The following is a 50,415-nucleotide window of genomic DNA, read 5'->3' as shown; positions in this document are numbered from 1 at the left end:
GGGACATCCTTTCTCCTGGACTCAAGATCCAAGTGTCTCGGGTGTCCAAGATCCGGGGTCAAGGCCCGTTCTCGCCCACGTGGCCTCCCTTCTTGGGATCGGGATGCGGGTCGGCTATGCGGTGGGCCGCAGGAAGCCGACGACGGCCTTCTTCTCCATGTCGATACCCTGCTCGATCTGAGGCGGGACAGGTTCGAACGCATTCACTCGGATGGAGTGCGAGCCGGAGCCACGGTTCCAGGTGGCGATGGCCAGGCCGTCGGCGATGACGGTGGGCTGGATGAGGCCGCCTCCCGGCCAGACGCGGGCCTGGTGGAGAGCCGGGACGGACAGCTCGCGGGTGCGGTAGCCGATCAGGTAGTTGTCGTACGCGGGCAGCATGCGAACGTCTGGAGTTTCAGACGGTCCTGGGAGTTCCTCCACCCGCCCGGCGAGCATGCTCAACACGCCGTACTCGGTGATTACGCCGGATTCCGCCAGCAGCTTCCAGGCCCTGCGGGCCCAGGTAACCGGCAACCCGGACCAGGCGGCGAAGTCCTCCAAGGCGGCGGGGGCATATGCGGCAAGGTAGCGACGAGCCAGCTCGGCGAGAGCAGCGTCTCCCTCCCACCGGAAGCGCCCGGTGGGAGGCAGCCAGTCGTCGAGCAGCACATACGTGGCCTCACTGGCGCGCTGTGGGCCGTGGCAGAGGATGCCGGTGAGTGCTGCGTGGCGGACCAGGTGAAAAGGCGCCTGTCCGTCCGGCGGGATACCGAGAGTGGTGAGGTGCTCGGTCAGCTCGGCCCGGGTGAGTGGGCCGTGCGCGGCAAGAACGCGCCGGATGAGATGGTCGGCGCGCTGGCGCACATCGTCATCCAGGCCCAGCTGCCGGTAGCGGCGGCCGGTTGCGGCTAGGATCCGCGGGGACAGCAACTGCAACACCCAGCGGGCGTCGTCGCTGGGGATGGTGTGCAGGGTGCCGCGCATGTACCAGTTGCGGACGATGCTCCGTTCTTTCTCGTATGCCGTGCGGATGGCCTGGGCGGTGATGTCCCGGCCGCGTACCCGGATGCCCAGGTCGGCGGCGGTGGCGTCTTGGGCCTGGACGGCGAAGACCCGTCGGACGACCGCCTCGGCGGAGGCCTCGCGTGCTTCGCCGGCCAGGGCCTGGGCACAGGCCCGCAGCCTGTGGATGCTCTCGTGGTCAGGCATCGGGGTGTGCCTCTCGGCCAGCGCCGTCAGGAGACGGCCTTGTCGAGGATGCCGGCGAGTTCGGCGGGTGCCGACAGCATCGGCCAGTGCCCGGTGGGCAGGTCGAAGCGCCGCCATGGCGGCTGGTTCAGGTGGGCCAGCATCGGCACCCCGGCATCCAGCAGTCCCGTGAAGTCATGGCAGGCGATCAGGACACGGTCCACACCGGGACCGGGCTCGGCCGGGCCGGCGAGGCGTTGGGTGTAGGTGCCGAACGGTTGAGGGGTGGCACGCGCGCGCAGAGCGTCCCGCTGGCCCTCATCGAGCCCGTCGAGGCTGCTGGACAAGCCCAGGACCTCAAAGGACGGCATCGGCAGCCGCCGCCCGCCGCCGGAAGCGTCGACCTGCTGGCGCAGCTGGTCTGCTGCCTGCGGCGGCATGAGGTCGAGCATGCACATGCCTGCGGCGAACGGGGCGCTGTCCACGTACACCACGCGCTCCAGCCGGTCGCCGAGACGACCGGCTGCCCCGGTCACCGGGGCAGCCGCGTAGCTGTGGGCGACCAGCGTGACCTCGCGCAGATCGTTCCGCTCAGCGAATCCGGTGATGTCCGCGATGTGCGTGTCCAGGCCCGTCTCGGGTCCGCCCCGGTCGGCGTGCTCGGCCAGGCCCGTCAGTGTCAGCGGCAGCGCCGTGTGGCCGCGCTCCCGCAGAGCGCGGACGGTGTCTTCCCAGGCCCACGCCCCGAGCCAGGCGCCGGGAACAAGTACGAAGTTGGCCACGTGATCTCCCAGAAGTGAGGTGCTGCGGGGAGCGTAAAGTCAATACAGGACAGAATCCGCCCTGAAATGCCGAGTGATCCATGTCGCATCCCCTCATCCGTGTGCTGACCCTGCTGGAACTCCTCCAGTCCAACGCCCGGCTCACCGGGGCGGAGCTGGCCGACCGCCTGGATACCGACGTCCGCACAGTGCGTCGGTACACCGCCCATCTGCGGGAACTGGGCATCCCCGTGGAGGCCGAACGCGGCCGCTACGGCGGCTACCGGCTGGCCCGCGGATACCGGATGCCTCCTCTGGTCCTCACCAACGACGAGGCTCTCGCCGTCGTCCTTGGCCTGCTCGCCGCAGACCGTCTGGGCATGGGCGCCGCCGCACCGGCCACTGCCGGTGCCCTGGCCAAGATCGAGCGGGTGCTCCCGCACGCCCTGCGCGAATCGCTCGCTGCCATGCGGGGCACCCTGTCCTTCACCGCCAACGCCGTAATCGGGCAGGCACCCGGAACCGGCGTCCTGCTGGCACTGGCTCAGGCCTCCCGCATCCGCACGACTGTCGGTATCAGCCACCAGTCCTGGCGCCAGGAGCACACCGAACGCGACATCGACCCCTACGGCGTGGTCTTTCACACCGGCCGCTGGTACGTCGTCGGCCACGACCACCTCCGTGCCAGCCTGCGGACCTTCCGCATCGACCGCATCACCTCCGTCACCCCCCGCGCCGACCGCTTCACCACCCCCGACGGCTTCGACCCCGTCGCCCACCTGACCTCGACTCTGGCCCAGGGGCCCTATCGCTGGCGGGTCGAGGTGACGATCCATGGCCCCCTCGATGAGATCGCGCGCCGACTGCCTCGCTCAGCAGTGACCCTCACCGCCCAGCCCACCGGCGTTCTCATGCACGCACGGGCAGAACGGCTGGACGGCATGGCCCACATGCTCGCCTCCCTGGAATGGCCCTTCACCATCCATCACCCCGACGAACTGCGGCAGGCGCTCAAGAACCTCGCCGACCGACTCACCGCAGCCGCCCAACGAAGACCGGAAGAACTACCGCAGTGAACAACGGATTCACTACGACAGCACGGGAAGGGCGGGACGACGTGACGACCGAACCGGTGACCGAACCCGGGAGCGGGCACGCCCTCCGGCTGCCGTGCACCAGGGTGGTGCACCTGTCCGCTCCTCCGGCCACGTACACCCGCGAAGATCGGGGCGTTGTCTCACCGATGAGGGCATCAGAGCCGGGGCAGGGAGGCAACGCCATGGGCGCCATCCCCCTGCACTTCATCAGGGTCCGGAGCGGGGAACGTACTCAGCTCGCGCCGGAGGCGCTGAAGCTCGTCGTCTTTGGCTGTCAGTACGGACAGCAGCAGATGATGATGCTCCTTGAGCTGATTGAACTCGATGTGCGGTCGGGCGAGTCTGCCGGTGGACCGCTGGTCGAGGTCCCGCAGCCGGGAGATGCGGGCCTCGCGCGGATCGGGCTGCTGACCGTCCGCCCAGGCGGCTGCCCGCCGCTTCTCGAACTCGTCCTTCAGGTGGCCCCAGGTCCGAAAGCGAGACGCGCGGGAGATGCCCGCCTCACTGGCGAGCGTCTTGACGTCGCAGGCGCCGCCGGGCGGGAGCTGCCCGGCCGGCAGCCTGTCGATGGCCGCGCGGACGCGCCTCTCGGTCTGGTCTCGTTGCTGGTGGCTCAGTGCCATGTGATCGGGCCCTTCCGGCTGCCAGACGGAACGGTGACTGATGTGGTGGGTGGCCTGCGTGGTGCTGGCGAGCTTGAGACACAGCGCCTTCGCCGGATCCTCGAACCACCAGTAGTTCGCCGCGGACAAGTGCAGGACCGACGCCTTCTTCTTCAGCAGCAGCTCGATCTGCCGGTCGGTGACCACCCGTCCGCCACGAATTCGGTGACGGCGCCACGCTCGACGGCGGCGTACGAAGCCAGGCGTTCACCGCCCGCGTCGCCCTGGGGCCGTCCTCGTCCTCGAACAGGAAGTCGTCGTCGAACAGCACCGGCATCCGCTCAGGGATCAACGGCTCGCCATCGAGCCCCCAGGACTGCCAGCCCTCGGCAGAGAAGTCGTGCACCAACACGCCGCGGGACGCTACGTCCGCGACGTGACCCTCATCAACTGCTGACCCCACGTCCGATCAACGGAAGTTGAGGAATGTGAGATATGCCGAGAAAGCAGCGACAGACTTCAGGCAAGACTTCCGGGTCGCCGGTAGCGGAACCGTCAGCCCCGCTACCTCCGCTGGACAGCCGAAGCCGTGGGGACCGAACGGATGCTGTACTCCGCCGACTACCCCTTCACCTACGGGTTCCGCCCCGGCGGCTTTCCCCTCGTGGACACCAGCGCCGGCGTCGCCCGGTCCTTCCTGGAGGACGCCCCCTTCAGCGACGCACAGAAGGCCGACATCGCGCACCGCAATTGGGAACACCTCACGTCCCACGCCACAAACCACACCCGGCGACCCGGGCAAGGCCTGTCGCACGCCTGACCATGTCCTGCCGTGCGAGGATCGTCGCACCCGACGACCAGTTCCCCAAGCTGCTGGTGAGCAGCGGCGTCCTCCCCGAAGCAGCGGATCAGCCGTTGGGCATCCTCGCCGCCCGCCGCGCCGGCGAAATCGCCGCCTTCGACTCGACAGCTGACCAGCCCTGCCCGGCCGTGAGTCCATCGCCCTGGGCTGCACCGGCCGGGTCGCTCCTCAACGGCGGAAATGACGTTCCGCTGGGCCCGGACCAGGTCGTGGCGAGCGGGCATCCGCCGACGCCGCGCGGGTCCGCAGGGGAGACCGCCGTCGCGCCTGCCGACCGGGAGAGGGTGACGTTCGCCGTCGGCGTGGAGGCGCTGCGGGCAATCGCTCAGGGTTGGCGAGCATATATCGCAGCTCGATATATGCTCGGCTCATGACAAGGCAGAACCCGTCCCTGACGGAACAGCAGTACTTCGTCCTTGCCGCGCTCATGGACGGACCGTTGCACGGCTACGGGATCATCAAGGCTGCCGAGCAGGCCACCGGCGGGCGGCTCCGGATCGCTGTCGGCACTCTCTATGGCGCGCTGGAGCGGTTGGAGCGGGCGGGGCTGGTGGCCGCCGACCATGAGGAGATCGTGGACGGGCGGGCGCGGCGCTACTACCGGCTCACGGAGGACGGCACCGTGACGCTCAACCGCGAGGCGCTGCGGATGCAGCAGGCGGCGGCCGTCGTCATCGGACGCCCGGGGGATGTCGGAGTGGCCCCGGCATGAACCGTCTGCTGCTTGCGGCCTACCCCAAGTCCTACCGGTCCCGGCAGGGGGAGGAGTTGCTGGCCTGCCTGGCCGAGGCGTATCCCGGCCGCTCCTGGCCCCCGCCACGGGAAGTTCTCGCCTTGGCGAGTGCCGGGGTCCAGGCCCGAGCCCGTGCTGTCGTCGACGACACGACCCGTCCGTGGTGGCTGGACGGCATCCATCTGGCCGCTCTGATCCTCGCCGCGCTGGCGTTGGTGCCGTACCTGCAGGATGTGTGGCACTGGGCACTGCACATCGATCCCGGCCGGCATGCCATCGCCTTCCACTTCTCGGGCTGGTTTCCGTGGGCAGGAGGGCCCACGCGGACGCGGCTCCTGCCCTACGGGCTGCTTCCGCTGGTCTGCCTGATCGCCCTGCTGCGCGGTAGGCCGTGGATCGCGCTGCCGGCCGCGGCAGCGATGATCTACGTCGGTGCCACGTTCAACAGCAATACGCTCTTCGGTGACGAGGGCAAGGCGGGTCTGGGCTACTACGGGCTGGGCGCCCCGATAACAGCCCGTGACCTGATGCTGTCGGGGACCCTGTGCACCGCCTGCGCCGTGCTGGCGCTCTGCCGTCCTGACCGGCTGCGGCGCCACTCGTACCGCTGGCTGGTCCCCGTCGTGCTCGCCATGTTCCTGGCCGGGAGCCTGCACATCATCTCCGTCAGCCCGGCCTTCCAGCGCGGCCTGTTCGCCCTCGAAGTCACCGCGCTGATCGCCGCATGGGTGGCGACGGCCGCCACCGGGGACTACCGGTGGCTGATCCCCGTCGCAGCGGTCGCGTTCATCCGCACACAGGCGATCGTCACCCAGCCGAACGCGTTCATGCAGTCCCTGCCGGACCTGGTCGTCCTTCTCCTCCTGATCGCGCCCCTCCCGGTCCTGGCGATCGCCGCCCAGCGCCGACAGAGCCGGGAGCTCCTCGATCAGAAGTAGATCCCCGGTGCGCAAGCCGAGCCTGTCGGCCCACCGCGTGCCAGAAGAGGCGCGCGACCTTACTGCCCCCACGAGGAACAGCGAGAAGGAACAGCGAGAGCGATGACTGAGCAAGATTCCTCGACCCTGTCCAAACTGCCGGTCACCCCCGGTCAGGTGCCGGGAACCACGGCCGAGCCCAGCCTCTGGCGGACGAAACGACCTCGGGTCTCCGCTCTGCTGTGTCTCACGGGGTTCCTGTCGGTCTACCTGATCGCGGTCTGCACCCCGTTCGGGCAACGGGCGGAAAACGCCCTGTTCAACAGTCACGGCGCCAAACCGGCATGGATCTACGACTGGTCAGGGACGGCTTACAATTCGCCTGCCCTGCCGCCGCTGGACGACACTGCCATGCCTACCCTGGTCGTGGGGGTGATGGTCATCGTGGCCGTCACTCTGGTGCGGAGGTGCTGGTTGCACGGCTGCGCGGCAGCCGGAGTCGTCATAGTCACGCTCGGGGGCACGGAGGCACTCAGTAAGGTGATCCTGCCCCGCCCCGACCTGGTTGGCGCGCACGTAAGCCTCATCGAGGCGAGCTTCCCCAGTGGGCACGTAGCCATCCCCGCCGGGCTGGCCCTCGGCGCCGCCCTCGTCACTTCCCCTCGTATCCGCCCCTACATCACCGCGACCGGCATGCTGTGGCTCGCCGTCACCGCAGCCGCCGTCCAGGCCACTTACCACCACCGGCCCAGCGACGTACTGGGCGCCACGCTGCTGGCCTGCGCCTGCTACAGCTTCGCGGCCCGGTTGCTGCCGTCGGCCGGGGCGCCAGGCGCCACGCGGCGCCCTCACGCGCTGCCGGCGGTCGCCCTGACGCTGTCAGCGGCCGGCGCGCTCGTCGCCGGCGCGCGGGACGACTCCGTCACACAATCGCTGGTCTTCGCGGCAGCGGCCTTCCTGTGCGCCTCACTGCTCTGGTACACCGCAGCGGAGGCGCCCGCACACACCACACGCCGCACACGTCCCACACCGGGCTGACCACCCAGCCGGCTGCGGGCAGGAACCGGCAGGGTCCTACGTCAGCCATCGATCCCGCGCGGGACTGGACACCGCGACCTCGTCCAAGACCAGGTCGCGGCTGGACGGCGAACCCACCGATCGAGTTGACCTGGGCCAGGACGATGTCCTCCAGTTCCCCGGAACCGATTGCCGCTTCGGCAACCTCCAGGAGCTGGCGGGCGTGGCGACACCCTCCTGGTACCCGCCCTCGACCGCTGCGGCCGCTCCCTGCAAGACCTGATTGCCCTGCACGAACGGCTCATGAGATGGCGTGCCTGTGAGCAGTCTAATTAGGAGCCTGTCGTCAGACCTTGACCAAGCGACCACTCGGGATCAGGGCTTGCCTGGCCGTCGTAGCAGCGGTCTTCCCGCGGATTCCGGGATGTCTGCAGCCAGAGGGGTGTGTCAGAGTCTGCGCATGCTCGAGATCGCGGTGAAGACGGAGAACTGGGAGCGGCACGTCCGCGTGTCCGGCGAGGAGCTGGCTGGATTGGTCCGGCGGATCGGTGGTGACGGTGACCGGTTCCTGGTGTTCCAGCGGATACCCGACCTGCCTGATGTCTTCGCCCAGGTCTGGCACAAGGCCGGTGGTGACTACACGTTGGAGTACCGCGAGGGTGCCGCTGACCGGCACTTCCAGGCGATGGCAGACGGTCCCGAGGTCGTGATTGCCGCGATGACCGGCTGGGCTCGCCAGGAGGCCGGATGGCACAGTGGTTTGGCTTGGTCGCTGCTGGACACGGGCCCCGCCCGCGAGGTGCCGCCGCTTGACCTAGACGAAGACGAGCGCGCGGAGTTGGAGAAGCGCATCCGTGAGGTGCTGGTCGGCGGCTATGCCTCTCGCGCCGAACTGGCCGAGCTTGCCGAGGAGTACCTCGTCACCAAGGACCGCCGACCCGTGTCGCGCGAGCAGGCGGAGGCGCTGGCAGACCGGTTGTGGCTGGAGCGGGTCGGGGAGCAGACCGAGTGGCAGGGCGAGACCGACCCTGAGCGGCTCACCCGCGCCTTCACCGCCCTGCAGGAGACCGGTATCACCGCCCGCGAGAACTTCACCTGTTGCCGTAGCTGCGGCCAGTCCGAGATCGGCGGGGAAGGCGGGCCCAACGCTCGCGGCTTCGTCTACTTCCACAGCCAGTGCACGGACTCCGCCGCAGCCGGCCACGGACTGATGCTCCTCTACGGCAGCTTCGACGGCTCGTCCGGGACCACTGCAGCCATCGGCCACGAGGTCGTGGCTGCCCTGGAAGCAGTCGGCCTCCGCGCCGAGTGGGACCATGACCCCGGCCGGGCCATCACCGTCACCCCCCTGGACTGGCGCCGCCGCCTGGTCGGTTAGGTACCGGCGTCAAAGATCACACCCACATGAGGAGTGAGGCGAGGGTGACGGCTGCCTGGTAGCACGCGGCCGTTTTCTCGTATCGCGTTGCGATGCCGCGCCATTGCTTCAGCCTGTTGAAGCATCGTTCGACGACGTTGCGGCGCTTGTAGAGCTGATTGTCGAACGACGGCGGCCGGCCGCCGGAACGGCCACGCCGAAGTCGGTTGGCGATCTGGTCCGCGCGTTCGGGAATGGTGTGGGCGATGTTGCGCTGCCGCAGCCAGGTGCGGATCGCCTTCGGGCTGTAGCCCTTGTCGCCGATGACGTGCGACAGCCGGGTCCGGGGACGACCGGCGCCCAGCCGCGGCACCCCGATCGCACCGAGCAGGTCGTGAACCGGGTGCAGTCGTTGGTGTTCCCGCCGGTGAGGACCAGGGCGAGCGGGCGGCCGAGTCCGTCGACCGCCAAGTGGAGCTCATTGGTCAGCCCGCCACGCGAGCGGCCGAGCGCCCGGTTGCGGATCCCTCTTTTCGGGCCCCGGCGGCGTGCCGGTGCGCGCGGACGGTGGTGGAGTCGACCGACGTGAGCCAGTCGATGTCGCCGGTCGCGTCCGCCCTGGCCTGGGCGGCCTGCAGCATCTGCTCGAAGGGGCCGTCCTTGGCCCAGCGGCGGAAGCGAGTGAGCAGAGTGGCCCACGACCCGTACCGCTCGGGCACGTCCCGCCAGGCCACCCCGGTACGGAACTTCCACGCGATGCCGTTCAGGACCGTGTGGTCGTCCAACCGGGGGCGCCCCGTCGGTGCGGTGTGAAGCCGGTGACATCCGCCAGCCCCCGGGTCGTCCTCGTCGTGCCACCGCAGCTCGCCCAGCAACATGATCTTGCTGTGGAGGATCGGGACGAGACGGTCAGCTGCTGCATCGCATCTCCCTCTCAAGGAGGGCCCGGAAGGTGCACGGGGGCCGATCGGTGAGGCGCTGGACTGTGTCGGTGATGCGGTCCTCTGCTCCGTCGGCGATGGCACGGTCCATGTCGGCCAGCATTGCGGCGAACTCCACCGGCACATACGCCGTGAGGCGATCGCGCATCTGCTCGTACGACAGACGGCGGTGGACGACGGGTCGACCGGTGACCTCGGTGATGATCGCGGCGATGTCGTCGTGGCTGAGTGCCTCGGGTCCGGTGAGGACGAGATCGGCGTTGGGGGCTTGCTCGTCGGTCAGAGCGCGTACGGCGACGGCCGCGATGTCATCGGCGTCGACGAAGCCGACCCGGCCCATGCCGGTGGCGGTCCAGATGACGCGCTCGTCGCGGATAGTGCGAGCGTGTGCGTGCGTGCCGGTGAAGTTCTGCATGAACCACGAGGGCCGCAGCACCGCCCACTGTTCGAAGAGACCGGGCAGGGCCTGGTGCACCCTTCCCACCGCCGGGCCGCCCTCGGGGATGGCCGAGGAGCTCAGCAGCACCGCGCGGTGCACGCCGGCAGCGCGGGCCTGAAGGAGGAACGGCAGCATGATCGCCGCGGGCTCGGAGTCACCCACGGGCGGTATGAGGTAGACGTGGTGGACGCCGTCGAGGGCGGCTGCGTGGGTGGAGGGGTCGTACCAGTCGAAGGGGACCGGCTCGGCGCCGACGACCGGGGTGGCCTGACGGCTGGCGGCCTTGACGCGGTGGCCCGCGGCCGTCAGCTGTGCTGCGGTGCGGCTGCCGGTGGTACCGGTGGCGCCGATGACCAAGGTGGTGCCGGTGGTGGTCATCGGCTGCTCCGTGCGAAGTCGGTGCCGGGCTCAAGGACGGCGAGGGGGTTCCAGTAGTCGCGGTAGGAGGTGATCTGCCCCTCTTGCACGGTCACGACGGCGATGTAGGTCATGTCGAAGGGAGCGTCGGTCTCCACCAGACGGCCGACGCCGCGCATCTCGACCACGATGGTCTCCGGATCGGCGGTCTGGTGGATGCGCAGGTAGGGGAAGTCGTGCAGATCGATGCGGTCGGGGTAGTGGCGCATATAGGCGGAGACGGCCTCCTTGCCCTGCAGACGCTGGGGCCAGCCCTTGGGTGCGAAGGGGAATTCCATGAGGCCGTCCTCGGCCCACAGGGCGACCCATGCGGGAATGTTCTTGTCGAGCAGCAGTCGCAGGCTGTGGCGGTACAGATCCGCCGGAGAAGTCGGTGCGGGCATGGGTATCCTCCAGATCTAGAATCCGGACCCTGGGTCCGCTTTGACGATACGGACCACGGGTCCGGTTTGCAAACGAAGGAGCAGCATGCCCGAGCGCAAGTCCCGCAAAGACGCCGCCCGCAACCGGGAGGCGGTGCTCGCAGCCGCCGACGCCCTTTTTGTCCGCCGCGAAAGTCCCACTGACATCACCATGGCCGACGTCGCTTCAGCGGCCGGCGTTGGCAAGGGCACGCTCTTCCGGGCCTTCGGCGATCGCGCCGGGCTGCTCCGTGCGCTGTACGAGGCACGGCTCGAACCGCTCAGGGGAGCCGTCGAGGCCGGCCCACCGCCCCTGGGACCTACGGCCTCACCGCAGGATCGCGTACCCGCGCTGCTCGACGCCGTCCTCTGTTTCAAACTGGACAACCGGCGCCTGGCGCTGGCCCTGGAGGAAAGCGGGAGCAGCAGCCCCTACCGGGGGGAGCATTACCAGTGGTGGCACGGTGTCCTCCGAGCCGTACTGGAACAGATCCCCGGCCTGACCGACAGCGACTTCACCGCCCACGTCCTGCTCGCCGCCACACGAGCGGACCTCGTCGAGCACCTGGCCGGAGCAGAGCGCGTTCCGCGGGAAAGGATGCGGGCACAGTTGGCCACCTTCGTCACCAGAGTCCTGGCCTCCGGCCCACTGCAAGGGGTGACCGCCGAGGAGTGACCGAGGATCGGGCGAGACCTTGATCAGCGGGGGAGCGTATCGCTCCGTTGCTGCCTCAAGTCGGTGGGCCGAAACCGCACGGTGTCCAATGGCGTCCCTGTCCTGCCTGACGGCGGGCAGACGTCCTCTTCGCGATGCTCCGCGACGGAACCTTCTGCGAGCCCCGACGACCTACCGCAGTGGCTTGAGATCGCTCACGAGTCGCGGTGCATGGTCATCGATAGGGGCGCCTCGAAGTCGAAATCGAAGGTCTCCACGGCTGCGTCTGCGGGGAACCTCAGTCTCCCCTGCGTGCTCCGGCAGAGAGTTCCGGTGGAAGATCACCGCCGCGATCTGTCTGTTTGCGGCCAGGCGAAGGGCTGCGGCCGTCCCGGCGGGCTTCAGCGTGCGGATTGGGAAAGCGCGGAGGCGGCGGTCGGGACGCGCCTCCCGGCCGACTACAAGGAGTACGTGTACTTGTTCGGTCCCGGCGACTTCGAGTGCTACCGCTTCATCTGTGTGCCCGGGGCCGAGAACGGTGTCACGGAGCTGGCCGCGCGCCTCGCCCAAGAGCACGCGGCTGCGCACCGGGCATCTGCGGCTGCCACCTCGGGTTCCCCCTCTTCCCGGAGCCAGGCGGGTGGTTGCCGTGGGCTCCACCGTCGGCGGCGACGCTCTGTACTGGGTCACGTCGTCGGACGACCCCGACGGCTGGGCCATCGCGGGGCTGCTTGGGCGGGGCGAGGACCGCGCGTGTTTCGAGGAGGCTTCACGGCTCAAGCTCCAGTTCGTTTGTGCGGACTGGACAGGCCGACGGACATGAAGCGATGGCTGAAGGCGAAGGAGGCGCAGTACTCGGAGAGCCGCTTGTAGTCGGTGGGGAAAGTGGTGCCCGGCCCGCCCTCGCTCCAGAAGTCGCCGTGTCTCTTCGGCGTCGGCGTCGGCGATGCGGCGCTGGGGCGTCTGGGTACCGATGAGGCGGTCGTGCACGGCGCTCAGCCTGGCAGAGCCGGCAGGCGGGGCAGGAGGGCCGCGAGGGCGGAGATGTCGCTTCGGGGAGCCCGGCGTGTCGAAGGTGCGGAGTACTTCGTGAGTCTCCTCGACAGAGGAGAGCTCAGGCGGCCAGGTCCATATACAGGAGCTCGGCGGCCTCGCCGATCGAGCCGGGCAGAAGGTTACGGTGCATCCTGAACCTGGCATCCGTGTCTGCGGACGGCGGGAACCCGGCGTCATATCGCCTTGCCCGCGCCCGGCTGCGAAAGGAGTCAGCCGATGACCCGGGTTCAACCAAGAAGCCGAATCACAGCCCCGGTCGACGTCCACCGGGCCCTGTGCCGAGGTTGCCCAGGCGTGGTTGAGGTGCCGCTGACCTGCCGGACCAGATCCGGGATCTTGCCCGGGGTGTCGTGGGCGGGACCGTGGACGGATCGCGGCGACGTGGACCAGGCCCTGCTACCTGTGATCGGTGCGTCTCGCTGGGTTGCCGCCGGCCTTCGGGGGACGTGTGCACACTGGAGGTATGCGCAGGACGACCGTCGGCGAGACGGCGGAGCGTGACGATCTGCTCGCTGCTGCCGTCGCCGGAGCCGTCGAAGGAACCAGCGCGCACGCGGGCAGCGTCTTTCTCCGCTCCCGCGACCGCCGGTCGATCGTGCTCGCCGCGACGTGCGGGGTGCCACCCTCCCAGCTCGGGGGCTGGCGCCTCATTCCGGTGAGCAGTCCCATCCCGGTCGCGACGGCGTACAGCTCCGGGCGCACGGTCCACCTGGCCGACGCAGAGGAGACGATGCGCCGGTATCCCCAGCTCGCGGTGGCTCTGCCGTACGCCTTCGGCTCCTGCTCCGTGCCGGTGCGCTCGGGTGGGGAGATCTTCGGATCGCTGGCGATCGTCTGGGCGGCGTCGTCCGGCAGCGAAGGGCTGTCCAAGACCCAGCGCCGCCACCTGCGGGCCGTCGCCAACCGGCTCGGTGACTCCCTCGCCGCCCTCCGTGCCCGAACCGGCGATCCTGTCGAGTGCGACCCGGGGTCGGTTCCCGTCGAGATCCCTGCACCCTCGGCAGCGGGCGTGCGGGTCGGCTTGTTCGACTGGGACCTCGCCTCCGGCACCTTCGCCGTGGACGATGAGCTCTGCGCGATCTTCGGTCTCGACTCTCATACGTTCGACGGACGAGCCGGAACGCTTGCCTCCTGCCTGCACCCCGGTGATCGCGCTGCCTTCCGGGACGGGGCCCGGGAGGCAGCCGGTGAGGGCCGGATCACCGCACGGCGCCTGCGCGTACTCGATCGCCGGGACGGGAGCGAGAGCTACCGCGCGGTCGAACTGTGGGGCCGCGTACCGGAAGCCGGCGACGCGCGGGCACGCACTCACCTGGTCGGCGCGGTCCTTGACGCCCAGGTCGGCCAGGCGGCCGCCGCAGCGGTCGAGCGGCTGCGGGACGGACTGTTCTCCCTGACCCCCGACGGGCGGGTCACCTATGCCAACCACAGCACCCTGCGGTTGTTGGGTGTTTCCGGCGAGGAGTTGCTGGGTCAGTTCCTCTGGGACGTGCTGCCGTGGCTGTCCGATCCCGACGTCGAGTACCGGCACCGGTCCGCGATGATCTCGCAGGCACCGGTCTCCTTCCTGGCCTGCCGCTCGCCCGACCGGTGGCTCGTGTTCTCCCTCCACCCGAAGGCGGACGGAGTGACCGGCCGGGTGGTGCCCCTGGGTCGGCCACCCCCTGCCCCGGCGCCGTCCGCCTCCTCGGCCGAGGCGGCAACCGCTGCCACACCGGCGCGCCTGGGCGTCATGTACCACGTCCTGCAGCTGGGCAGCGCGCTGACCGAGGCGGTCACCGCACGCGAAGTCTGCGAAGTCGTCGCCGACCAGCTCCTCCCGGCCTTCGGAGGCCAGCAGTTGGCGATCTACGTGATCCGTGACGGAACGATGCACCTGCTCTTCAACGCCGGCCGCCACGAGGACTTCCTCGACTGGCTGGAGGGCGTGCCGCTGCACGCCCGCCTGCCCGGCACTGACGCGCTGACGTCCGGCGCTCCGCTCTTCATCGAGTCGCAGCAGGACCTCTCCCACGGCTACCCGGGCATCCCCGCGGGCGAAGTGAGCTCCTGGGCTTATCTGCCGCTGATCGCCAGCAGCCGCCCTGTCGGCACCTGCGTCCTCGGCTTCGACGAGAGCCACCGGTTCACGGAGAAGGACCGCGGCGTCCTCACCGCAATCGCCGGGCTGATCGCCCAGGCGCTGGAACGAGCGCGGCTCTACGACTCGGAGTTCGCCGTCGCGCGCGGCCTGCAGCATGCGCTCCTGCCGCACCGGCTGCCAGTGCTTCCGGGCATCCGCACCGTCGCACGCTATCTGCCCGGCACCAGTGGAATGGACATCGGCGGCGACTGGTACGACGTCATCCCCACCGGCAGCGGGGTCTCTCTCGTCATCGGAGACGTGGAGGGGCACAGCATCGCCGCCGCGGCCACCATGGCCCAGTTGCGCAGTGCGGTACGAGCCTTCACCGCTGTGAGCCATGCGCCCGGCGATGTGATGGCGGGCGTCAACCGAACCCTCATCGACCTCGACTCCGAGCTGCTGGCCAGTTGCTGCTACATCCACCTCGAACCGCAGGGCCACCACGCCTACGCCGTCACCGCCGGCCACCCCCCGCCCCTGCTCCGCCGTCCCGACTGGACGACCGATGTCCTTGACCTGGACGTCGGCCCGGTCCTCGGTGTGCAGCGCGCGAGCGCCTATCCCAGGACGCGGATCGCCATCCCCCCGGGATCCGTCCTCGCCCTCTACACAGACGGTCTCGTCGAGGAACCCGGAACCGACATCGGCGTGGGGATCGACCGCCTCCGAACATCCCTGGCCCACGCCCGCGCCGACTCGCTGGACGAACTCGCCGACCGGCTTCTGCACAACGCCCGAGGCGCGTCGTACCGGGCCGACGACATCGCCCTGCTGCTCACCGCGTTCGGTTCCGGTCACGGCACCTCGTAGGGCCTGGTCGGGTGCGCTCACCGACGGCCTGGCGCGATCTCGCCCTGGGCGAGCACCGGCGCCGCTGCCTCGACCCGCAGTCCTGTCTGCTGCACGTCCTCACCTGCGAGAGACGAGGCCACCCGAGGGCATGAAGCTCGGAGCTCGTGGACAGCACGCCCCAGCTCCGGCTCGGGTGCACAGGCCGGGGCTGCGGCAGGAGGAAGTGGCGGTGCACGCCCGGGCGGGCGCCTGGACCGACCGGGCCACTGTCACGAGGAGTCGCCGACGGCCGCGGTGGCGGCTCCCGTCCCGGCGTCCTGTGCCCTGCCGTTCCGGCCTGCGGGCCGGAGAAAAACATTCGCGTCCAAGGACGTGCGGTGAGGTAGGTTCCTACCGTTCGAAGGGGGAGCGCAGTGGCGAAGCTGAATCAGATCATCGCCGTGGAAAAGGGCGTCAAGAGCAAGTCGTTCCAGGACATCACCACGGCTCACCACAAGGTGCAGAAGCCGGCTCTGCTGGCCGGTATCTCGCGTACGTACCAGCCGAAGGACGAGGAGGGCGAGCAGCTGCCGCCCGAGTCCACACGGGTGCAGATCAAGGCAGAGGACGTACTGCGCGAGATGTCCGCGTCGCTGACCCGCCTGTTCGACGTCACCGCCACGAAGGACTGGGCCAACTGCACTGCGCGCGCGGATGTCACCGTCGACGGGCGGACGATCATCGCGGACGTCCCGGTCAGCTATCTCCTCTTCCTGGAGAAGCAGCTCACCGACCTGCACACCTTCGTCAAGAAGCTGCCCGTGCTGGACGCCGCCGAGTCCTGGACCCTAGACCCGTCGACGGACTGGTGGAAGACGGACCCGGTCCGCACCATCCGTACGAAGAAGGTCCCGCGCAACCACGTCAAAGCCGAGGCGACCGACAAGCACCCGGCGCAGGTCGAGGTCTACTACGAGGACGTGCCCATCGGGTACTGGACGACGGTGAAGTTCTCCGGAGCGTTCCCGGCGCGGCGGATCAACGAGCTCGTGGGGCGGGTCGAGAAGCTTCAGCAGGCAGTCAAGTTCGCCCGTGAGGAGGCCAACAGCGTCGAGGTCACCGACCAGTGTGTCGGCGACGCGGTGTTCGGCTACCTCTTCGGCTGATGCCGGGCGCAGGTAGTATCCCCAGTCGCCCCCGTGTGCGAGCACGGGGGTGCGCAACAGGCGTGGGCCGGATTGAGGACCGGTTCGCGTGATGAGCGCAAGCTGAAACTGAAGTTCAGCCTGAAGACGCGGTCACAGTGGAGGTTCGAGTCCTCCCCCCGGCACAGCAGATCACGGGCCGGGGTAGCCCAACGTGGCAGAGGCAGCCGCATCAATCTCAGACTCTCGCTCCAGCTTCAGCATTCGCCGCCGATCGCCGGATCGACCGGGGACGGACGAGCGCCATCGGATGCGAGTTCGAATCTCGCCTGCACCTCTTGCGCGGTGCGGTAGTTCAAAGGAAGAACACGACGGCCTGATGACTGATCCGTCCTCTTAAACGCCACCGGCGTGCGCAATTGGGTGGCACCCCCAGGGGCCCGGGAGCTGGATACGACTCCCGGGCTCCGCCACGCCTCGCGACCTGCGCTCCCGCCCTGTCCGTGGCGAACGGTCGGCGCGGTCAGCCGGTGATCGTGATGCGGAAGACCGGGTGATTCGGCGCGATGCGACGCAGCTCGTCGTCGGAGGAGTCCGGGCCCACGCCGTTGAAGAAGGCGCCGACCTCGACCTTCCAGCGCTTGAGGTAGGCCCGCAGCAGCTCGGGCTTCTCATCGTCCGAGACCTCGACGGCAGCGAACGTCTCCGCTCTCTTCCCCAGTCGGAGCTCACCGCCGCCCGCGGCGCGCATGTTGCGGGTCCACTGGACGTGGCCGCGTGGCGCGACCAGATACAGCCGGCCGTCCACGGTGAGCAGATTCACCGGAGTGCACCGCCACTCCCCGCTCTTGCGGCCGCGGACGGCCAGGACCCGGGAACCCCAGACGCTGATCCCGCGCCGGGTGAGCCAGGAGACGAGCCGGTTGAACACCTTGACGGTGAACCAGCCCGGCTTGATGACGTAGTCGTCGGCGCGCTCGCTCATGGGAGTTCCCTTCCAGGGAGATGTGTGAGCAGTGCTCTCGATACAGATCAGCGTGCACCAGGGCACTGCCTCTAAGCAAGAGCGGCGCTCTCGTTATTGGTCACCGCTCCGTCTCCTGGCAGACTGGACCGCATGAGTGCCATCCAGGGAGCTCGAGAACGCGCACGCAGGGAAGTCACCGCAGCCATCAAGGACGAAGCCCGCCGACAGCTCGCCGCCGAGGGAGCGGCCAAGCTGTCACTGCGCGCTGTGGCCCGCGAACTTGGGCTGGCGTCATCCGCGCTGTACCGGTACTTCCCCAGCCGCGACGACCTGCTGACGGCGCTCATCGTCGACGCGTACGACGCCGTGGGCGAGTCGGCCGAGCGAGCCCTCGCCGAGACCGACGCCGCGCCCGCCGCACGGTGGACCGCGGTCTGCCGCGCCATCCGCAGCTGGGCACTCGGACACCCGCACGAGTACGCGCTCATCTACGGCTCGCCCGTCCCGGGCTACGCCGCACCCCAGGCCACCATTGGCCCCGCCTCCCGCGTCGGCCTCGCTCTCATCGGCGTGGTCGAGGACGCAAACCAGGCCGGCGTCTTCCCCGCGTACGACGGCCCCCCGCCGCCACAGGAGGTGCTCGACGACGCCGAACGGCTGCGCGAGACTCTGGGCGCACGGCTGCCCGCCCCCATCCTGACGGAGGTCATCGCCGCCTGGGCCGAGCTCTTCGGCCTGGTGGGTTTCGAGCTATTCGGTCAGTTCAACCGGGTCGTCGACGCCCGTGACGCGTTTTTCGACCGCGCTGTCGCCCGGCTCGCCCAGGGCATCGGTCTGCCGGCCGACGAAAGATCTCTCTGAGCGACGCAGCCTGGTCGCGGAGCCGATCACTTACACCCCGACGGCTTCGGTTCCGAGAGGAGAACTGACTTCCAGGCGGACCATACCTGCGGGCACGGGGAGCACACCGGGCGGAGAGGACCAGGATCGCCTCCGTCGTGTCCATCCCGCGGGCGCTGGGAGCAACGTCAGCACGGCCTTCGCGTGGGTGCCGTTGCGGGTGTCGCCGTCGTTCTTCCCGGCCGGGTCGTGCCTGTCATGGCCGAGGTGGTCGGTGATCTCGCCCTCCAGGGCGGACTGCAGCAGCCGCTTCGTCAGCTGCTGCAGCAGCCCGCTCTCGCCGGTCAGCTGCAGTCCCTCGGCCTGAGCGCGGGAGACCAGGTCATCGGCCGGCCGGTCATCCACCGCCTTCGACGGCTGCGACTCAGACGACTCGACGGTCTCAGCCTCGGTCACGTTCTCACCGGTCATCAGTGCATGTTCCTTGACCGGGACTTACCCCGAACGATCTACCGTCCCGCGGTTGCGCGCGCTCGGGCTGAGTCCCGGCGCGCCGGCCGAACGCCTGGCGGAGCCACTCCTCACCGCCCCGGTGGTGCGCCGGACGGTGCCGTGAACAGCCGTGCGCGAGGCCGGTGGCGAGGACACCGAGGATCCCAAGGCCGTCCAGGGCGTCCGCGGTCCGGTACTGCGGTGATGGAGCTGGACCTTCTGTCCTCCGAGAGGATGCGCGTGCCGATGCTGGGGGATCAGCAGCCGGCTGGCCTGAGGTCGATCACGGCCATCTTGCTCATCCGGTAGCTGTCGAGGTCTGGGTCGTGCCACGACTCGCCTGCGCGGATCTGGTGGAACCTGAACGTCGCGTTGGTTTCGTTGGCTCCCACGATGCAGCGCACCGGGCCCGGGCGGTCCAGTCTGGTGACGAGCTGGCGGAACTCCACGGCGAATGCGATCCCGTGAAGGAGGAGGATTCGCTGATCGTCCTCCGAGATCTGCGGAGCGTCGTCGATGATCTGAATATCGACGGGGACGAGGTCCTCCAGATGGAAGGAGCTGTCAGCGCACTCCCAAGCCGTGAGGTCTCTGAAGAACGAGGGGGCGCCGTTGGCATTGCCCGAGCTGGCCCAGGTGAGTACATCTCCCTGGCGGGTGATCCCTTCCGCCAGCAGGGCACGCAGGCGGGGGGCAAGGCCGCCGGGCGGCGCCAGGACGGTCGCACCAACAGGCGCGAGTATCTCGGCCGCGGCATCGTTCATCGTCAGCGACAGCATGTGGCTCATGGTCGCAGTCAACGGCTGAACGCGCTGCCGGATAAGCGGCCCGCGGCATCCGCCACCAACCACGGTACCGACGGCGACGTACCCGCCACCGCCGCTCCGGCCTGAGGCAGCCGTACACGGCCATCCGTCAGGGCCCGACGCACACGGGAGGGATTCCGTCTCCTCGATGACGGACGCAAAGGCCCGGTCGGCCAGGAGGTGGTCCGGGACGATGTCATCCTGCCGCTCGACCCGGCCTTCGGCGGTCGGACGGTGGGCCGCCAGGAAGTCGCTGACGAAGTCGTCATGCCCGGTGAACGCGATCGCTTCCGGTGTGGCGGCACGGCCTCGTCCGGGGCGGTATGCCGACGGACCGCCGTCTTGGCGCGGTCATGGACGATGGACGTCGGCACCCGGCCGAAGCGGGCGAACGCCTGCCGGTGGCAGTCGGAGAAGATGGCCATGTCCTGGCTGGCGCCGAGCAGCAGAACGGGGTGCGCGAGTACGACAAGACCATGTGGAGCGAGTGCGCTTTCGGGTTCCCGACGCGGGCGAGGACCTTGCCTGCATCCCCCAGTCCACCTGCGCCTGAACTCCGGGAATGACCTTGGACGGGCGGTGCAGACCCGCAAGTGCAGCGGGATCGATGCAGTTCCTCCGCGGTCCTGGGCCGGGCTTGCTGGAGATGGAGCTTCACCCGCTGGTGTTGCCGGTGGATCCGTACTCCTGGGCCGCCCGTGGACCACCGCACCCTTGGTCGTGATCTTCGCGCGGATCAGCGCGTCGATCATCGGGGGTCCGCCGCGAGAGTGCTGCTTGCCCGCCTGACGGATGCCCACCATCGCCTCGCCCTGGTCTGGGCCGACGGCGGTTACACCGGCAGCCTCGTCGAGCACTGCCCGGCCGCTCGCCCTGGTCCTGGCGAACAGTCAGACGCGGCGACGATGCCAAGGGGTCCGTGGTGCTGCCCAAGCGGTGGATCTTCGAGCGTCTCTTAGCGCACCTGATGCGCAGCCGCCGCCTGGTGAGCGGCTTCGAGCGTCGCACCAGTAGCGCCGAGGCGATCGTCTACTGGTTGATGACCATGCTCATGACCTGGCGCCTGGCCCGGCCACGGCCGACGGGAGCGTGAACCGGTCCGCCGCTCGGGCCCGGCATCCGGTATCTCGGGAATCGAGAAGGTGACAGGCGCGTGAGGCAAGTGACGCTCGGTGCCCTGTCCTGAGAACCATTGGTGCTCGGCCAGCCACCAGGTCGCCATCGATGCCGATATCTGCCTGGCCGTCGTGGTCTGCCGGTCGCTCGCCGGGAACCGCGACGACTGTAAGGCCGGGGAGGAGTCCGGCGCTAGGGGCGCCGTCGGCGGCTACCCGGGCAGTGGCCTGGCAATCCCGCGCCGCCGCAAGCGCGGCCAAAGTGAACTCCCGGACTGGAAGGAGGAGCGTGACAAGTCCCGCAAGCAGGTACTGGCCCGCGTCGAGCACGTCTTCGCGCGCACGGAGACCTGGAAGAGCTTCCGTGACTGCCCCTTGAGGGGGGCGTACGCCACGCCATGCCTCTGCACCGTATGAAAGTGCCACCGCGTCCTCGCCGGATAGGCCGACGGGCCACACGGTGGCCGGCTCGGTGCAGTGGTTCGGACGCCGCTCTCGCCGCTCCGGGCGGCCGAGGGAGGATGGTGGCGACGACAGCCGCCTCTTTGCGCCTTGTGGAGATCTCCGTGGAACACCCTCCTGTCACTGCCGACCGGTTGTCCGGATACACCGAACGTGATCTGGACGGCGACCTGGCCCGATGGTTTCCCCACCTGGAACGGATGAGTCCGGCAGTGCGGCAGGTGTCCCCGTTTCTGGCCAAGCTGCCGTCCGATGCCGCGAGGGCGCTGGCGAGCTTCGACGCGAGGGTCCGCTCGGGGCAGATGCCGAACTTCATCGACGAGAACTGGCCGGAGGGCGACTACGGCTTCGACTTCCGCGCCGAGGGAGCAGAGGACCTGCTGGCCGGGAATCCCGAAGAAGCGGTTTGCGCGGAGGACGTCTGGCCGCTCGGGGTCGATGGTGGCGGAAACCGCTACCTCATGATGACGAGCGGCCGAGTCATGGCCTGGGACCACTCCGGGGGAGTGGAGGGGTACGAGTGGAGCGGGTTCAGCAGCGTCGACGTCTTTCTGTGGGCGATGGTGCGCTACCGAGCCGTGGTGACCGGCGTACTGCCGGCCGAGGAGGTCCGCGCGGACTTCGCGGCCATCGGAGAGCCAGGAATATCGAACCCGGTGCTCGGCCTGCTGTGCCGCATCACCGAGGAGGGCTACTAACCGGGTGTCCCGGCCCTGGTTCGGTGGCTCAGGTGCCTCACCGGGCGGGCGTGTTGCCCTCGTTGGCCGGCGGGTCCTGAGGTTGATCACCGCGACGTGGATCACGGCTTCGGAGCGGGCGGGGAGGGCTTCACAGTCTCGGGCCAGGCGGCGGTGGTTCATCAGCCGGCCGAAGGCCCGCTTGACGACCCAACTTCGGGGCTGAACCACGATTCCTCTGGTGGTCGGCGGGTCGCGGAGGACGATCCTGACGTCGATACCGAGGGGGCGCCGTGTTCACCCGTCAGCCTGGACACCGTCCCCGTCACCGCACGCGGTCTCGCCGCTTTTCAGCGGGGATGCTGCCTTCGGTGACGTCACAGCAGCAATCGGCCCAGGCGGAGGCGACGTCGGAGGCGCCGACTACGGTACCGGTGTGAGCGATGGATGCGACGGTGCCGATGCTGCAGCGGAAGAAGCGGGGGAGGGAGCCCGGTTGGACGATCTCGCCGTACTCGTCAGTGGGGATCCGGAGCGGGTGCGGGGGCTGCTGAACGGCGCCGTCGGCCCCTGGTCGCGTGTGGCGGAGGCGGTCTACCGAGCTTCTCAACATGTCCATGAGGGTGCGTCCTCCGCGGAACGGCGCCAGCTGCTCGCGCTCGACGCGGCGCGGTACGGGGACCGGGAGCTTTCCGAGCGGATCACCGCGACGCCTGTGGTGGGGGAGAGCGCCTCCCGGTGGAAGGTGGAGTGGGCCACCGGTTCCATGCTCGACGCCCGCTCGCACCGGACGCTCACCGGCCACGACGACGAGGTGCGTGCGGTCGCGGTGCCGGAGATCAACGGCCGGCCGCACGCCGTGACCGGCAGCGAAGACGGCACCGTGCTGGTCTGGGACCTGATCGCCGGGCGACAGGCCGGTCCACCTCTCAACGGCCCCGGCCGGAAGATGAGTTCGTTGGCGGTCCTGGAGATCGACGGCCGGCCGCACGCCGTCACCGGCTGCTATGACCACACCGCGTCGATCTGGGACCTCACCACGCGTCGGCAGGCCGGGCCCCCTCTCACCGACCTGTGCGGCGGGGTGTGGGCGGTGGCCACAGTGGAGATCGACGGCCGGCCGCACGCGGTCACCGGCTCCGGGCACGGCACGCTGCTGCTGAGCGACCTTGTCACCCGCCGGCCGGCCCAGCGGCTCACCGGCTTCAACGGCACCGTGTGGGGGGTGGCGACAGTGGAGATCGACGGTCGGCCGCACGCGGTCACCAGCGGTGACGAGGGCAAGGTGCGAGTGTGGGATCTGATCGCCGGGCGAAAGGTCGGTGCTCCCCTCACCGGCCACAGGTCATGCGTGTGGGCGATGGCCACGACGGAGATCGAGGGCCGACCTCATGCCGTGACCGGCAGCGGAGGAGGCACCGTGCGGGTGTGGGATCTGATCGCCGGGGGACAGGTCGGTCCAACCCTGACCGGCCATGACGATCGGGTGTGCTCGGTGGCGGTGTCGGAGTTCGACGGGCGACCGCACGCGGTCACCGGCAGCGATGACGGCACGGTGCGGGTGTGGGACCTGGACGCTGGCCTGCAGGCGGACCGGCTGCTGTTCCCCTCGCCGGTGCAGGCCCTGGCGACGGCTTCGGACGGTCGCCTCGTAGTCGGCTTCGGTGCCGAGGTCGCGGTGTTGAGCCGCATCTGACAGGACGCCCTCGGGGTACACGGAAACGGGGGTGTCCGAGACGAGCAGTGGTCGGCCCCGATGCGAGGTCCTGCCTCTGGTGCCCTGCCGATGCCCGCGGGGGACGGAACGCGCAGGCGCCTCCACCGGGGAGAGAGGGGAGACCGGGCCTCCCGGGCAGGAGCGGCACGGTGACGGTGAAGCACGCGCCGCCCTCGGGGGCGTGGCCCTGGGCGGTCAGGGTGGCGCTCAGGCGGGTCGCCAGCCGGTGGGCGATGGCCAGGCCGAGACCGCTGCCGACCGGGCGGATGCCTCGGTAGCGCTCGTGCAACGCGCCGCGGTCGAAGGCGACGGCGATGTCGTCGTCGGTCAGCCCGGGGCCGCCGTCACGGACCTGGAGCTGGTGGTCCCGTCGTCCTGCCGGGTCAGGGCCAGCACCAGCGGCCTGCCCGCGGGGGTGACGCGCAGGGCGTTCTCCGCCAGCCCGTCGAGGAGCTGGCGGACCCGAGCGCCGTCGGTCTCGACGACCGCGGGACGGCCCGGCCGCTCCAAGCGGAACGTCACACCGTGCCCGGCGCAGCGGCGCGACCAGACCGCTCCGGCCTCGGCGACCAGGGAGTCCAGGTCGACCTGCCGGATCTCCAGCCGGAAGTCGTCGGCCTCCAGGCGGGCCAAGTCCAGCAGGTCCGCGACAAAGCGGTCCAGGCGCCGGGTCTCGGTCAGCAGCGTGCGGCCGACCTCGGGCAGGTCAGCCTCGCCCACGACGCCGTCGGCGAGCGCCTCGGCGTAACCCTGCACGGCGGTCAGGGGGTGCGCAGCTCATGCGAGACGGACAGCAGGAACTCCCGCTGCCGGTTCTCGCTGCGGGTGAGCGCCGCGCCCAGGGTGTTCAGCGCGTCGGCCAGCTCCGCGACCTCGTTCGGGCCATGCGTCGCGACCCGCAGCCCGCGGGCACCCTCGGCCAGAAGGCGGGCCGTGCTCGCCGCCGTCACCAGAGGCCTGGACAGGCGCCTGGCGAGCAGCGCCCCTGCCAGGGCCGCTCCCAGCAGGCCGACGCCGAGCGGCACGACCAGGCTGCCGCGCATGCGGTCGGTGGCCTCGTCCACGGCGGTCAGCGGCTGGGTGAGCACGACGGCGCCGCCGCTCTCCGAGGGGTGGCCTTCGACGAGCACCGGACGTCCGTCCAGCGTGCCGGTGCCGGTGCCGGACACGGGCTGGTCGGCGAGCAGTGTGTCCCTCGTGGATGCCGTGACAGCCGACGCCGCGGGGCCCGTCGCCTCACCCAGCGGGTCGAGGACGGCGAGCCGCACGCCGGTGGAGTCGACAAGCCCCTGCCCGCGCCGCAGCAGCAGGGAGGGCAGCCCGGGGGAGCGGCTGAGCAGTTCCGCCCGGTGGGAGAGCTGGTCCCGCTCCTGTTCCTCGGCGTTGTCCCGCACCAGGTACCAGGCGACGATCCCGGTCAGCAGGACAGCGACCGCGGCCACCGCCGTGCTGAGCAGCACGATGTCGCCGACGAGCGAACCGCGGCGGCGGATCATGTCGCGAGGTCCGTGCCGGCGTCCGCGACGCTGTAGCCGACGCCGCGGACGGTGCGGATAGGGCTGGCCTCCCCGAGCTTGCACCGCAGCTGGGAGATGTAGACATCCACGACGCGCGTGCCGCAGTAGTCGGCGTAGCCCCAGACGTGGGCGAGGAGCTGGTCGCGGGTGAAGACCCGGCCGGGGTGGCGCAGCAGATGGGCCAGCAGATCGAACTCGGTGGTGGTCAGCGCGACGGGTCGGCCATCCTGGTGCAGCGTGCGCCGGGCGGGGTCCAGGCGGAGCCTGCCCACCGTGCGCACCGGCGGCTCGGGCGGCCCGGCCGCGCGGCGCAGCACCGCCTTGACCCGGGCCACCAGCTCGCGGGGCGAGAACGGCTTGGTGAGGTAGTCGTCGGCGCCCAGCTCCAGGCCGAGGATGCGGTCGGCCTCCTCATCCCGCGCGGTGACCGGCAGCACCGGGGTCCAGTCCCCGGAGTCGCGCAGCCGGCGGCAGATCTCCACGCCGTCGACGCCGGGCAGGCCGATGTCCAGGACGATCGCCACCGGGTGCAGCCGCCGCGCGGCGGCGAGCCCGGCGGCGCCGTCCGTCTCCACATGGACGCCGAAGCCCTCACGGGTGAGGTAGAGCCGTTGTGGATCGGCGTGTCGGCGTACAAGTGAACGTGCACCACCTCGTACGAATGAGAACGCACCGTTGTTGAGGCACGGAGAGGCTGGAGACGGAAGTCTGCTGTCGTCGGTTCGGGAACGGCGGAGGGCGGCTGGCTGTGGTGCTCGACCCGCATCGATGGCTGGAGCTGAGGCGGTTTCGCGGTCTGTATGAGTCCGGGGCGATGAGCCTGCGGGAGATCGCGAAGGAGACCGGGCTGAATCGGCGCACGGTCACCAAGTATCTGTCGGGCGAGGTTCCGGTTGCGCCGCCGAAGAGGGCCGCGAACGGCCAGCCGCGGCAGCGGGTGGTGGACGGGGTCGCGCCGCTGATCGATGCGATGCTGAGGGCCGAGATCCTCCTCAAAGGGGCCGTGATCCACGAGCGGCTGGTGGCCGAGTACGGGTTCACCGGCACCTACCAGCGCGTGAAGATCTACTTGCAGGAGGCCCGTCCCAGGATCGCGGAAGAACTCGGGATCAGTCCGGGCGAGCTGGCCGGCCTGCACCGCCGGTTCGAGGTGGTGCCCGGCGCTCAGGCCCAAGTGGACTGGGGCGACGAGGGCAAGATCCTCGCCCACGTCGGCATCCCGAAGGTCTACTCCTTCCACATGACCTTGTCGTATTCGCGGGATCCGTTCTGCTGCTTCACCACCAGCCAGGATCTGGGCACGTTCTTCGAGTGCCACCGTCAGGCGTTTGCCCACTTCGGCGGTGTCCCCATGTCGATCGTCTACGACCGCACCAAGACCGTCGTCCGCCGCCACGTCGCACCAGGCGAGGCCGTGCCGCTGCACCCGGAGGCGGTTGCGTTCGCCGGTCACTACGACTTCGACGTTGACGTGCTGGCCGCCTACCGGCCCCAGGGCAAGGGCCGGGTCGAGCGGCAGGTCGGCATCGTCCGTGACCACGTCCTGGCGGGCCGGGCCTTCTCCTCGATCGAGGAGATGAACGCCGCGTCCGCCTGGGTCCCTCTGCGTCGGGCGAAGGTGCACGGCACTCACGGCGAGGTCATCGGCCTGCGCGCGGTCCGCGACCACATGGCCCTGCGTCCGCTGCCGACCACCCCCTACGTGGTCGCCCAGCGACACCTCCGCTACGTCGGTAAGGACTGCCTCGTCGCCTTCGAGGCGAACCTCTACTCAGTGCCGGCAAGGCGGGTCCGTCCGCGCCAGCTGGTCGAGATCAGAGCCACGAAATCCCAGGTCACTCTGCACTCCACGACACCCGACCACCAGGGCGAAACCCTCCTGGCCGCCCACCCCCGGGCCGTTGGCCGAGGCGCCCGCGTTGTGGACGACAAGCACTGGGACGGTCTGCCCACCGGAGCCGGCCGCCGGGTCACAGCAGGCGGCGACCTGCCCGCACCCCGCCGGTCTGACGGCTCCGGCCCGGAGGCGGGATTGATGACCTTGCTGAACCGGGTCGCGGCCACTCAGGTCGAGGTCGGCCGCCGGCCGCTGTCGGTTTATGACGAGCTGACCGGCACCCGCCCCTTCACCACCCACCGAACGCCGAAGGAATCGTCTTGAGCGAGCTGGTCTCCACCCGCATCCGCAGCACGGCCGCCAAGCTGGGCTTGCCACACCTGGCCGAGGCCCTGACCCAATATGCACAGCGGGCCGATGAGGCCAAGATGGGCTACCTCGACTTCATCGACCTGGTCCTGTCCGAAGAACTGGCGGTCCGTGACGACCGCCGTTTTCGGCAGGGGCTGAGGCTTTCGAGGCTGCCGCACCACAAGACGCTGGAGGACTACGACTTCTCCTTCCAGCCCGAGCTCGACCCCCGCAAGGTCAAAGACCTCGCCACCCTCTCCTTCGTCGAGGCCAAGGCCAACGCCGCCCTGCTCGGGCCGCCGGGGGTGGGCAAGACACACGTCGCCGTCGCTCTCGCGGTCGCGGCATGCCGGGCTGGCTACTCGATCTACTTCACCAGCCTCGACGACATGGTCCGCAACCTTACCGCCGCCGAAGCCACGGGACGCCTGACCAGCAAGCTCGGCACGTACTTGCGGCCTGCGGTCCTCGTGCTGGACGAGGTCGGCTACCAGCCCCTTGCCCGCGCGGAGGCCAACCTGGTCTTCCAGGTGATCTCCAAGCGCTACGAAAAGGGCTCGATCATCCTGACCTCGAACAAGACCTTCAGCGAGTGGGGACAGGTGTTCGGCGACGAGGTCCTCGCCACCGCCATCCTCGACCGCCTCCTCCACCACTGCGGCGTCATCTCCATCAACGGCCCCAGCTACCGGCTCAAGAACCGGCTCGCTGCCATCGAACGAGAGCAGAACGACGCAGCCTGACCATATGGTCGACAATTACCACATGGATGTCACCGAACTGCTCGAATCGGCTTCCCTACTGGTCCCGGAAGAGACCGCTACCGAGAACGACATCACGGTGCGAGACGTCTGGGATTACCTCGCCCACGACGAGTGGGAGATCGCGCTGGGCCTGCTGGAGGAGCTCGGAGACGGACATCCGCTGCCGTTGACGTTCTGGGAGCAGCTTGCCGAGGCGGCTGAGCAACTCCGCCTTGAACGGAGCACGGCTTGGTGTCACTGGCGGTGTTCCGAGATTCGAAATGGGATGATCCGGGCAGATCTGACGCTCCGTCCAGCCAAGGAAGCGCGACGCAAGACGCCAATCTCCGGTCATGGAGTTCTGCGGCCCATGTGGGACATCGGGAACCTGTCACCCGCCGGGGGTGCTTCGGTGAGCATCGCCAGCCTCTGGGTCGAGGACATGCCCGTTCTGGAGCCCGGCGGCCGGGCCACTGTCCGTCTCGTTCCCCTCACCCCCTCCCATTGGACGCACGTCGAAACCGGCCAACGGATCAGCATGCACGAGGACCGGAGCGTGGCCGGCACCGCAGTCGTGCTGGAAGTTCACCTCCCCACTACCGTCACGGCCACGAGCTGACTCCGACTGCCCCGACCTCTCACTGGTGCAGATATCTCCGTACTCGGTGGAGCACTTGCAGAAGTACGTCGACACGGCGATGTGCCGCTCGTCCTCGATGACCAGGACGAGCCCCCTGCTGTCGGACATGCACAGTGTCTCCTCAGAACGCCTCCGATGCTAGCCACACCGTCCACCCCGGCCCATGCAGTGGAACCGTCCTAACACTGCCCGAACATTCCTCGAACCTTCGTCTCGCCCGGACCGAGCAGGCTGAGCGCATGACCGTGAGCCCTTCCACCTCCCCGGCACCCTCCCCTACGGAGCCGGACCCCGATACCGATACGGACACCGACGCTCCCGCCCCGGAGCCCGCAGCCCCACCGGGGCTCCTGCACCGGGCCGGCCGCTGGTGCGCGCGGCGCCCCTGGTGGGTGATCGCCGCGTGGCTGCTGGTCATGGTGGCCACCGTGGCCGCCAACCACGCCTGGGGCGGCACTTACGAGGACGATTTCTCGCTGCCCGACAGCTCCGTGCAGACCGGCGCGGATCTTATGGACACCCACAGCTCCGACGCGGTGCGCGGCGTCAGCTCGCAGATCGTGCTGGAGGCCGAATCCGGTGCGCTCGCCGACCACCGGGGCGCGCTCGACAAGACCGCGGCGAACCTCGCCGATCTGCCGGACGTCCTCTCCGTCGCCGACCCGCTCCGGACGCCGGGCGCGCTGTCGAAGGACGGCGCCATCGGCTACTTCACCATCTGGTTCGAAGAGAACCCGGTCACCTTCGACCACTCCTATGTGGACGAGGTCGACGCGGCCGTCGCGGACCTGCGGGCGGACGACGTCACCGTCGAATACGGCGGGTCGCTGGGGCAGCTCGCCAGGCCGGAGGCGGCGGAGCATCTGTCGGAGTTCATCGGCCTCGCCACGGCGGTGATCGTACTGCTGATCGGCTTCGGCAGCGTCGCGGCGGCACTGGTGCCGATACTCACCGCAGTCGTCAGCCTGCTCGCCGGTATCTCTCTGCTGGGTCTGTTGGCCGCGATGTTCACTTTCGGGGCCGCGCCACCATCGCTGGCCATCATGATGGGCCTGGGCGTCGGCCTGGACTACGCCCTGTTCCTCGCCACCCGCTTCCGCGGCCTGCTGCAGAAGGGCAGCGATCAGGACGACCCGGCCGAAGTCGTCGGCCGCACCGTCGCCACCAGCGGACGGGCCGTGCTGGTGGCAGCGGCCACCGTGGCGATGGCCCTGGCCGGCCTGTACGCCTCAGGCGTGACCTTCATCGGCACCCTGGGCGCCGCCGCGGGTATCACGGTCGTGGTAGCAGCCCTGGCCTCGCTCACCCTCACCCCGGCGGTGCTCGGCCTGGCCGGCCGACGCGTCGACCGCTGGGCCGTCCGCACGCCGGTCGCCGAACCCACCGGCGACAATGACGTCTGGCACCGCTGGGCGAGCACGGTACGCCGCCGGCCTCGGACGTTCCTCACCGCGGGTGCGTTGCTGCTCGGGGTGCTGAGCATCCCGCTCGGTTCGATACGGCTGGGTCATGTCGACGCCGGCGCGAACCCCGCCGACTACACCGACCGGCGCGCCTACGACCTGATCGCCGAGGGCTTCGGTCCGGGTGCCAACGGACAGTTCACCGTGGTCGTCAACCTGGGCGACGCCGACCCCGCGTCGGTCTCGGCGGACCTCACCGAGACGCTCGCCGGCACTGACGGCGTCGCGGAGGCCACCCCGCCGGCGCCCACCGTGGACGACGCCCTGCTGATCTCGACCGTCATTCCGGAGGAAGGCCCGGAGGAGGAGTCGACCTTCACCCTGCTCCACGAGCTGCAGGACGAGGTGCTGCCGGAGGCGCTGGACGGCAGCGGCGCCGAGGGCTACGTCACCGGCAAGACGGCCGCCCAGCTGACCTTCCGCGATGTGATGGTGGACCGGTTGCCGCTCATCATCGCCGTTGTCGTGGGCGCGGCCTTTCTCCTCCTGCTGACCGTTTTCCGCAGCGTGCTGATCGCGGTGAAGGCCGCGCTGCTCAATCTGCTGTCCATCGCCGCCGCGTACGGGGTGGTCGTGGCCGTCTTCCAGTGGCAGTGGGGCAGTTCGTGGTTCGGCGTCACCGGGAGCGTCCCCGTGGAGTCGTATGTGCCGATGATGATGTTCGCCATCGTCTTCGGCCTGTCCATGGACTACGAGGTGTTCCTGCTCTCCCGCGTCCGGGAGGCCTGGCTGGAGACCGGCGACAACCACCGCAGCGTTGCCACCGGGCTGGCCGCCACGGCGCGGGTGATCACCTGTGCGGCCATCATCATGACCAGCGTGTTCCTGGCCTCTCTGCTCTCCACCAACGTCCTGATCAAGATGCTGGCGCTGGGCCTCGGAGTCAGTGTCATCATCGACGCCACGGTGGTGCGGCTGCTGCTCGTGCCCGCCTCGATGTATCTGTTCGGCAGGGCGAACTGGTGGATGCCGCGCTGGCTGGACCGGCTGCTGCCTCACGTCGACCCCGAGGGCCGGCCGTGAGCACCTCCCTGACGATGACGCGCCGCGTGTTGCGGCGTCGCTCCGCCAAGGTGACGCTGATCGCCGTCACCGCCGTGGTCCTGGTGGCCGTGACCGCCGAGCTGGTGGCGCGAAGCATGATCGAGAGTCGGGTCTCCGAGGCCGCCGGCCGGGCCCTGGACGGTGACCTCCATATCGAAACGGGGGGCGGGTTCGCGGTTCTGGACCTGTTCGACAAGCACCTCGCCCACCTGGAAATCGACAGTGGCAACGCCACCGTCGGCCGCATCACGGGCGCATCAGTCCAAGCCGAGCTGGAGGACGTGCGGCTGAAGGGCGGCGCCGGAGGCGGCACCGTGGAGCGCACGCACGCCAACGTGGTGGTGCCGGCGACCTCGGTGCAGCAACTGGTCCAGAACGGCCGGGGTATCCCCGTCCACTCGGTCGTCCCCGACCCCGCGTCGGACACGCTCACCTTCAACCTCGGCGGCCAGGTCGGCCTGGGACGAGTGGTCATAGCACCCGAACTGCTCGACGGCACCTTGGCCATGAGCGTCGTCAGCGCCACCCTCCTCGGGAGGCCGGCCCCCGACGACATGGTCGCGGAAATGGAGGACGGCTTCACGGACTCCGCGGACCCGGGCGACTACCCACTGGAGCTGGAAGCCACCTACGTCGAGGTCGTCGACGCGGGCATCAAGGTCGGCCTGGACGGCGGAAGCGCCACTCTCTCACCACGCGACTGACACCACGCGCACGGCGGGGGCCGATCAGACCCCCGCCGTGCGCTGTTGTCAGACAGACCCATAGTCACTGAGGTGTCCGCCGACAGGGACTTCACGATGTGCCGCTTGCGGCCCGGCACCTTCTTCCCGCCGTCGTAGCCGCGTGAGGCGGCCGGCACCGTCGCGGCGGCCCGCACCGACTGCGCGTCGATGACCCCCGCTCTGAGCTCGGCCTCACGGCCCTCGCGTTCACGCACCCGGCCGCGCAGCCGGTCGTGGAACTTGGTGATCGGCCCGTGTTCGCGCCAGCGGCGGAAGAATGCGCAGACCCGGGCCCATGCGGAGAAGTCCGAGGGCATCGCCCGCCAGGAGATCTCGCCGCGACCAGGTAGCGGATCGGGTCCAACAGTTGCCGGTGGCATTAGCCCTCGGGCCGTCCACCCCGCTCCCGGAACCAGGCCGGCGTCGGCAGCAACGGCCGGACGGCCGCCCACTCCGCGTCCGTCATGTCCGACGGATACCGGCGCACCCGGTCCGGATGGCCGGCCGCGTTGCCGTACACGTGCGCGAGGCAACCGCACGACACGGCAGGCGAGTTGAAGTCAACATGCGCGGGAACGTGCAAAAAGGACAACAGGGCCTCCGGGAACCACTCGGAACGGGATCGCACCCCGAGCTACCTGGAGGCCCTGCTTCCACGCGCGGAAACCGCCACAGTCACCCGATCGAGACTCCCGTTCGATCGACAGTCTTCGAGATCGGTACGGGCAACAACCACTCACGTGCCGGGATGCTCCGGCAGGGCGAGCCAGTCCGACCAGGAGATCTCGCGGCCGAGGAAGCGCGGCTTCTCGAATGGCCAGTCGGCGGCGATCCACTGCGGCACCAGCGCGTCGAGAGCCTGCTCGACCTTGCTGCCCACCAACTCGTCCACCACCCACCAGGAGACCTCGCCGTCCGCGCCGGCCCTCTCCGGTGGGTCGATGTAGACACAGCCGAGCAGAGCTGTCTCCGCCGCGTCGAACAGCGCGTAGTTGAAGGACTGGTGTGCGGCGATCTCCTTCTCATGCCGCAACAGGTCGGCCTGGTCGGCCTCGTAGGACATGGCGGCCGCGGGCCAGCCCCAGGCCGGGCCGAAGATGGTCCACAGCCGCTCGCGCGAACCCATCACAGCCGGATAGTCGAGCGGGGTGTCCGCCTCCCGGATCGGCCGCAGGTGATGGCCACCGCCCGGCAGCGGTACCAGGACGGGGTGGACGAAATCATCGGGAAGCCAGCTCATGGCGCCCGACCGTAGCAGCGCGGGGCCGTCCGCTCCCCTGGGATTATCCCCGTATACCGCCCGGCGCTGCTCTCATGCCGGGCAGGGCCCGCGATCACCCGATCGAGACTCCCGTTCGATCGACAGACTCCAAGATCGGTACGGCAACGGCTTCTGAGAGTCGGGCCACCTCATCCTTCCCCTGGCCGAAACGGGCCAGCCGCCGCGCCACGCTGAAGTCGGGGAAGGCGCCGGGAGGCGCGTCCGGTCGCCGTCGGGAGGGGATGACGTGAGACGCTCACCAGGGACGCGCCCGTCAGCAGAGTGGTCCACGCGGTGACGAAGTCCGCCAGTGCAGGATGGGTGAAACGGCTCCGGCCCTCCGCGTCACGGGTCGGATTGGCCTCGAAGTCGTCCAGTACTACGGTCAGTGACCGGGTGGGCCCGTCCGCCGTGGGGCGAGCCGCCTCCTCCGCCCCGGCGTGCGCGTCGGTGGCGGTGAGGCTTGCGCGGACGGCCAGGCGCTCGGACCAGGACCGCTCCGCGTCCACCAGTTTGAACATCCGCGCGCGGACACGGCAGTGCCGTCATCTCTCCTCGACATCTCCGAGCTCGCTGATCACTGACTGCCTCCGGAACTCTCGATGGACGCTGTCCCAGACATCGACGAAGCCATGTGTGCCGAGCTGCTTGCGCAGTTGCCTGCCGCAGTCGGCCGAAGGGGTCGGCGAGGACCTGCACGTTCATCCCGTGCTTCTTGTGCTTGCCCGAGTGGAACGGCCGGTCCGCGGCGATGCGGTCGATCGGCAGCAGCGTGCCGTCCAGGATCAGGTACGCCTTCACCGGAGCGGCCCGCACCGCGTCGGTCAGGCCGGGGGCGAGGGCGGCCAAGAACTCGACCGCTTCGGTGACATAGCGGTAGGCCGTCGTGGTGCCGATGCCGAACCCGGCGGCGAGCCGGGCATAGGTGTGTCCCATCCGCAGATGGGCGAGGGGTGAGCAGGGCCAAGCGCGGCTACAAGAAGGTCACGAGCAAGGAGTTCCGCCGCCGCCGTACGACACCGCCCGCGTACTGCTCACCGGGCCGGCCCCAAGGGCACGTCCCCCCCGCACGAAGCGCTCCCGCATGTTCCCGCCGCCCCGCTGTGGTTGGCTGACTGAGGAGCGGGGCGCGAGGTACAACCGATACGGGTTGAGCGATGGATCCCCAGGGCCGGGACGCCCTACCCGATTGTGGAACCGGCACCCGGGACGGGCGCCGACAGCAACTGCCTTTCAGCGCACGACACGTCAGACTCGCCCTGCCCTCACACAGCGCCGTGAGGACCAACCAGCGCAGAGCCCGACCGGAGGCACGAAACCGACACGGTGCCCCAGGCCATGCCCGCGGGACTCCAGGCAAGGGAACACGGGCGAACGGCCCAGGCAGCGGCAGCACAGCGATGAGAGCCGGTGATAGAAAGGGTGTTCGGGACCGGCAGAGCGCGGATCCTGGACAACGGGGAGGAACAACGGATGGCACATGTGCCTGACCATCAGTCGGGACAACCGCCTCAGGGCGGGTTCGGAGCACCGCAGGGGGTGTACGGGCCGCCACAGCCCCCACAGCCTGACACGGTCGGCCAGCATCCCGGTTACGGATATCAGCCGCAGCCGGGGGTCGGCAATCCGTACACGCAGCCCCCGGCCACCGGCCCTTACCCGCAGCCATCGCCTTACGGCCCGTACCCTCCTGCGCCTGCGCCCGGAAACGGCACGGGCAGCGGAGGCGGGAGGGGAGGGCGCAAGACCGGCCTCATCGCTGGTGCAGCCACGCTGGCGGTCCTCCTGGCCGGCGGCGGTGTCTGGTTCGCGGTGGGAGGCCCGGGCGGCGACGACTCGAAGAAGCCCGCTGCAAAGAACAGCGCGAGCGTCGGGCCGGACACGGACCCGACGACGAGCCCGAGTGCGACAGAGCCGGACGGCCCGTACGGCACTCCAGAGCCTGAGGAGACGGAAGAGACGGAGCCCGGCAGTGGGCCGACCGGCACCACGATCGTCGGGTTCTGGCGCTCGGAGTCAGAACCGAGCGGAGGCATTCTCGGGCTGCGGGAGAGCCCGGACAGCAAGAAGCCCACGGAGACCTCCGTGTCGCTGCTCGACGGCGGGAGGTGCAACGGCCTGCGCAGCGTGGTGGAAGCCGGCCGCAGCTACCGCATCGGCATGCTCTGCGAGGACAAGAAAGAGCTCTACGGCACGCTCGTCTTCACCGGCGGCGATACCCTCACGATCACCTGGGACAAGGGGAGAAACGGGACAGAAACGTTCAAACGCTTCCTGGACTACCCGGAGAAGTCCCCCGGCGACTCCGACGCCGTTTAGCGCTTCAGCCCACGGCCGTCCCGGACCCCGCTGCCCGGCTCAGCCCCATGTCCCGCGACGGCCCGCCGATGGCCCCGGCCGACCGTCAGCACCGAAGCCCTGCAGCCACCCCGCCGCCTGAGGCTCACGGGGCCGCCCGTTCAATCCTCGGTGGCCATCGGCACGCCGACCTGCTTTCGCGGTCACGGCCTTCGAAGCGGGCATACACGTGACGCCCCTCGGCTGGCATCCGCAAACAGATCAGCGCCCTGGCCAGTGGTGTGTGGGTCACTGCCACTGGGACGTCGGTGCCGTCCGGATCCAGACCGTACGGCCATAGCCTCCTGAGCGCCCTCCGCTTCCGGGCCTTGCGGTACAGGGCGCGTGCGCTGCCGTGGTCAGCGGCCCGCCGGAGGAGGGCATCGGCGCTGTCCCGGTTCCCAGCCTCCTCCCGCATTTGAGCCAGGACGACCAAGGCGTCTGTGCTGCCGTAGTCGGCGGCCAGCCGGGCGAGTACTTCGGCACCGTCCTGGTCCCCGGCCTCCTCCCGCTTTTCGGCCTGGCCAGCCAGGGCGAGGGCGTTGCCGCGGTCGGCGGCCTGCCGGAAGAGAGTTTCGGCGCTGCCCAGATCCCCGGGCTCCCTTCGCGTCTTGGCCAGGCGATACAGGGCGTAGTCGCTGCTGCGGTCGGCGGCGCGGTGGAGGTGGTGGTGGGCCCATTGCAGGCGGTGGCGGGTCTCGGCCGCTCGGGCGAGGCTGTCCAGGTCGCCACCGTGGGTGAGGTGGTGTGGGTGGCGTGCCAGAAGGAGGCGAGCGGGCGTAGACGTCGGCGGATGGTGCGGCCGTGTTGTTCGAGGTAATCGGCCAGACTGGGCGGTCACAGCCGTGCTTGAACTGCGCGGGCCCGCGCCGGGGGTGCTCCGGGTGGGTGGGCCTTGGTCGTCGAGCACGCCGTCGCGTTGCCATCGGGCGCAGTAGGCGTAGACCGTCTGGGGGGGGCGGGTAGTCGTGCGGGAGGTAGCGCCAGGGGATGCCCGTGCGGTCGGCGTGGAGGATCGCGTCGAGGAGATCTCGCAGGTCGTGCTCGGGTGGCCGGCCGAAGGCGGGTGCGTGTGTGGTCCGGGCCTTACGCCAGGCTGTCAGGGGTGGTTCCACGAGGGCGCAGCGGGCGTCGGGCGGGTGGCTCGGATGCCGTCGATGATCCGTCATGGAGACGGCATACTGCGGGATCGCCACGGCCTCCAAAGCCACCGCAGCTGAGCCAGTCACCCCGCTGGAGAACCGGCGTGGAGCGGCGGTTTCAGAGACGAGATGCTCAGCTATTGGCCATCCACCACCGAGTCCCCGTCGAACCGCAGTGACGTGATCCGTGACTCGCCGACCCACTCCCGGAGGGTGTCCAGTGCGGCGGGCTCAAGTGTCGTGGTGAAGAGGATGGCCAGGTGCTCCCTGGCCCGTGAGCACGCGACGTAGAACAGGTTGCGCGCTCTGACGAACGCCTCCAGTTCCGTGCCCGCCAGTTCATGGCGTCGGGGGAAGTTGGCCAGCATCCTGGGGATCTGAAAGCGGGAGTGGCCCTTGCTGACCACGGCAAGGACTCGGGTGAATTCCAGGCCCTTAACTCCGTGCTGCGTGGCAAAGGGCGTGCCGCCACCGAGGTGCTCGTTCAACGCCAGCAACTCCGCGTACGGTACCTCACGCAGTTGCTGGTACTCCTTCACCTGCGCCGCCGCCCGGGCCTTGTCCTTGTCACCACTCACGGCCTGCGGGCCGACGCCGGACGGTGACACGGCCTTCCGATGACGCTCGCGCACCTTCTCCAGGCCCTCGAAGAGCCGTTGCTCAAGACAGAGATCGAGGACGTCGCCGACCGTGCCCGTCTCACGGGCTTTCCCCAGCTTCTCCAGGAACACCACCCATTCCTGCTTGTCGGCGGGCGAGTTGATGGGTGGGCGTCCACGCGGGTCGAGCGCATCGAACATCGCGCCGTAGCGCTTGTTCCGGTGGTGGAGTAGGGCCGGTTCCAGCGTGTCCATGAAGAAGGCCATGGCGTGGTCCTCCTTCTTCACGTAGGAATCGTTGCGCCGAAACGCCCCATGGAGCTTCTGATAGCCCAGCTCGCCGGCGATCGTCTCGTGCGTGAGCATGAGGATCTTCGTGCTGGGCTCCTCCGCCCGCGCCCGGTCATCGTGCCCGGATGTCCCGGTGCTCCAGAACCGCTCCCGGACGTCGTCCAGTACCCACTTCCGGGCCGCATGGGCCGCGTCCCAGCCAAGCTGGCCCTTGCGGTGGTGGGTGAGCCTTGTCCCGGCCCATGCGTTGGTGTGATAGACGACGACGGTGCCGTCGCCCGCTCCTGACGCTGCGGTCTGTGTCAGTTCGGGACGCATCGTGTTCAGGAGGTTCACGACGGCGCGCTGCGAGCGCCGATTGCGCCGTCTGAAGACCGGTGTCGGGCGCGCGTCCTCGAGTGCCCCGCATGCGTTGTCGTAGATCTGCTGCCAATGGTCTCCGAAAAGGCCGCAGAGGGGGCCGCGTGCGGTGGCCTCATCGCCCGGAGCTCCCAGCATGGCTTCCGCCAGGCCGGCGGGGGTGTCCTGGTACTCGTCCACGAAGACGATCGGGAACCGGTCGGCGGCCAGGGCCCGGAACTTGGGAAGGCCGAAGAACGCCCTCGCGAGGACGGGCAGGTCGTTGTGCCCCAGCCGGACATGACGGGTGTCGTGGTCCACTTTCTGCAAGCCGGTGCTGTACTCGATGGTGTAGCCGTCCAGCGAGGTGCGGCCCTCCATCTTCGACGGCATGAGGTCCAGCTCGACGATGTGGCGCAGCAGGTGCTTACGGAAAGGGGAGAGCAGCTGCCACAGGAAGCCGTGGATGGTTTCGGCGAAGACATAAGGGCTGCGGTCGGTACGGCTGATGATCTCGTCGCGGGCCACATTGGTGTAGGTGACGCAGGCGATGCGCTGGTGGGGCTGCGGGAGGTAGCGGGCACGGTCAGCCAGGATGCTCCGGAGCGCCTCGATCAATGAGCTGGTCTTGCCCGCTCCGGCGCCGGCCTCCACCCTGAAGTGACGGCCTTCCCGGAGGGCCGTCAGGATCGTGTGCGTGACGTCTTCCGCCTCGGTCGTCACTTGTCGTCCGCCTTCGTCGCCGTCCCGTCCTGTGCCATGAGCCACTCCAGGCCGCGCTTGATGTACTTCGGGACCTCCCAGTCGTGGTCTCCAAGAACGTGGTCGAGCGCGAAATCGACCTTGCTGCGCTTGCGCTCCACGCTGCTACGGGCTTCTTCCTCCAGTTCCTTGGCGGGAGTATCACGGGGGGAGATGCCGAACAGGGCCCGGTTGGCCAGTGCGAAGGCGTCTTCGAAGGTACGGCCGCACGGACCGCCGGGCTCCTCCGGTACCTGGTAGGCAAGGCACATGCTGTCGGCGATCGGAGGGCCAGTCTTGGCCCGCTGCAGCAGCTCGGCCACCGTGATGTCCTGTGTCTCCGAGAACCACGCCTTGATGGACGGGTTGTGAGGATGTCCAGCCTCAGATACCGGACATTTGCGCATTTTAGGCCCGCTCTTGTCGACGGGGTCGAGGTCTGTGATGATCAGGGCCGGGATCCCGAGGAGCTTCAGCAGCGGATAGAATTTGTGGGCATGCGCCCCGCCGACCTCCATCAGGGTCACGTACTGGGCTGTCTCTCCGGGCCTCCTCGCCGCCAGTTTCTCCTCCGCCGCCGGGACGAAGACACGCTCGCTGGCGCCCTCGACAAGGATGGCCTTGTCCGCGAAGTAGAGGTCGGCCCTGGTGAGAGTCAGGTACCTGCGAAGGAACCTCTCGTCGTCGGTCACCTGGGACAGGTCCTTGATGACGGTCCGGGCCGGTCCCGGATCGCTTCCGCTCTCCACGGCGTCCTCCTCCTTCCGGAAGTACCGGATGTCGGAGAAGCATCCCCGGTTGGCCACGTGCGCCGAATGTGTGGTCACTACAAACTGGGCGTTCCACCGGGGGCCGTCGCCGCCCGCGGTACCGCTCTCCTCGGCCGCTCCCGCCTGCCCGGGCATGTTCGCCCTCATCTGCGCGTCGATCCGGGGGAACAGGCTGACGGAGTACGTGAGCCGCTGGATGAACGCCTCCTGCATCTGCGGATGCAGATGGGCCTCCGGTTCCTCCAGGAAGACGAGATGGATTCCCGTCCCCGGAGATGTCGCCGTGTGGTCGCGGTAGCAGGTGAAGAGCTTGAGCAGGATCATCACCAGGTTCCGTGTACCGAGGCCGTTGTAAGACTCCGGGAACCGCACGCCGGCCACTCCCGGATAGTGAATGCGCGTGAAGTTCCTGAGCAGCCTCTTGGAGTCCAGCCGGGCGGCCGTGACGAACTCCTGGTTACCCAGGCCCGGATAGCCGAAGGCCTTCAACGTCGGCGCCACCCGTTCGCGGACCTCCTGGAGGCTGCTGTCGAGACTGCCGGAGGTGTCCACGAGCGTCGTGTCGATGCTCGCGGCGAGCTCCTCCAGCCACGTCGCGTTCTGGCTCTTTTCCGCCGCCGTCAGCAGTTGCTCGAAGACCGCTCCGATCGGCGCGGTATGGCCCTCGCCTTCGTCGTCCAGTCCTCGCTGCGCCTCGACGAAGTCCACCCTTACCAGAGTGCGCACGTCGGCGAGGTCGACCGGTCGGACGTTCGCTTCATCGGTCGGGTCGACCGCCATCACCGACATCTCGAAGTGCTACGGGATGCCTCTGCCCAGCCGTTCAAGCGTGGCGGTGTCATCCGGCTCCACGGGCACGTTCCCGAGGAAGTCCTTCAGGGCGCCGTCCCCCAACGTGTAGGCGAACCTGATCACCACTTCAGAGCAGTCGGGGTCGAGGTCCACCACGAAGGGGGCCAGGGGTCCGTACTGACCGCAGTCCTTGTCGTAGGAGATGTGGAGGGTGAGGGTGACTGCCGGAACCGTGTTGCGCGCCTGCTCCGCCTCGCCCGAGGCGAAGAGGCGATGGGCGGCGAGGAACTCCTCGTAGCAGTCGGCGGAGAAGTCCTCGATGCGCAGCGAGGTCTTCTTCCTCGCCACGAAGAACTCGAACAGTTTTGCCAGCGAGGTCTTTCCCGTGTTGTTACGGCCGACGCACAGCGTCACCTTGTCGGTGAAGGAGAGCTCGGCCCTGCGAAGCAGCCGGAAGTTGCGGATGACCGCCTTGGTGAGCCGGGGCGGCACCAGTGCCACGGGCTGCCGCCGTTCGGTGGAGCCGTCTCGCGGGCCCGGGATGACAGGCGGTGCACTGGTCTGGGTCATCGTGGCTCCTCGCTGCGCTCGTACACACCCTGGACGGCTTGGGGGAACGCACAGCAAAGGGAGCCGCAACCCCCATGAGATGCCGTCACCCTCTCAGGATCTGGGACCGCATCTTGTCACCATTGGTCTGTAAATGCACAATGATCGGATTTAGTTCAATTTTGGTCACCTGTCGATCTGAATTCACATCGGAACGTTCGGCATGCTCATATGTACTCGTCACAACGGCTCCCGTAACTTGGCCGGTCACGGGTCGATCCTGCTGCAGGGCTCCGGCATCCCGGCCGTACGACCGGTTGGCTCCGGCCTTGTCCGGGTCTGCGAAGCGCTCGGGGAACCAGGGGTGCCGTTAGTATTTTCGTAGGCGCCACCGCGCGGCGACGCCTACGAAACCCTGCCTGGACACAGGCGCGGTGACGTGTGTTCAGCCAGCGCGGTGAACTTACTCACCGCGCTGCTGCGTCCATGTGCGCAGCAGCTCCAGCGTGATGGCCACCGGCCCCGGCTGCCGTGGATGCCCACCCAGCTCCGGTACTTCACCAGTGCGACGTTGCCGTCCGGCCGGGTGTTTTCCCCGGCCGGGCCGCCGTCCCGGAACCGCAGCGTGACGTGGATCGTCACCAGCTGCAACAGGGCTGGCGACTGCGCCCGCAGTCAGGGCCCTCTGCCTACACTGCCGCATCGGTGGGGGTTCCGTGCCCCTCCGGGAGCAGCTCGGGCGTCCCCTCCACCAGCACCACGACGCCGATCACCTCACCGGCCTCGGAACGGCCGACCCAGACCGGGTGGGTACCGTCCCCACTCGTCGCGAAGGCCATGAGTTCGCCGCCGGAAGCCTCGTCCCAGGTGCGCTGCATGAACATGGAACCGTCGTCGATGTCCTCGTATCCGTCCAGGTCCGGCTCCCCCTGGATCAGCCCCCGCTCGAAGAGCGCGATGAGCGGTTCCCAGGCGTCGGCGTCGGCGAAGCAGCCGGTGGCGCCGTCGGTGTCGAAGCCGGCTGTCTGATTTTCGATGAACAGCCGGGGATCGTCGTCCGGACCGAGGGCCATCTCCCAGGTCGCAGCGGGGGTCTCGCTGACGAGCAGGCGGACGGCCGTGGGTTGTGTGGTCGTGACCTCGGCGTTCCGCCACTCGCAGTGATAGCTGAAGCGGACCTGCGCCTCGTCGAGTACGTACTGCCCGGGCGGGACGGGGACCGTGATGCGCGGCCCGTCGCCGTGGTCGATGTCCGGGCCGGAGACGGCCAGCAGCCCGCTGGGGACGCGCAGGGCGCCGACCCGGCGCGGCTCCACGACGGTCATCTCGGGGTGGTACCCGTCGGTCACGCGCGCCCCGGGCCGGAACAACTCGTTGATCGGCCCGGGCTGCGCGGGGCGCGGCGGACGCCAGCAGGTGGCGGGGGCGTCTCCGTCACCTGGCTCGGCTGCCTCGACCACCTCAGCCGCCTCGAAGACCGGCGGCTCGACGAGCCCGTGCACCCGGGCCGAGAGCAGCGGCCACTCCCCGAAGGCGGGGCGATCCGTCCAGCGCTCGTCATCCCGGAGTCCGGGCGAGGTGACGTAGGAGCCCCCGCCCTGCCCCTGCCGCTCCTCCGTCCGTCGGCCCCTCCCGTCCGGGAAGAGGTCCACGGTGATGCGTGGGCACGTCTCGTCGAACTCCGCCGTCTCCGGGCCTGTGTAGTACCAGCCGACGGAGTAACGGCGCAGCAGCCGCGACGGGTCGTCCAGCAGCCGCATGTCCAGCTCGTGGGTGCGGCGCCCCTGGGCGTCGTAGACCCATAGCCCGACGTAGTGGTCCCGCCAGGAGACGAGCCGGACTTCCAGCGGAGCCCCCCGGCCCGGCTCCCGGTACACCACCACGTACGGAAGCCCGGCGGCATCCCGCTCCCGGGCCTCCTCGGCGGATATCGGCCGCCGGGGCACACAAGCCTCCAGGTCCCACGCCTGCGCGTACCCCACCTCGACGACCATTACCGCTCCCGTCCCTGCAGCCTGCCTTGGTTCTGCGCTGAGCTGCAAGGTAGCCGTTGCCTGTGACAACGACCTTACGGGGCGGGCGGGGGCCAGCTCCGGCGCGCAAACGGTCGTGCCGGTGATCCGGTCCATGGCCCGCTCAGCGAGTAGCTTGCCAGCGTGATCCGTTCAGCCGCAGGCGCCACTCTGTCAAGGACCGCTCAGACGCAGGCACTCAGTGACTCCCGAAGCCGTCGACAGACGACTCCCGTTCTCCGGCTCTGGTCCACTTCCTGTGGACTCCCGCGGCGGGGATGCGGTGGTCACCCTCCCGACTGTCCTCCCCGCGATCGGGGTCACCATCCAGGCTGTGCTCGCGCTGGCGCCGACCAACTTCCGCTACTGGGCCGGCATGCCCACGATCGAGCGGGACGGCTACGCCTTCATGACGATCCTTCCCGCCTCCGATGGCGATGTAGTCGACAACAACGGGGCGCAGTTCTACGACCGCGCCAAGCCGAGCCCGTACAAGTCCCAGCAGTACGTGCACAGCACCAACCACAACTTCTTCAACCGTCAGTGGCTCTTCGACGACGGGGTGACGGCCGTGGTCTCCCGGGGCGAGCACGAACGCGTCCTCGACGTCTACGGGACGGCCTTCTTCCGCTCCCGGCTGCTCGGCCACGGCACGCACGTCTTCCTCGACGGGCAGCAACGGCCGACCGGAGTCCTCACCTCCCTCGTCCAGCAGTCCTTCGCATACGAAGGTTCCCCCACCATCGACGACCACGAGGACCGCAACGGAATCGGCACCAACTCACTCGGGCTGCCGACCACGCAGTCCGGAGGCATGGTTGCCGACGAGTATCCGTTCGACCAAGTGTCCGCTGCCTTCAACCAGTCCTTCTTCGGGCTCAGTGTCGGCATGGTCATGGAACCGAAGGAGACCGGCGGGATCTTCCGCTCGTCCGTACGCTCCTTGGACTTCAGCGGCGCCGAGCTCTGGCTGCGCGCTGCTGAAGTCGCCGAAGGGCAACTGCCGCCGGACGCCACCGGTTTCCGGCTGGGGCTCGAGGACATCGAAGGCCTCACGGCATGGGTCGATTCCGACTCCGTGGGCGGCGTGCCCCGCCCGTTCGACCGCCCCGACATCATCAATACCATGCTCAAGACCCTGCGGTTCCGCCCCGAGTGCTTCCGGGCCGCGAACCCGGACATCCGCCTCCACCGTATCCAGGCAGTCCTCATCGAGTACAACCGCCAAGGACGCCGCGCCCTGGCCTTCGACGACCTCCAGCTGGTCCAGCCGCTCTGAAGGAGCATCATCAATGACGAACGACCCTGGCGAACTCGAACCTCCAGCGCCGCGAGAACGCCACGAGCTCCCAGACGTGCTGTCGATCGACACCCGGTCGATCCGCTACGAGCCGCCCCAGTTCCGCAACTTCCGCTCGGCACTGCCCGAGGGCGGGGCCGTGGTGGAATTCCTGGTGGAAACCAGCGCTCCCATTCCGGCTCGCGCACTCGGCCCGGCCCTGCAAGTCGGCACCACACTCGTGACCGAGGTCGCCGAGGTGGACTCCACCCACTACCGCTTTCTCGCCTTCAACCCCGAACGTCTGGAACCGGGAGCCCCCATCGACCTCTGCTGGAGCGGCCGCCCCGAGACCGCGCGCTCGACCCGGTTCCGTTTCGAAGGGCTTAGCTGAGCCGACCCCGGGGCCCTGCTGTACGCGAGCCCCAATCCGGGACGCCTCATGGGAACAGCGTTTGTCGACTGGTTCCGGCGGCAGTTGGTGATCAGTAGAGACGCGGATGCTGATGCCAGATGACGGCACCACCCTGTCCCACGACTCGGTGACGGTCGCTGGATGGCACGGTATCGTCAGCGATTCGGTTTCGATGAGAATGATGAGATGGATCATCGCTTCGTCGGGGTTACGGAGCTGGCTGATGTGCCGCGCGTTGCGGTCGTCGTCGATGTGATGCGGGCCTTCACCGTGGCTGCCTGGGTGCTCTCGCGTAGTGCCGAGAAGATCGTCCTGGCCTCGTCCGACGGTGAGGCACTGGCCCTGAAGGAGATCCGTCCCGGTTGACCGGCTCTCAAGGACTGTGCCCCGGCGGCGTGCTTCGACACGGTGAACTCACCCGGTTTGATCAGGTCGCTTGATCTGGCCGGTCGCACGGTGGTGCAGAAGACGACGGCCGGAACCGTCGGCGCGCTGGCCGTCGCGAGCGCGCCGCTGGTCCTGTGCGCGAGTTTCGTCGTGGCCGGCGCGACAGCGCGGTTGCTGAAGACTGATGGTTCCGGGCCGGTGACGTTGGTGGTCGCCGGCGACGATGGCCGGGCCGCCGAGGACCTGGCCTGCGCTGAATACATCGGTCAGCATCTCGCCGGAGGCGATGCCGAGGTGGCCCCGTATCTCGACCGTGCGAGGACTTCTCGGGCAGCCGCTGACCTTGCCGACGGCGTGCGACGTGGATATCGGGGTGTTCATCCCGACGATGTCGACCTGTGCCTGGAGGTGGACAGGTTCTCCTTCGCGATGGTCGCATGCCGGGACGATGCTCTGACCGTGCTGCGTCCTGCCGCGGTGCCTGGCGAGCCAGCCGAGGCCCGCTGACCTGCTGCCGCTGTCGGGGTCATCCCGCTTTGGCGGGTTCCTCGGCTCGAGCTCGGGTGCCGGTGTGGATCCTCGTTTCCTCGGTAACTCGATGCTGTCTAGTTGTGACGGGATGCCGAGTCACATCGCCGGTGGCATTGTCGTACTGGGGCGATAGCTTGCCGTTATGGCAGACATCTACGAACTCTCGATCGCGCTGAATCTGCGTGAGGAACTGTCTGACGAGGAACTTGCAGAGCTTCGGTGGCATTTTGGTCTGGGTCCCAAGCCGGAGAGTCTCCGCATCGTGCCCGCGTTCCCGACAGTCGTGGAGGATGATCGCGGCGACCCCGTCATGGTGGACGACCCCGTGCCTCTGCTGAGTCAGCACGGCGAGGCATGGAAGGTGGGCGGAGCGCTCGTCGCGGTGTTGCTACGAGCTGAAGGCGCCCGTTGCGGTACATGGGCCCTGACTGTCCGGCAGGAGATCCATCCCGACGAATTCGACCGCACTGGTGAACTGCTGAGCTGGCTGGCCACGAAGGCGGATGACCGGCACCGTGCCCTCGGCACGGTCCGCCTGGGCTGGACCAGGGGTTGTGAGTCGGACCAGTTCGAGCCCTTGGTGGTTCGAGATGGCGAGGTCATGTGGCTTTGAGGGCGACGTCGTTGCCGCAGAACCCCGGTGACCGGCCAGGACTTCGGATCCCTGTGCTCGCCGGCCCGCAGCCGGACACACAGGGGCTGTCAGTCCTCGTCCATACGATCACCGCATGTCTGATGCTTTCACCGTCCTGTGGACCCATGACACGTGCCGTGCCCTGCGTAAGGCCGGCCGCGTGGGGGAGAGCCCACCGGTCGCCTACTCCGGCGTTCACCAGTCCCTGCCCGCCTGGACGGGAGCCCGCACCGGCGACGACGTGTACGCGCTGCACGTCAACCGGTGCGAGGTGTTCGTGGTGTCCCACATGCGGATTGTCGACATGGAACGCGGCGACTGCTGCGGCACGGCCCCGAAAACGTGGCAGGACCCGTCGTTCCCTGGGCATGGCGACTGGTCGATGCTCGGCGCCGGCGGCTGCGGTGCCACCGCGGTCCACGTGGATGCGACACCCGTACGCTTCGACATGCAGGTCCCCGGTGACCTGCTGCCGACGCTCACCTGGCGCAACGCCCGGGGCAAGACCCGCACCCTCAAGTATGTGGTGGACGGCCGCCTGGAGCGCTCGGTCAGCCTACAGGGCTTCTACCGGCTCACCGCCGAGTCCGCCCACGCGCTGGCCGGCCTCGTCGGCAGCGCGCCGTGAACGTCCACAGCGCACCCCGAACGCACCAGCAACGCGACCAGCCGACCCCCCACGCGCCACTGGAGCCGAGACCGGTACGGGATGATTCCGGGCCGGGGCACATCGGTCGAGCCCGCAGCCCCATGCCCTGCCGACCGTCCCGCGCTGCACCCGGACCGGGACCGCGGTCAGCGGGCCGCGGTCCGGCGTCTGGGCAGAGCCCGTCGGCGGGCAGCCGGGTGGCGAGGACCAGCCAGGGCCGTCGACGGATGTGGACCGGGCGCGGCGCGGCTGCCTTTCGTGCACCCGCCACCGTGCTGGCCGAGACGGGCCTTCGGAGCAGAGGCCGGGACACATCCGCCCCGGCCGAGGCTCTCGGCGGCGTTCGCCGTATGCGCGGTGCCGCTCAGGACTGCGCCCCCCCCGGCCGGGAGCTGGGGGCGAAGAGGGAAGCGGAGGCTGGAGCTGCGGGGTGGCCGCCCAGCCACAGCCGGGCCAGGGTGGTCTTCCTCTCGGGGGTGATGACGACGTCGGCGCCGTATACCGGGGGGAGTATCGGTCCAGTTGAGACGCTCGAGGATGTCCTCCAAGAGGTCCCAGAGGCGGCGGGGCCGCCCTTGGTCACGGTGTTCCCGATGTGCACCTCCCAGGCCTGCACCCCCTGTGCGGCAGAGGCCGGCAGCCGGTGGGGGTGGTGGAAGCCGAGCGTCAGCTGGGCAGGAAGCCGCGGTGGACGGCGGAGACCGTATCGCGGTCCCTGCTCAGCACTCGCCGTCCGGTGGCCCCGGTGACAACTGCCATGCTCACTTCCTGCTTCCTGCTTCCTGCTTCCTGTTCGGGCCCGGCCCTGTCCGGTTGCAGTTCGAACTGGAGGCCGACGATGTCGTTGAGTTGGACTTCGAGGCCGTGGGCGCGGTGTCCGTTGTTGCGGAAGTAGATCTCGCCCAGGCCTCGGCCGCGACCTGGCGGAGCTGGTCCTCGGTGCCGTCGGCCTCCTGGGCTGCAAGGAGGCGGGCGGCGTGGTGGGGCGGCAAGGCGAGGGTGAGGTGGCGCACGCGGGCCTGGTCGGTGCTGCCGGGGGCGGCGGTGTAGCCGAATCTGGCTCGGACATCGATCATGATGCCGCTCGTGGTGGCCGCATTCTTGGCCCTGGCCCTGATCTGCGGCTGCCGACGCGTGCGCATTTCGCGTTCGAGGCGCTCGGCGAGCTCCGGCCGGGGCTTTTTGATCTGGTTCTTCACATACCGCTCGACCGTGCGCTGGCTGATGCCGAGCAGTTCGGCCACCGGCTTCGTGCGGCCGCCGTGCTTCCTGACGAGGTAGCGCATCTGCGCGTCGGCGGACTTGGAGACGGGGCGCGTGAACGCTGCTGCCGATGTTGCGGGACGCGGAGCCGTCGCGGCTGACGGGCAGCCACCTCGGCGCCGACGTCGACGGGGCGTGGCTTCGCGGCTGGTACGGCACCCGTGGGGACCAGGACGACCGGCTGGATCTCGCGGTCGTCGAGCGGGCGAGGGGGCACGTCGTCGGCGGGGCGGTGCTCAACGGGTGGGATCAGGACAACGGGAGCTGCAGTTTCCGCATAGCCTCGTGCCGGGCGTGTACGGGCGCGGTCTGGGGACCGAGGCGACGCGGCTCATCGTCGGCCACGGCTTCGAGACGCTGAGGCTGCGCCGGATCTCGCTGGAGGTGTGCGTGTTCAACGCACGGGCCCGGCGCGTCTACGAGAAGGCGGGCTTCGTGGCCGAGGGAGTGATGCGCGATGCGCTGTTGTGGGAGGGCGAGCGGGTGGACGCCGTGCTGATGTCGGTCCTGGCTCCGGAGTGGTTCCGGCACCGGGGGCGGCCTGAGGGGCCGGGGAAGACTTCAGGGGGCGGTGAGGGTGCCTCAATGCGTTGAATGCATGGGGGAGTTGGCCCGGCGGCGGGTCGTGTGCGCACGGAACGGGTGGGGCGGGAGGCCGCCCGTGCCCCGGTCGGAGCTGTGGTGGGAGTGCTCCGGGTGCGGGTGGGTCGGCTGCCAGAGGGGTGAGGGCGAGCGGCTGGTGGCGATGCGCCGCCTGGAGGGGGACGAGGGGGACTGCCCCTTCTGCGGCGCGGAGGAGTCGACGGTCGCGAGCGCCCCTCGGCGGCTGGAGGACACCGGGGGGTGGGTGGACTGGTGGGTGTGCCTGGCCTGTGGGACGAGCCACCTGAGGCACGCCGGACCGCGCTCCGGCTGACATCGGGGCACCCGGTTGCGGGGCCGTCGCCTACAGCGCGGCCAGGACCTCCTCGGCCGTCCGTTCGCCCGCCCTCACGGCGCCCTCCAGTTTGCCGTTCCAGGTCGCGGCGGTCTCCGTGCCCGTCCAGTGCAGGCGGCCCACGGGGGCCGTCAGCGCGGGGCCGTAGGCCGTCCAGACCCCAGGCGTGAGGTAGCCGCCGTACGCGCCTCTGGTGTACGGATCGTCGCCCCAGGACCACTCGTGGTACGAGACCGGCGCGGCGGCGGCCGGGCCGAAGTAGCGGGCGAGGTCCGCCAGAACGGCGGCGCGGCGCTCCTCGTACGGGGCCGGGGCGAGGCGGCGGGCCTGGGCGCCCTCGATGAACGCCACCAGCACACCCGGGGCGCCGTGCGGAGGCGAGTTGTCCGCGGTGGCCCGGACCGCGCCCTCGTCGCTGACCACCTTGCCGGACAGCCCCTCCCGCGCCCAGAAGCGCTCCGGGTAGACGCAGTGCGCCTTGATCACCCAGCCCATGGGCATCCGTTGGGTCAGGTGGTCGCGGGCGGCGGGCAACGGCGGGTCGTAGCGGATCCGGGCCGTCAGGGCGGGCGCGGGGGACAGGACCGCGCGGGCCGCCCTGACCGTCGTCGTACGAGAGTCGATCACCACCCCGCGGGCGTCCTGGCCGACGGCCGACACCGGCGCGTCCAGCACCACCGGCTCAGGCAGCTCCGCCGCCATGCGGGTGCTGAGCTGCTGCGCCCCGCCCACGAAGCGGCGCTCCGGGCCCGGGTCCCCGTCCGCGACGAGCCGGGTGATCTCGTGTGCGCCGGACCGGACGACGGCCAGTGCGGCCAGCAGCGAGGTCCGGCCCGGGCCGCCGCCGAAGACGCCCTCCAGGGAGCGCGCCAGGCCCGCGCGGGCGGCGGGGTCGCCGACCTGGCCGTCGAGCCACTCGTGGAAGGTGACCGCGTCCCAGTCGGCAGCGCGTGGGGCGTCCCACGGGCGGCCCTCGGGAAGCTCGGCCGCCAGGCGGGTCAGTTCCGCCGCTCCCTCGCGCAGGGCCGCCGCGGACTTCTCCGCGTGCTCCCTGAAGAGCCCCGTGGCGACGGAGCGTTCGCCGTGGTGCCAGTGCACGGTGAGGCCGTCGTCCCAGCTGGGGAAGAGGCCGATGCCCAGCTCGCGGGCCAGTCCCTGGATGCGGTCCTGACCGGGGCTCACCCACTGGCCGCCGTGGTCGACGAAGAGGCCGTCCCCCAGGTTGACGGTGTAGGTGCGGCCGCCGACGCGCCGCTGCGCCTCGACCGCCAGGACCGAGACCCCGGCCGCCGACAGCGCGCGGGCGGTCCGGAGCCCGGAGAGGCCGGCGCCCACCACCGCCACGTCACAGGAGCGTTCCTCGCGTGACATACCTTCCAGGATGAGCCGTGTCCGGTGCGGCCACCACTCGACGTCCCGGTCCGAGCCGGCCGGGCGCGGACACCGGTGCGGGTCACGGCGACCCCGCCGCACTCAGTGCGCTTGCGTACATGTACGGCTACGGGCAGCAGCCCCCGCTGTACCCGGAGCCGTCGCCGCCGTCGCTCGCGGACGCGGTGCGCGTTCACGACCGGGTCGCTGTCGTCCGAGGACTTCCAGCAGATCTTCGCGACGTCCAAGATCTA

44 protein-coding genes and 10 pseudogenes are annotated in these 50,415 nt (G+C 69.3%); 29 read left to right on the top strand and 25 right to left on the bottom strand.

The window, feature by feature from the left end; translation table 11 throughout:
- Positions 1 to 114 precede the first annotated feature (114 nt).
- Together I3F58_RS21325 and I3F58_RS21320 are read right to left on the bottom strand one after the other, a co-directional pair.
- The gene (locus tag I3F58_RS21325) at positions 115 to 1,191 is read right to left on the bottom strand and encodes a winged helix DNA-binding domain-containing protein (RefSeq protein ID WP_240110264.1); all 1,077 of its coding nucleotides are present in this window, start codon (positions 1,189 to 1,191) and stop codon (positions 115 to 117) included.
- A 26-nt stretch (positions 1,192 to 1,217) separates the two neighbouring features.
- The gene (locus I3F58_RS21320) at positions 1,218 to 1,952 is read right to left on the bottom strand and encodes an alpha/beta fold hydrolase (RefSeq protein WP_240110263.1); all 735 of its coding nucleotides are present in this window, start codon (positions 1,950 to 1,952) and stop codon (positions 1,218 to 1,220) included.
- 80 nt (positions 1,953 to 2,032) lie between these two features.
- On the opposite strand from I3F58_RS21320, the gene I3F58_RS21315 reads away from it, so the two are divergent.
- A complete protein-coding gene (locus I3F58_RS21315; RefSeq protein WP_240110262.1) occupies positions 2,033 to 3,007 on the top strand; it encodes a YafY family protein in 975 nt (324 codons plus the stop codon).
- A 176-nt stretch (positions 3,008 to 3,183) separates the two neighbouring features.
- Here the strand turns inward: I3F58_RS21315 and I3F58_RS21310 are convergent, their stop codons facing one another.
- Complete coding sequence (locus I3F58_RS21310) at positions 3,184 to 3,837, bottom strand: hypothetical protein (RefSeq protein ID WP_240110261.1); 654 nt, start codon at positions 3,835 to 3,837, stop codon at positions 3,184 to 3,186.
- Between the two features lie 382 nt (positions 3,838 to 4,219).
- Here I3F58_RS21310 and I3F58_RS21305 point away from each other — a divergent pair, with 382 nt between their 5' ends.
- The 5 genes from I3F58_RS21305 to I3F58_RS21285 all read left to right on the top strand — a co-directional run bounded on the left by I3F58_RS21305 (position 4,220) and on the right by I3F58_RS21285 (position 8,537).
- Positions 4,220 to 4,450: a hypothetical protein gene (locus tag I3F58_RS21305; protein ID WP_240110260.1), complete on the top strand. Its 231-nt coding sequence runs from the start codon at positions 4,220 to 4,222 to the stop codon at positions 4,448 to 4,450.
- Positions 4,451 to 4,862: 412 nt separating this feature from the next.
- A complete protein-coding gene (locus I3F58_RS21300) occupies positions 4,863 to 5,204 on the top strand; it encodes a PadR family transcriptional regulator (protein WP_240110259.1) in 342 nt (113 codons plus the stop codon).
- A complete protein-coding gene (locus tag I3F58_RS21295; RefSeq protein ID WP_240110258.1) occupies positions 5,201 to 6,163 on the top strand; it encodes a hypothetical protein in 963 nt (320 codons plus the stop codon). The genes I3F58_RS21300 and I3F58_RS21295 overlap by 4 nt, the downstream gene beginning before the upstream one ends.
- A 102-nt stretch (positions 6,164 to 6,265) precedes the next feature.
- A complete protein-coding gene (locus I3F58_RS21290; protein ID WP_240110257.1) occupies positions 6,266 to 7,180 on the top strand; it encodes a phosphatase PAP2 family protein in 915 nt (304 codons plus the stop codon).
- Between the two features lie 439 nt (positions 7,181 to 7,619).
- Positions 7,620 to 8,537 (top strand): hypothetical protein, encoded by a 918-nt coding sequence (locus tag I3F58_RS21285; RefSeq protein ID WP_240110256.1) that lies wholly within the window; start codon positions 7,620 to 7,622, stop codon positions 8,535 to 8,537.
- A gap of 16 nt (positions 8,538 to 8,553) precedes the next feature.
- Here I3F58_RS21285 and I3F58_RS21280 read toward each other — a convergent pair.
- The 3 genes and pseudogenes from I3F58_RS21280 to I3F58_RS21270 form a co-directional block, all read right to left on the bottom strand.
- A pseudogene (locus tag I3F58_RS21280) lies at positions 8,554 to 9,374 on the bottom strand (IS5 family transposase).
- Positions 9,375 to 9,425: 51 nt separating this feature from the next.
- Positions 9,426 to 10,274 (bottom strand): NmrA family NAD(P)-binding protein, encoded by an 849-nt coding sequence (locus tag I3F58_RS21275; protein ID WP_240110255.1) that lies wholly within the window; start codon positions 10,272 to 10,274, stop codon positions 9,426 to 9,428.
- Complete coding sequence (locus I3F58_RS21270; RefSeq protein ID WP_240110254.1) at positions 10,271 to 10,696, bottom strand: nuclear transport factor 2 family protein; 426 nt, start codon at positions 10,694 to 10,696, stop codon at positions 10,271 to 10,273. The genes I3F58_RS21275 and I3F58_RS21270 overlap by 4 nt, the downstream gene beginning before the upstream one ends.
- A gap of 85 nt (positions 10,697 to 10,781) precedes the next feature.
- On the opposite strand from I3F58_RS21270, the gene I3F58_RS21265 reads away from it, so the two are divergent.
- The 3 genes from I3F58_RS21265 (at position 10,782) to I3F58_RS21255 (ending at position 16,487) form a co-directional block, all read left to right on the top strand.
- Complete coding sequence (locus I3F58_RS21265) at positions 10,782 to 11,390, top strand: TetR/AcrR family transcriptional regulator (RefSeq protein ID WP_240110253.1); 609 nt, start codon at positions 10,782 to 10,784, stop codon at positions 11,388 to 11,390.
- 1,498 nt (positions 11,391 to 12,888) lie between these two features.
- Complete coding sequence (locus I3F58_RS21260) at positions 12,889 to 15,360, top strand: SpoIIE family protein phosphatase (RefSeq protein WP_240110252.1); 2,472 nt, start codon at positions 12,889 to 12,891, stop codon at positions 15,358 to 15,360.
- A 395-nt stretch (positions 15,361 to 15,755) separates the two neighbouring features.
- Complete coding sequence (locus tag I3F58_RS21255; RefSeq protein ID WP_240110251.1) at positions 15,756 to 16,487, top strand: hypothetical protein; 732 nt, start codon at positions 15,756 to 15,758, stop codon at positions 16,485 to 16,487.
- 502 nt (positions 16,488 to 16,989) lie between these two features.
- Here I3F58_RS21255 and I3F58_RS21250 read toward each other — a convergent pair.
- Complete coding sequence (locus tag I3F58_RS21250) at positions 16,990 to 17,451, bottom strand: nitroreductase family deazaflavin-dependent oxidoreductase (protein ID WP_240110250.1); 462 nt, start codon at positions 17,449 to 17,451, stop codon at positions 16,990 to 16,992.
- 132 nt (positions 17,452 to 17,583) lie between these two features.
- Here I3F58_RS21250 and I3F58_RS21245 point away from each other — a divergent pair, with 132 nt between their 5' ends.
- Positions 17,584 to 18,294, top strand: a complete 711-nt coding sequence (locus tag I3F58_RS21245; RefSeq protein WP_240110249.1) for a TetR/AcrR family transcriptional regulator — start codon at positions 17,584 to 17,586, stop codon at positions 18,292 to 18,294.
- 30 nt (positions 18,295 to 18,324) lie between these two features.
- On the opposite strand, the gene I3F58_RS21240 is transcribed toward I3F58_RS21245, so the two are convergent.
- From I3F58_RS21240 to I3F58_RS29880, 3 genes and pseudogenes are all read right to left on the bottom strand, one after another.
- Positions 18,325 to 18,744, bottom strand: a complete 420-nt coding sequence (locus I3F58_RS21240; RefSeq protein WP_374208016.1) for a transposase — start codon at positions 18,742 to 18,744, stop codon at positions 18,325 to 18,327.
- Between the two features lie 278 nt (positions 18,745 to 19,022).
- Entirely contained in the window at positions 19,023 to 19,553 is a 531-nt protein-coding gene (locus tag I3F58_RS21235) for a hypothetical protein (protein ID WP_240110266.1), read from the bottom strand.
- A gap of 162 nt (positions 19,554 to 19,715) precedes the next feature.
- A pseudogene (locus I3F58_RS29880) lies at positions 19,716 to 20,326 on the bottom strand (IS21 family transposase); the annotation flags it as partial.
- 164 nt (positions 20,327 to 20,490) lie between these two features.
- Between I3F58_RS29880 and I3F58_RS21225 the strand changes: the two are divergent.
- From I3F58_RS21225 to I3F58_RS21215, 3 genes and pseudogenes are all read left to right on the top strand, one after another.
- The gene (locus tag I3F58_RS21225; protein ID WP_240110248.1) at positions 20,491 to 20,664 is read left to right on the top strand and encodes a hypothetical protein; all 174 of its coding nucleotides are present in this window, start codon (positions 20,491 to 20,493) and stop codon (positions 20,662 to 20,664) included.
- Between the two features lie 91 nt (positions 20,665 to 20,755).
- Positions 20,756 to 21,103: pseudogene (locus tag I3F58_RS21220) on the top strand (IS5/IS1182 family transposase); the annotation flags it as partial.
- A gap of 149 nt (positions 21,104 to 21,252) precedes the next feature.
- Complete coding sequence (locus I3F58_RS21215; RefSeq protein WP_240110247.1) at positions 21,253 to 21,846, top strand: hypothetical protein; 594 nt, start codon at positions 21,253 to 21,255, stop codon at positions 21,844 to 21,846.
- A gap of 45 nt (positions 21,847 to 21,891) precedes the next feature.
- Here I3F58_RS21215 and I3F58_RS29685 read toward each other — a convergent pair.
- Positions 21,892 to 22,110 (bottom strand): annotated as a pseudogene (locus I3F58_RS29685) (IS5/IS1182 family transposase); the annotation flags it as partial.
- Positions 22,111 to 22,321: 211 nt separating this feature from the next.
- On the opposite strand from I3F58_RS29685, the gene I3F58_RS21210 reads away from it, so the two are divergent.
- A complete protein-coding gene (locus tag I3F58_RS21210; protein ID WP_240110246.1) occupies positions 22,322 to 23,521 on the top strand; it encodes a WD40 repeat domain-containing protein in 1,200 nt (399 codons plus the stop codon).
- 220 nt (positions 23,522 to 23,741) lie between these two features.
- Here the strand turns inward: I3F58_RS21210 and I3F58_RS21205 are convergent.
- The 4 genes and pseudogenes from I3F58_RS21205 to I3F58_RS29680 form a co-directional block, all read right to left on the bottom strand.
- Positions 23,742 to 23,858: pseudogene (locus tag I3F58_RS21205) on the bottom strand (hypothetical protein); the annotation flags it as partial.
- 11 nt (positions 23,859 to 23,869) lie between these two features.
- Positions 23,870 to 24,298 carry a hypothetical protein gene (locus I3F58_RS21200; protein WP_240110245.1) on the bottom strand — a complete coding sequence of 143 codons (429 nt, stop codon included), beginning with the start codon at positions 24,296 to 24,298 and terminating at the stop codon, positions 23,870 to 23,872.
- A 5-nt stretch (positions 24,299 to 24,303) separates the two neighbouring features.
- On the bottom strand, positions 24,304 to 25,038 hold the full coding sequence (locus I3F58_RS21195) for a HAMP domain-containing protein (RefSeq protein WP_240110244.1): 735 nt from the start codon (positions 25,036 to 25,038) through the stop codon (positions 24,304 to 24,306).
- Positions 25,035 to 25,634 carry a response regulator transcription factor gene (locus I3F58_RS29680; protein WP_240110243.1) on the bottom strand — a complete coding sequence of 200 codons (600 nt, stop codon included), beginning with the start codon at positions 25,632 to 25,634 and terminating at the stop codon, positions 25,035 to 25,037. The genes I3F58_RS21195 and I3F58_RS29680 overlap by 4 nt, the downstream gene beginning before the upstream one ends.
- 173 nt (positions 25,635 to 25,807) lie before the next feature.
- On the opposite strand from I3F58_RS29680, the gene istA reads away from it, so the two are divergent.
- From istA to I3F58_RS21165, 5 genes are all read left to right on the top strand, one after another.
- Entirely contained in the window at positions 25,808 to 27,220 is a 1,413-nt protein-coding gene (gene istA / locus I3F58_RS21185) for an IS21 family transposase (RefSeq protein ID WP_240110242.1), read from the top strand.
- A complete protein-coding gene (gene istB, locus I3F58_RS21180) occupies positions 27,217 to 27,990 on the top strand; it encodes an IS21-like element helper ATPase IstB (RefSeq protein WP_240110241.1) in 774 nt (257 codons plus the stop codon). Before istA ends, istB begins: the two co-directional genes overlap by 4 nt.
- Positions 27,991 to 27,994: 4 nt before the next feature.
- On the top strand, positions 27,995 to 28,609 hold the full coding sequence (locus tag I3F58_RS21175; protein WP_240110240.1) for a hypothetical protein: 615 nt from the start codon (positions 27,995 to 27,997) through the stop codon (positions 28,607 to 28,609).
- A gap of 260 nt (positions 28,610 to 28,869) precedes the next feature.
- A complete protein-coding gene (locus I3F58_RS21170) occupies positions 28,870 to 31,116 on the top strand; it encodes an MMPL family transporter (protein ID WP_240110239.1) in 2,247 nt (748 codons plus the stop codon).
- Entirely contained in the window at positions 31,113 to 31,841 is a 729-nt protein-coding gene (locus I3F58_RS21165) for an LmeA family phospholipid-binding protein (protein ID WP_240110238.1), read from the top strand. Before I3F58_RS21170 ends, I3F58_RS21165 begins: the two co-directional genes overlap by 4 nt.
- Here the strand turns inward: I3F58_RS21165 and I3F58_RS29875 are convergent.
- The 3 genes and pseudogenes from I3F58_RS29875 to I3F58_RS21155 all read right to left on the bottom strand — a co-directional run.
- Complete coding sequence (locus I3F58_RS29875; RefSeq protein ID WP_374208015.1) at positions 31,766 to 32,179, bottom strand: transposase; 414 nt, start codon at positions 32,177 to 32,179, stop codon at positions 31,766 to 31,768. The genes I3F58_RS21165 and I3F58_RS29875 overlap by 76 nt on opposite strands.
- 419 nt (positions 32,180 to 32,598) lie before the next feature.
- Positions 32,599 to 33,102, bottom strand: a complete 504-nt coding sequence (locus I3F58_RS21160; protein ID WP_240110237.1) for an N-acetyltransferase — start codon at positions 33,100 to 33,102, stop codon at positions 32,599 to 32,601.
- A gap of 677 nt (positions 33,103 to 33,779) precedes the next feature.
- A pseudogene (locus tag I3F58_RS21155) lies at positions 33,780 to 34,074 on the bottom strand (transposase family protein); the annotation flags it as partial.
- A gap of 861 nt (positions 34,075 to 34,935) precedes the next feature.
- Here I3F58_RS21155 and I3F58_RS21150 point away from each other — a divergent pair.
- Both I3F58_RS21150 and I3F58_RS21145 read left to right on the top strand, forming a co-directional pair.
- The gene (locus I3F58_RS21150) at positions 34,936 to 35,442 is read left to right on the top strand and encodes a hypothetical protein (protein ID WP_240110236.1); all 507 of its coding nucleotides are present in this window, start codon (positions 34,936 to 34,938) and stop codon (positions 35,440 to 35,442) included.
- A gap of 436 nt (positions 35,443 to 35,878) precedes the next feature.
- Positions 35,879 to 36,280, top strand: a complete 402-nt coding sequence (locus I3F58_RS21145) for a hypothetical protein (RefSeq protein ID WP_240110265.1) — start codon at positions 35,879 to 35,881, stop codon at positions 36,278 to 36,280.
- 81 nt (positions 36,281 to 36,361) lie between these two features.
- Here the strand turns inward: I3F58_RS21145 and I3F58_RS29675 are convergent.
- The 5 genes and pseudogenes from I3F58_RS29675 to I3F58_RS21120 form a co-directional block, all read right to left on the bottom strand.
- Positions 36,362 to 36,629 (bottom strand): annotated as a pseudogene (locus I3F58_RS29675) (transposase); the annotation flags it as partial.
- A gap of 110 nt (positions 36,630 to 36,739) precedes the next feature.
- Positions 36,740 to 38,554: a UvrD-helicase domain-containing protein gene (locus tag I3F58_RS21135; protein ID WP_240110235.1), complete on the bottom strand. Its 1,815-nt coding sequence runs from the start codon at positions 38,552 to 38,554 to the stop codon at positions 36,740 to 36,742.
- Positions 38,551 to 40,131, bottom strand: a complete 1,581-nt coding sequence (locus tag I3F58_RS21130; protein WP_240110233.1) for an ATP-dependent endonuclease — start codon at positions 40,129 to 40,131, stop codon at positions 38,551 to 38,553. The genes I3F58_RS21135 and I3F58_RS21130 overlap by 4 nt, the downstream gene beginning before the upstream one ends.
- 9 nt (positions 40,132 to 40,140) lie before the next feature.
- Positions 40,141 to 40,704, bottom strand: a complete 564-nt coding sequence (locus I3F58_RS21125; protein ID WP_240110232.1) for an AAA family ATPase — start codon at positions 40,702 to 40,704, stop codon at positions 40,141 to 40,143.
- Positions 40,705 to 41,372: 668 nt separating this feature from the next.
- Positions 41,373 to 42,677 (bottom strand): DUF4241 domain-containing protein, encoded by a 1,305-nt coding sequence (locus tag I3F58_RS21120; protein WP_240110230.1) that lies wholly within the window; start codon positions 42,675 to 42,677, stop codon positions 41,373 to 41,375.
- 277 nt (positions 42,678 to 42,954) lie between these two features.
- Between I3F58_RS21120 and I3F58_RS21115 the strand changes: the two genes are divergently transcribed.
- From I3F58_RS21115 to I3F58_RS21095, 5 genes and pseudogenes are all read left to right on the top strand, one after another.
- On the top strand, positions 42,955 to 43,974 hold the full coding sequence (locus I3F58_RS21115) for a hypothetical protein (RefSeq protein ID WP_240110229.1): 1,020 nt from the start codon (positions 42,955 to 42,957) through the stop codon (positions 43,972 to 43,974).
- A gap of 13 nt (positions 43,975 to 43,987) precedes the next feature.
- Positions 43,988 to 44,368, top strand: coding sequence for a hypothetical protein (locus tag I3F58_RS21110; RefSeq protein ID WP_240110228.1), 381 nt, complete (start codon positions 43,988 to 43,990; stop codon positions 44,366 to 44,368).
- A gap of 207 nt (positions 44,369 to 44,575) precedes the next feature.
- Positions 44,576 to 45,283 (top strand): annotated as a pseudogene (locus tag I3F58_RS21105) (2-phosphosulfolactate phosphatase).
- A 166-nt stretch (positions 45,284 to 45,449) separates the two neighbouring features.
- Positions 45,450 to 45,920, top strand: a complete 471-nt coding sequence (locus I3F58_RS21100; RefSeq protein ID WP_240110227.1) for a hypothetical protein — start codon at positions 45,450 to 45,452, stop codon at positions 45,918 to 45,920.
- Between the two features lie 115 nt (positions 45,921 to 46,035).
- Complete coding sequence (locus I3F58_RS21095) at positions 46,036 to 46,569, top strand: hypothetical protein (RefSeq protein WP_240110226.1); 534 nt, start codon at positions 46,036 to 46,038, stop codon at positions 46,567 to 46,569.
- A gap of 837 nt (positions 46,570 to 47,406) precedes the next feature.
- On the opposite strand, the pseudogene I3F58_RS21090 reads toward I3F58_RS21095, so the two are convergent.
- A pseudogene (locus tag I3F58_RS21090) lies at positions 47,407 to 47,915 on the bottom strand (helix-turn-helix domain-containing protein); the annotation flags it as partial.
- Between the two features lie 232 nt (positions 47,916 to 48,147).
- Between I3F58_RS21090 and I3F58_RS29870 the strand changes: the two are divergent.
- Together I3F58_RS29870 and I3F58_RS21080 are read left to right on the top strand one after the other, a co-directional pair.
- Positions 48,148 to 48,447: a GNAT family N-acetyltransferase gene (locus tag I3F58_RS29870; protein ID WP_374208014.1), complete on the top strand. Its 300-nt coding sequence runs from the start codon at positions 48,148 to 48,150 to the stop codon at positions 48,445 to 48,447.
- Positions 48,448 to 48,514: 67 nt separating this feature from the next.
- Positions 48,515 to 48,769 carry a hypothetical protein gene (locus I3F58_RS21080; protein ID WP_240110225.1) on the top strand — a complete coding sequence of 85 codons (255 nt, stop codon included), beginning with the start codon at positions 48,515 to 48,517 and terminating at the stop codon, positions 48,767 to 48,769.
- Positions 48,770 to 48,799: 30 nt separating this feature from the next.
- On the opposite strand, the gene I3F58_RS21075 is transcribed toward I3F58_RS21080, so the two are convergent.
- Complete coding sequence (locus tag I3F58_RS21075; RefSeq protein ID WP_240110224.1) at positions 48,800 to 50,161, bottom strand: FAD-dependent oxidoreductase; 1,362 nt, start codon at positions 50,159 to 50,161, stop codon at positions 48,800 to 48,802.
- Between the two features lie 17 nt (positions 50,162 to 50,178).
- Here I3F58_RS21075 and I3F58_RS29865 point away from each other — a divergent pair.
- A pseudogene (locus I3F58_RS29865) lies at positions 50,179 to 50,415 on the top strand (hypothetical protein); the annotation flags it as partial.

The sequence above is a fragment of the Streptomyces sp. MUM 203J genome, from assembly GCF_022414595.1.
Taxonomy (GTDB): domain Bacteria; phylum Actinomycetota; class Actinomycetes; order Streptomycetales; family Streptomycetaceae; genus Streptomyces.
The sequence above is the reverse complement of the archived record's forward strand: the minus strand, read 5'-3'. Positions and strand labels throughout refer to the sequence as shown.

Excerpts from the sequence above, each read along its gene's own strand:
- I3F58_RS21325 (WP_240110264.1), bottom strand. The coding sequence starts at position 1,191 with ATGCCTGACCACGAGAGCATCCACAGGCTGCGGGCCTGTGCCCAGGCC.
- I3F58_RS21315 (WP_240110262.1), top strand. The coding sequence starts at position 2,033 with ATGTCGCATCCCCTCATCCGTGTGCTGACCCTGCTGGAACTCCTCCAG.
- I3F58_RS21300 (WP_240110259.1), top strand. The coding sequence starts at position 4,863 with ATGACAAGGCAGAACCCGTCCCTGACGGAACAGCAGTACTTCGTCCTT.
- I3F58_RS21295 (WP_240110258.1), top strand. The coding sequence starts at position 5,201 with ATGAACCGTCTGCTGCTTGCGGCCTACCCCAAGTCCTACCGGTCCCGG.
- I3F58_RS21290 (WP_240110257.1), top strand. The coding sequence starts at position 6,266 with ATGACTGAGCAAGATTCCTCGACCCTGTCCAAACTGCCGGTCACCCCC.
- I3F58_RS21285 (WP_240110256.1), top strand. The coding sequence starts at position 7,620 with ATGCTCGAGATCGCGGTGAAGACGGAGAACTGGGAGCGGCACGTCCGC.
- I3F58_RS21275 (WP_240110255.1), bottom strand. The coding sequence starts at position 10,274 with ATGACCACCACCGGCACCACCTTGGTCATCGGCGCCACCGGTACCACC.
- I3F58_RS21270 (WP_240110254.1), bottom strand. The coding sequence starts at position 10,696 with ATGCCCGCACCGACTTCTCCGGCGGATCTGTACCGCCACAGCCTGCGA.
- I3F58_RS21265 (WP_240110253.1), top strand. The coding sequence starts at position 10,782 with ATGCCCGAGCGCAAGTCCCGCAAAGACGCCGCCCGCAACCGGGAGGCG.
- I3F58_RS21260 (WP_240110252.1), top strand. The coding sequence starts at position 12,889 with ATGCGCAGGACGACCGTCGGCGAGACGGCGGAGCGTGACGATCTGCTC.
- I3F58_RS21250 (WP_240110250.1), bottom strand. The coding sequence starts at position 17,451 with ATGAGCGAGCGCGCCGACGACTACGTCATCAAGCCGGGCTGGTTCACC.
- I3F58_RS21245 (WP_240110249.1), top strand. The coding sequence starts at position 17,584 with ATGAGTGCCATCCAGGGAGCTCGAGAACGCGCACGCAGGGAAGTCACC.
- I3F58_RS21240 (WP_374208016.1), bottom strand. The coding sequence starts at position 18,744 with ATGACCGGTGAGAACGTGACCGAGGCTGAGACCGTCGAGTCGTCTGAG.
- I3F58_RS21235 (WP_240110266.1), bottom strand. The coding sequence starts at position 19,553 with ATGAGCCACATGCTGTCGCTGACGATGAACGATGCCGCGGCCGAGATA.
- I3F58_RS21195 (WP_240110244.1), bottom strand. The coding sequence starts at position 25,038 with ATGATCCGCCGCCGCGGTTCGCTCGTCGGCGACATCGTGCTGCTCAGC.
- I3F58_RS21175 (WP_240110240.1), top strand. The coding sequence starts at position 27,995 with ATGGTCGACAATTACCACATGGATGTCACCGAACTGCTCGAATCGGCT.
- I3F58_RS21170 (WP_240110239.1), top strand. The coding sequence starts at position 28,870 with ATGACCGTGAGCCCTTCCACCTCCCCGGCACCCTCCCCTACGGAGCCG.
- I3F58_RS29875 (WP_374208015.1), bottom strand. The coding sequence starts at position 32,179 with ATGCCCTCGGACTTCTCCGCATGGGCCCGGGTCTGCGCATTCTTCCGC.
- I3F58_RS21160 (WP_240110237.1), bottom strand. The coding sequence starts at position 33,102 with ATGAGCTGGCTTCCCGATGATTTCGTCCACCCCGTCCTGGTACCGCTG.
- I3F58_RS21130 (WP_240110233.1), bottom strand. The coding sequence starts at position 40,131 with ATGTCGGTGATGGCGGTCGACCCGACCGATGAAGCGAACGTCCGACCG.
- I3F58_RS21125 (WP_240110232.1), bottom strand. The coding sequence starts at position 40,704 with ATGACCCAGACCAGTGCACCGCCTGTCATCCCGGGCCCGCGAGACGGC.
- I3F58_RS21120 (WP_240110230.1), bottom strand. The coding sequence starts at position 42,677 with ATGGTCGTCGAGGTGGGGTACGCGCAGGCGTGGGACCTGGAGGCTTGT.
- I3F58_RS21110 (WP_240110228.1), top strand. The coding sequence starts at position 43,988 with ATGACGAACGACCCTGGCGAACTCGAACCTCCAGCGCCGCGAGAACGC.
- I3F58_RS21100 (WP_240110227.1), top strand. The coding sequence starts at position 45,450 with ATGGCAGACATCTACGAACTCTCGATCGCGCTGAATCTGCGTGAGGAA.
- I3F58_RS21095 (WP_240110226.1), top strand. The coding sequence starts at position 46,036 with ATGTCTGATGCTTTCACCGTCCTGTGGACCCATGACACGTGCCGTGCC.
- I3F58_RS21075 (WP_240110224.1), bottom strand. The coding sequence starts at position 50,161 with ATGTCACGCGAGGAACGCTCCTGTGACGTGGCGGTGGTGGGCGCCGGC.